At 34.3% G+C, this 44,601-nt stretch carries 67 protein-coding genes; 8 read left to right on the top strand and 59 right to left on the bottom strand.

Features of this window, described 5'->3' with window-relative positions; genetic code table 11:
* Positions 1 to 675 precede the first annotated feature (675 nt).
* The 51 genes from MHI13_RS23075 to MHI13_RS22825 form a co-directional block, all read right to left on the bottom strand.
* Entirely contained in the window at positions 676 to 873 is a 198-nt protein-coding gene (locus MHI13_RS23075; RefSeq protein WP_049399478.1) for an XRE family transcriptional regulator, read from the bottom strand.
* Position 874: 1 nt separating this feature from the next.
* A complete protein-coding gene (locus MHI13_RS23070; RefSeq protein ID WP_087671645.1) occupies positions 875 to 985 on the bottom strand; it encodes a hypothetical protein in 111 nt (36 codons plus the stop codon).
* A 374-nt stretch (positions 986 to 1,359) separates the two neighbouring features.
* Positions 1,360 to 2,823 carry an SH3 domain-containing protein gene (locus MHI13_RS23065; protein ID WP_340762188.1) on the bottom strand — a complete coding sequence of 488 codons (1,464 nt, stop codon included), beginning with the start codon at positions 2,821 to 2,823 and terminating at the stop codon, positions 1,360 to 1,362.
* On the bottom strand, positions 2,798 to 3,208 hold the full coding sequence (locus MHI13_RS23060) for a phage holin (RefSeq protein ID WP_023350506.1): 411 nt from the start codon (positions 3,206 to 3,208) through the stop codon (positions 2,798 to 2,800). The genes MHI13_RS23065 and MHI13_RS23060 overlap by 26 nt, the downstream gene beginning before the upstream one ends.
* A gap of 44 nt (positions 3,209 to 3,252) precedes the next feature.
* Positions 3,253 to 3,786, bottom strand: coding sequence for a hypothetical protein (locus MHI13_RS23055; RefSeq protein WP_023350507.1), 534 nt, complete (start codon positions 3,784 to 3,786; stop codon positions 3,253 to 3,255).
* Positions 3,786 to 4,301 carry a hypothetical protein gene (locus MHI13_RS23050; RefSeq protein ID WP_023350508.1) on the bottom strand — a complete coding sequence of 172 codons (516 nt, stop codon included), beginning with the start codon at positions 4,299 to 4,301 and terminating at the stop codon, positions 3,786 to 3,788. Before MHI13_RS23050 ends, MHI13_RS23055 begins: the two co-directional genes overlap by 1 nt.
* Positions 4,302 to 4,342: 41 nt before the next feature.
* Positions 4,343 to 4,489: an XkdX family protein gene (locus MHI13_RS23045; protein ID WP_023350509.1), complete on the bottom strand. Its 147-nt coding sequence runs from the start codon at positions 4,487 to 4,489 to the stop codon at positions 4,343 to 4,345.
* The gene (locus MHI13_RS23040) at positions 4,482 to 4,826 is read right to left on the bottom strand and encodes a hypothetical protein (protein WP_023350510.1); all 345 of its coding nucleotides are present in this window, start codon (positions 4,824 to 4,826) and stop codon (positions 4,482 to 4,484) included. Before MHI13_RS23040 ends, MHI13_RS23045 begins: the two co-directional genes overlap by 8 nt.
* Before the next feature lie 11 nt (positions 4,827 to 4,837).
* Positions 4,838 to 6,496, bottom strand: coding sequence for a BppU family phage baseplate upper protein (locus tag MHI13_RS23035; protein WP_340762181.1), 1,659 nt, complete (start codon positions 6,494 to 6,496; stop codon positions 4,838 to 4,840).
* A gap of 52 nt (positions 6,497 to 6,548) precedes the next feature.
* On the bottom strand, positions 6,549 to 8,318 hold the full coding sequence (locus MHI13_RS23030) for a glucosaminidase domain-containing protein (protein ID WP_268844333.1): 1,770 nt from the start codon (positions 8,316 to 8,318) through the stop codon (positions 6,549 to 6,551).
* A 408-nt stretch (positions 8,319 to 8,726) separates the two neighbouring features.
* Complete coding sequence (locus tag MHI13_RS23025) at positions 8,727 to 9,125, bottom strand: hypothetical protein (protein ID WP_037560594.1); 399 nt, start codon at positions 9,123 to 9,125, stop codon at positions 8,727 to 8,729.
* Positions 9,106 to 9,528, bottom strand: coding sequence for a hypothetical protein (locus tag MHI13_RS23020; RefSeq protein WP_023350516.1), 423 nt, complete (start codon positions 9,526 to 9,528; stop codon positions 9,106 to 9,108). Before MHI13_RS23020 ends, MHI13_RS23025 begins: the two co-directional genes overlap by 20 nt.
* Before the next feature lie 13 nt (positions 9,529 to 9,541).
* Positions 9,542 to 10,729, bottom strand: a complete 1,188-nt coding sequence (locus tag MHI13_RS23015) for a BppU family phage baseplate upper protein (protein WP_023350517.1) — start codon at positions 10,727 to 10,729, stop codon at positions 9,542 to 9,544.
* A 12-nt stretch (positions 10,730 to 10,741) separates the two neighbouring features.
* Positions 10,742 to 12,628, bottom strand: coding sequence for a M14 family metallopeptidase (locus MHI13_RS23010; protein ID WP_340762175.1), 1,887 nt, complete (start codon positions 12,626 to 12,628; stop codon positions 10,742 to 10,744).
* 2 nt (positions 12,629 to 12,630) lie between these two features.
* Entirely contained in the window at positions 12,631 to 14,091 is a 1,461-nt protein-coding gene (locus tag MHI13_RS23005; protein WP_340762173.1) for a tail tube TT1 domain-containing protein, read from the bottom strand.
* 11 nt (positions 14,092 to 14,102) lie between these two features.
* Positions 14,103 to 15,059 (bottom strand): phage tail domain-containing protein, encoded by a 957-nt coding sequence (locus tag MHI13_RS23000; RefSeq protein WP_340762171.1) that lies wholly within the window; start codon positions 15,057 to 15,059, stop codon positions 14,103 to 14,105.
* An 11-nt stretch (positions 15,060 to 15,070) separates the two neighbouring features.
* A complete protein-coding gene (locus tag MHI13_RS22995; RefSeq protein WP_340762169.1) occupies positions 15,071 to 19,033 on the bottom strand; it encodes a phage tail protein in 3,963 nt (1,320 codons plus the stop codon).
* 14 nt (positions 19,034 to 19,047) lie between these two features.
* Positions 19,048 to 19,392: a hypothetical protein gene (locus MHI13_RS22990; RefSeq protein WP_032604875.1), complete on the bottom strand. Its 345-nt coding sequence runs from the start codon at positions 19,390 to 19,392 to the stop codon at positions 19,048 to 19,050.
* A gap of 41 nt (positions 19,393 to 19,433) precedes the next feature.
* Positions 19,434 to 19,793 (bottom strand): tail assembly chaperone, encoded by a 360-nt coding sequence (locus tag MHI13_RS22985; RefSeq protein WP_002475585.1) that lies wholly within the window; start codon positions 19,791 to 19,793, stop codon positions 19,434 to 19,436.
* 64 nt (positions 19,794 to 19,857) lie between these two features.
* Positions 19,858 to 20,415: a phage major tail protein, TP901-1 family gene (locus MHI13_RS22980; protein WP_037549633.1), complete on the bottom strand. Its 558-nt coding sequence runs from the start codon at positions 20,413 to 20,415 to the stop codon at positions 19,858 to 19,860.
* 43 nt (positions 20,416 to 20,458) lie between these two features.
* Entirely contained in the window at positions 20,459 to 20,848 is a 390-nt protein-coding gene (locus tag MHI13_RS22975; RefSeq protein WP_098905459.1) for a hypothetical protein, read from the bottom strand.
* Positions 20,848 to 21,210 (bottom strand): HK97-gp10 family putative phage morphogenesis protein, encoded by a 363-nt coding sequence (locus tag MHI13_RS22970; RefSeq protein ID WP_098905458.1) that lies wholly within the window; start codon positions 21,208 to 21,210, stop codon positions 20,848 to 20,850. The genes MHI13_RS22975 and MHI13_RS22970 overlap by 1 nt, the downstream gene beginning before the upstream one ends.
* The gene (locus MHI13_RS22965; protein WP_098905457.1) at positions 21,210 to 21,512 is read right to left on the bottom strand and encodes a hypothetical protein; all 303 of its coding nucleotides are present in this window, start codon (positions 21,510 to 21,512) and stop codon (positions 21,210 to 21,212) included. The genes MHI13_RS22970 and MHI13_RS22965 overlap by 1 nt, the downstream gene beginning before the upstream one ends.
* A complete protein-coding gene (locus tag MHI13_RS22960) occupies positions 21,509 to 21,838 on the bottom strand; it encodes a phage head-tail connector protein (RefSeq protein WP_049399465.1) in 330 nt (109 codons plus the stop codon). The genes MHI13_RS22965 and MHI13_RS22960 overlap by 4 nt, the downstream gene beginning before the upstream one ends.
* A gap of 1 nt (position 21,839) precedes the next feature.
* Positions 21,840 to 22,109, bottom strand: coding sequence for a hypothetical protein (locus tag MHI13_RS22955; RefSeq protein WP_072098683.1), 270 nt, complete (start codon positions 22,107 to 22,109; stop codon positions 21,840 to 21,842).
* A gap of 20 nt (positions 22,110 to 22,129) precedes the next feature.
* Positions 22,130 to 23,059: a phage major capsid protein gene (locus MHI13_RS22950; RefSeq protein WP_340762163.1), complete on the bottom strand. Its 930-nt coding sequence runs from the start codon at positions 23,057 to 23,059 to the stop codon at positions 22,130 to 22,132.
* 15 nt (positions 23,060 to 23,074) lie between these two features.
* A complete protein-coding gene (locus tag MHI13_RS22945; RefSeq protein ID WP_340762161.1) occupies positions 23,075 to 23,680 on the bottom strand; it encodes a capsid assembly scaffolding protein Gp46 family protein in 606 nt (201 codons plus the stop codon).
* Positions 23,681 to 23,933: 253 nt separating this feature from the next.
* The gene (locus MHI13_RS22940; RefSeq protein ID WP_017465052.1) at positions 23,934 to 24,077 is read right to left on the bottom strand and encodes a hypothetical protein; all 144 of its coding nucleotides are present in this window, start codon (positions 24,075 to 24,077) and stop codon (positions 23,934 to 23,936) included.
* Positions 24,070 to 24,615: a hypothetical protein gene (locus tag MHI13_RS22935; protein ID WP_340762155.1), complete on the bottom strand. Its 546-nt coding sequence runs from the start codon at positions 24,613 to 24,615 to the stop codon at positions 24,070 to 24,072. Before MHI13_RS22935 ends, MHI13_RS22940 begins: the two co-directional genes overlap by 8 nt.
* A gap of 19 nt (positions 24,616 to 24,634) precedes the next feature.
* Entirely contained in the window at positions 24,635 to 25,585 is a 951-nt protein-coding gene (locus tag MHI13_RS22930; protein ID WP_340762153.1) for a minor capsid protein, read from the bottom strand.
* Between the two features lie 6 nt (positions 25,586 to 25,591).
* Entirely contained in the window at positions 25,592 to 27,124 is a 1,533-nt protein-coding gene (locus MHI13_RS22925) for a phage portal protein (protein ID WP_340762152.1), read from the bottom strand.
* A gap of 11 nt (positions 27,125 to 27,135) precedes the next feature.
* Positions 27,136 to 28,416, bottom strand: coding sequence for a PBSX family phage terminase large subunit (locus MHI13_RS22920; RefSeq protein ID WP_234752155.1), 1,281 nt, complete (start codon positions 28,414 to 28,416; stop codon positions 27,136 to 27,138).
* A complete protein-coding gene (locus MHI13_RS22915; protein ID WP_070664179.1) occupies positions 28,403 to 28,831 on the bottom strand; it encodes an HNH endonuclease in 429 nt (142 codons plus the stop codon). Before MHI13_RS22915 ends, MHI13_RS22920 begins: the two co-directional genes overlap by 14 nt.
* A gap of 35 nt (positions 28,832 to 28,866) precedes the next feature.
* Entirely contained in the window at positions 28,867 to 29,421 is a 555-nt protein-coding gene (locus MHI13_RS22910) for a GIY-YIG nuclease family protein (RefSeq protein WP_234752158.1), read from the bottom strand.
* 275 nt (positions 29,422 to 29,696) lie between these two features.
* Positions 29,697 to 30,098, bottom strand: a complete 402-nt coding sequence (locus MHI13_RS22905) for a hypothetical protein (protein ID WP_103157017.1) — start codon at positions 30,096 to 30,098, stop codon at positions 29,697 to 29,699.
* A 124-nt stretch (positions 30,099 to 30,222) separates the two neighbouring features.
* Positions 30,223 to 30,399: a transcriptional activator RinB gene (rinB, locus tag MHI13_RS22900; RefSeq protein WP_064210305.1), complete on the bottom strand. Its 177-nt coding sequence runs from the start codon at positions 30,397 to 30,399 to the stop codon at positions 30,223 to 30,225.
* Between the two features lie 48 nt (positions 30,400 to 30,447).
* Positions 30,448 to 30,765 carry a MazG-like family protein gene (locus MHI13_RS22895; RefSeq protein ID WP_243081566.1) on the bottom strand — a complete coding sequence of 106 codons (318 nt, stop codon included), beginning with the start codon at positions 30,763 to 30,765 and terminating at the stop codon, positions 30,448 to 30,450.
* 188 nt (positions 30,766 to 30,953) lie between these two features.
* Positions 30,954 to 31,136 carry a hypothetical protein gene (locus MHI13_RS22890; protein WP_049399505.1) on the bottom strand — a complete coding sequence of 61 codons (183 nt, stop codon included), beginning with the start codon at positions 31,134 to 31,136 and terminating at the stop codon, positions 30,954 to 30,956.
* Positions 31,137 to 31,493 carry an SA1788 family PVL leukocidin-associated protein gene (locus tag MHI13_RS22885; RefSeq protein ID WP_234752163.1) on the bottom strand — a complete coding sequence of 119 codons (357 nt, stop codon included), beginning with the start codon at positions 31,491 to 31,493 and terminating at the stop codon, positions 31,137 to 31,139. It lies immediately after the preceding gene.
* Positions 31,494 to 31,495: 2 nt separating this feature from the next.
* The gene (locus MHI13_RS22880; RefSeq protein ID WP_234752164.1) at positions 31,496 to 31,681 is read right to left on the bottom strand and encodes a hypothetical protein; all 186 of its coding nucleotides are present in this window, start codon (positions 31,679 to 31,681) and stop codon (positions 31,496 to 31,498) included.
* The gene (locus MHI13_RS22875; RefSeq protein WP_234752166.1) at positions 31,671 to 32,078 is read right to left on the bottom strand and encodes a DUF1064 domain-containing protein; all 408 of its coding nucleotides are present in this window, start codon (positions 32,076 to 32,078) and stop codon (positions 31,671 to 31,673) included. Before MHI13_RS22875 ends, MHI13_RS22880 begins: the two co-directional genes overlap by 11 nt.
* Before the next feature lie 114 nt (positions 32,079 to 32,192).
* Positions 32,193 to 32,333, bottom strand: a complete 141-nt coding sequence (locus MHI13_RS23535; RefSeq protein ID WP_445684218.1) for a hypothetical protein — start codon at positions 32,331 to 32,333, stop codon at positions 32,193 to 32,195.
* A gap of 2 nt (positions 32,334 to 32,335) precedes the next feature.
* Complete coding sequence (locus MHI13_RS22865; RefSeq protein ID WP_168995397.1) at positions 32,336 to 32,491, bottom strand: hypothetical protein; 156 nt, start codon at positions 32,489 to 32,491, stop codon at positions 32,336 to 32,338.
* Positions 32,485 to 33,246 carry an ATP-binding protein gene (locus MHI13_RS22860; RefSeq protein ID WP_445684217.1) on the bottom strand — a complete coding sequence of 254 codons (762 nt, stop codon included), beginning with the start codon at positions 33,244 to 33,246 and terminating at the stop codon, positions 32,485 to 32,487. The genes MHI13_RS22865 and MHI13_RS22860 overlap by 7 nt, the downstream gene beginning before the upstream one ends.
* A 19-nt stretch (positions 33,247 to 33,265) precedes the next feature.
* Entirely contained in the window at positions 33,266 to 33,979 is a 714-nt protein-coding gene (locus MHI13_RS22855; RefSeq protein ID WP_234752172.1) for a helix-turn-helix domain-containing protein, read from the bottom strand.
* A complete protein-coding gene (locus MHI13_RS22850; RefSeq protein ID WP_234752173.1) occupies positions 33,976 to 34,647 on the bottom strand; it encodes a putative HNHc nuclease in 672 nt (223 codons plus the stop codon). The genes MHI13_RS22855 and MHI13_RS22850 overlap by 4 nt, the downstream gene beginning before the upstream one ends.
* 11 nt (positions 34,648 to 34,658) lie before the next feature.
* Positions 34,659 to 35,081 carry a single-stranded DNA-binding protein gene (gene ssb / locus MHI13_RS22845; protein WP_234752174.1) on the bottom strand — a complete coding sequence of 141 codons (423 nt, stop codon included), beginning with the start codon at positions 35,079 to 35,081 and terminating at the stop codon, positions 34,659 to 34,661.
* Positions 35,078 to 35,716: an ERF family protein gene (locus tag MHI13_RS22840; RefSeq protein WP_234752176.1), complete on the bottom strand. Its 639-nt coding sequence runs from the start codon at positions 35,714 to 35,716 to the stop codon at positions 35,078 to 35,080. Before MHI13_RS22840 ends, ssb begins: the two co-directional genes overlap by 4 nt.
* On the bottom strand, positions 35,709 to 35,930 hold the full coding sequence (locus MHI13_RS22835; protein WP_234752178.1) for a DUF2483 family protein: 222 nt from the start codon (positions 35,928 to 35,930) through the stop codon (positions 35,709 to 35,711). The genes MHI13_RS22840 and MHI13_RS22835 overlap by 8 nt, the downstream gene beginning before the upstream one ends.
* Complete coding sequence (locus tag MHI13_RS22830) at positions 35,896 to 36,177, bottom strand: hypothetical protein (RefSeq protein WP_234752180.1); 282 nt, start codon at positions 36,175 to 36,177, stop codon at positions 35,896 to 35,898. The genes MHI13_RS22835 and MHI13_RS22830 overlap by 35 nt, the downstream gene beginning before the upstream one ends.
* 21 nt (positions 36,178 to 36,198) lie before the next feature.
* Positions 36,199 to 36,417 carry a hypothetical protein gene (locus MHI13_RS22825; RefSeq protein WP_098905438.1) on the bottom strand — a complete coding sequence of 73 codons (219 nt, stop codon included), beginning with the start codon at positions 36,415 to 36,417 and terminating at the stop codon, positions 36,199 to 36,201.
* Between the two features lie 157 nt (positions 36,418 to 36,574).
* Here MHI13_RS22825 and MHI13_RS22820 point away from each other — a divergent pair, with 157 nt between their 5' ends.
* A complete protein-coding gene (locus tag MHI13_RS22820) occupies positions 36,575 to 36,853 on the top strand; it encodes a hypothetical protein (protein WP_168995384.1) in 279 nt (92 codons plus the stop codon).
* Here MHI13_RS22820 and MHI13_RS22815 read toward each other — a convergent pair.
* Both MHI13_RS22815 and MHI13_RS22810 read right to left on the bottom strand, forming a co-directional pair.
* Positions 36,840 to 36,986, bottom strand: a complete 147-nt coding sequence (locus MHI13_RS22815) for a hypothetical protein (protein WP_168995383.1) — start codon at positions 36,984 to 36,986, stop codon at positions 36,840 to 36,842. The two genes, MHI13_RS22820 and MHI13_RS22815, sit on opposite strands and share 14 nt — an antisense overlap.
* Before the next feature lie 13 nt (positions 36,987 to 36,999).
* Positions 37,000 to 37,209, bottom strand: a complete 210-nt coding sequence (locus tag MHI13_RS22810) for a hypothetical protein (protein WP_049399210.1) — start codon at positions 37,207 to 37,209, stop codon at positions 37,000 to 37,002.
* Positions 37,210 to 37,264: 55 nt separating this feature from the next.
* Here MHI13_RS22810 and MHI13_RS22805 point away from each other — a divergent pair, with 55 nt between their 5' ends.
* Entirely contained in the window at positions 37,265 to 37,729 is a 465-nt protein-coding gene (locus MHI13_RS22805; RefSeq protein ID WP_049399208.1) for a hypothetical protein, read from the top strand.
* A gap of 82 nt (positions 37,730 to 37,811) precedes the next feature.
* Here MHI13_RS22805 and MHI13_RS22800 read toward each other — a convergent pair whose 3' ends face one another.
* Complete coding sequence (locus tag MHI13_RS22800) at positions 37,812 to 37,961, bottom strand: hypothetical protein (protein WP_168995382.1); 150 nt, start codon at positions 37,959 to 37,961, stop codon at positions 37,812 to 37,814.
* A gap of 1 nt (position 37,962) precedes the next feature.
* Positions 37,963 to 38,130, bottom strand: a complete 168-nt coding sequence (locus tag MHI13_RS22795; RefSeq protein ID WP_168995380.1) for a hypothetical protein — start codon at positions 38,128 to 38,130, stop codon at positions 37,963 to 37,965.
* Positions 38,131 to 38,189: 59 nt separating this feature from the next.
* Here MHI13_RS22795 and MHI13_RS22790 point away from each other — a divergent pair, with 59 nt between their 5' ends.
* Positions 38,190 to 38,366: a hypothetical protein gene (locus MHI13_RS22790; protein ID WP_023350557.1), complete on the top strand. Its 177-nt coding sequence runs from the start codon at positions 38,190 to 38,192 to the stop codon at positions 38,364 to 38,366.
* Between the two features lie 211 nt (positions 38,367 to 38,577).
* Complete coding sequence (locus MHI13_RS22780) at positions 38,578 to 38,916, top strand: hypothetical protein (RefSeq protein ID WP_234752181.1); 339 nt, start codon at positions 38,578 to 38,580, stop codon at positions 38,914 to 38,916.
* On the opposite strand, the gene MHI13_RS22775 is transcribed toward MHI13_RS22780, so the two are convergent.
* From MHI13_RS22775 to MHI13_RS22760, 4 genes are all read right to left on the bottom strand, one after another.
* Positions 38,902 to 39,135 carry a Thoeris anti-defense Tad2 family protein gene (locus MHI13_RS22775; protein WP_030058915.1) on the bottom strand — a complete coding sequence of 78 codons (234 nt, stop codon included), beginning with the start codon at positions 39,133 to 39,135 and terminating at the stop codon, positions 38,902 to 38,904. The genes MHI13_RS22780 and MHI13_RS22775 overlap by 15 nt on opposite strands.
* Before the next feature lie 96 nt (positions 39,136 to 39,231).
* On the bottom strand, positions 39,232 to 40,074 hold the full coding sequence (locus MHI13_RS22770) for a ParB N-terminal domain-containing protein (RefSeq protein WP_234752182.1): 843 nt from the start codon (positions 40,072 to 40,074) through the stop codon (positions 39,232 to 39,234).
* 3 nt (positions 40,075 to 40,077) lie between these two features.
* A complete protein-coding gene (locus MHI13_RS22765; protein WP_234752183.1) occupies positions 40,078 to 40,875 on the bottom strand; it encodes a DUF3102 domain-containing protein in 798 nt (265 codons plus the stop codon).
* 50 nt (positions 40,876 to 40,925) lie between these two features.
* Positions 40,926 to 41,117 carry a helix-turn-helix transcriptional regulator gene (locus MHI13_RS22760; RefSeq protein WP_193625970.1) on the bottom strand — a complete coding sequence of 64 codons (192 nt, stop codon included), beginning with the start codon at positions 41,115 to 41,117 and terminating at the stop codon, positions 40,926 to 40,928.
* Positions 41,118 to 41,277: 160 nt separating this feature from the next.
* Here MHI13_RS22760 and MHI13_RS22755 point away from each other — a divergent pair, with 160 nt between their 5' ends.
* Genes MHI13_RS22755 through MHI13_RS22740 form a run of 4 tightly spaced genes read left to right on the top strand, consistent with a single transcriptional unit; the run spans position 41,278 to position 44,534 of the window.
* Positions 41,278 to 41,607, top strand: coding sequence for a helix-turn-helix domain-containing protein (locus MHI13_RS22755; RefSeq protein ID WP_193625969.1), 330 nt, complete (start codon positions 41,278 to 41,280; stop codon positions 41,605 to 41,607).
* Between the two features lie 14 nt (positions 41,608 to 41,621).
* A complete protein-coding gene (locus tag MHI13_RS22750; protein WP_098905431.1) occupies positions 41,622 to 42,083 on the top strand; it encodes an ImmA/IrrE family metallo-endopeptidase in 462 nt (153 codons plus the stop codon).
* A gap of 16 nt (positions 42,084 to 42,099) precedes the next feature.
* Positions 42,100 to 43,425, top strand: coding sequence for a DUF4041 domain-containing protein (locus MHI13_RS22745; protein WP_098905430.1), 1,326 nt, complete (start codon positions 42,100 to 42,102; stop codon positions 43,423 to 43,425).
* 59 nt (positions 43,426 to 43,484) lie between these two features.
* Entirely contained in the window at positions 43,485 to 44,534 is a 1,050-nt protein-coding gene (locus tag MHI13_RS22740) for a tyrosine-type recombinase/integrase (protein WP_098905429.1), read from the top strand.
* The last annotated feature ends 67 nt before the right edge of the window (positions 44,535 to 44,601 follow it).

Here is a 44,601-nt window from a genome sequence, read left to right as displayed (position 1 = left end):
GACAGTTGATTTTTAACAAACTATAAAATGGCTTAACTACGCTGTTTTTAGCATTTTGTTTTATAAATAAACCTAAGTAAATATAACTATTTTGACACGTATTTGACACGTAATAAAATAACCACGCCTTTTATTGACGTGGTTGGGAAATATAATTTATTAGAAAATAAATGTCACTAATCATAACGATTATTTTAATACTAGGTATATTATACCATAATTATTACGCATTTTATTTCATTTTGTAACTAATATTATTAAAGTAACTTTCTAATAAAAATAAGACCACCTTGTAAGGCAGTCTTATTTATTGAATCAAGCTTAATATAAAAATATACTTTATTGGGATCAACATTTTTACTATAGGGGAATTAAACTTGACAAATAAATATAAAATTTTTAGGGAGTAATAGGTATGAATCATGAAGTTCGTAATTAACATAATAACACAATACTTTAGTTTTTCAAATAAAAAACGCTACGGTTTATTTTAAAACCGTAGCGCAAGTTAAATTATATAAAATTCAACAATCACACTGAAAAAGGTTATAACAACCTAGTAATCATTATACCAAATTTTATTATCTATTCAACCATAACAATTTATGATTTTGCTATTTGTAGTGTTTAAATGTGTTCTCTTCACTATCTAATTCAGCGATACGAATGTTGTTATTAATCAATTTCATTATAACGTTTTTTAGAATATTCATATAGCTTTTCGGTAGTGTTTAATGTCAAATTGTCAACATCGCGCTTACCCTGTCTTAATTGTGAAATAACGTATTGTGATACACCAGTTTCTTTATGGATTTGATATCCCGTTATATTACTTTCGATCAATTCGATTATTTTCGTTTTATATTCACTCATTTTATCTACGTCCGTTCTTCTTATCTAAATAATAAAAATGTGTTTTTCTTCCTATAAATAGCAACAATGGTAGGCTTAATATAAACAACGATAAATACATTTGCCCTGTCATAATTGAAAACCTCCATAATTTATTATATACTTCAAGTGTAGGGAGGAGCCCTAAGGCTCCAGTTGATTACTTGTCTTAATTATCTTTAGTGATGTTTAGATAATTTAGATGCCATATTCTTAGCTGTTTTATAAGCGCTGGAAGGACTAGTATCAGTAATGATATTGGTTGTTCTAGCGCTTTTTCTATCAAGTAAACCAAGGTTTTAACCTCCCTTCACTTGAAGTTCGTAAGTCATCAACAACTTACAAATATAATTATACTACACAGTTGTTTATATAACAAGTGTTTTTTCTTAAACTTTTACATAAAAAAACAGGGCAGTCGCTAGGACTACCCTTGTATAATGACGTGGTAATTTTATTATATCACAATCATTTAATTGTCCCCCACAATTTACCTAAACTATCATCCGTTTTATTCCATGTACTTATAGGTAACCAAATATCTGTACCATCATAAGCAGTGTAAGAAAGCCATCTAAAGCCGTCTTGGAGACATTCTGTATCGAAAATTATACTCTGACCAGCTTGTAAAACTCCTGATTGTGGACACGTAGTAAATGGACCAACACGTCTTGTGATAATTGCAGTATTAGGAGTAAATGTACCTTTTTCTGATTTGTAATAAGTTCCATATTTATTTACTTTCCAACCGTTCATATCTCGTCTGTTAGCAGGAGTAGAAGCACTGCCAGGTTTGTTTTTCACTGTGGTAATCTTAGGTGTATCACCTTTCATATACGCCCTAATTTGTTTAATGAAGTAATCTTTTAACTTAAGTTGTGTCGCTTTAGTCCATGCTTGTTTTGTTGGATCAATACCAGTATGCAATTTAGCTGAACGATGAGGACAAGCTGTATAACTAAATTCGTTGTGTAAACGAACAGTATTTCTGTTAGCTGGTAACCCCCACTTTTTAAGTTTATGCGCTGCAAATTTAAGAGCTGTTTGTTCATTTTTAAGGAAATCTTTATCACTTACATACATTGATTGATTAACTTCAATTCCATAAGTTTCAAAATTACCTGAACCTGGTTGAACGCCATCAGAAACATGCCAAGCAATTCTATCTTCTGATATAGCTTCCCAAATACCGTTTCTATCAGCGTATGCATGAGCTATACCTCTCGCTAATCTATTGTAATCAGCGTTTACTAGATTGTTATAGTATTGTTTTGAGTTCATGGTACCAGCATCGTTATGAATAACTACAGCTTTAGGTTTACGACCTCTTTTAGTCATAGTCCAACCTTTTATATGATTAGTGTTAACTTTGATGCTACTGCTTTTCTTAATTGACTGTTTAGGAGCTGATTTTACATCTTTCTTAGGTTCTTCTATTTCTTTCGCTACCGGTGGAACTATAAAATGTGTTAAACCATAATAGTTATCCCATCGTAAGCTAGGTTTTTTATTAGCCCAACCATTCCAATTTTGTTCTAAAATTTGGAAGCTGGTCGTATTACCGCCATTGTATACAATACCTATATGTCCATATTGAGCATACGTGCCACTTGTAAATACTGCAATCCAACCCTTTTTAGGTATTGTAGATGGCTTGTTCTCTACAATTTTCCAACCTTCAGGGAATTTGTTGTTAGGGAAATCTTTAGCGTTCCCCCATGCTCTATACTTATTATCAGTTAGCCATAATATATAGTCCGTAGGTAAATCGGCACATTGCGCGTGATAAGATCTATCTACGTCAATTGCTCCTGGTTCCATAGCACCAAAGGAAGCGTCATAACTCGTCCAACGTTTAACTCTGTATGGACTATCTACTACACCGTTTTTATAATCTCTTAAACGTTTATTGATTTGAGATTGTGTTTTCATCTGGAGCTCCTCCTCCACCATTATCAAATTCGAATTCTTCTTCATCAGAATCGTCAGTAAACGGTTCGTTAGTGTCGAAAACTTCAGGTTTCACTGCGCCTGACTCACTTTTAAACTGTACTGGGTGTGTTTCTTCATTTCGTGGTGCATTTAAATCTAGGTCTATACCCGCGTCTGACACACCTTTAGTGTTTGGATTAGTAATAATGCCTAAACCTGCTAAAAGCGTTAGAATAGTGCCTAAAATGCCACTGACGCTTTCTAATTGATGTGATAAATCAACACCAAAAATTTCACTAACTTGTTTGATAAGCAATAATACTGTCCCTACTAAACTTGAAACAATTGCACCGTTTTTTAGTCTGTTAGACCAATTTATTTTCATCTCATTACCTCCATAAAAAAACCGGCATCTAAGCCGGTTAAATGTTATTTACTTTCAAAGAATAGTTTTTTATCTTCAATTGGGTGATCGTTATAAATGTATTTAGCTTCTAGTGTTCCAGTAGATGTTTTAGCTAACATTTCGCAAATATCCACATTATTTGTAATGTTGTCTAATTTAGGCAAGGTTATCACTGTATCTTCTTCATCTTCATGAATCGTAACAGTTGCATTGACTTGGAATTGAGTTGGTTTAGGCGTTGCGGTATCTGAACAAAATTCTAAAAACTTATCTACATTGAATATTTTTCTATTAGGTAAGTCAAATATATAATTATTAAAAGCGACTTCAAAAGAGCCTTTCATGTACTCATCTAATTCATTGCCGTCAGTGAATACTGCAAGTCTAATTGGCGTTGTTGGAACATCTAAATTTTCTAACAACCAATAATCAAGTGTTTTTTTGTTAGATAGATAGTCCTCTTTCATAATTTTTACTACTTCTTCAGCTACTGGTTTAGCTAAAAGCTCAATCCATGTGTTCGTTTCTTTATCAAAAATTTTAGGTATCGCTTGCATTATTCTTGACCTCCATTTGTATCAATCCAAATTTTATTCGTATCTTCAGGTGCTTTGTCACTGACCACAAAGTCAGATGAATCTCCTTTTACTTCTGTTTGTTTTAAATATCCGTGTTGTATAGCATATTCAGTCAACTCTTTCCAAAGGTCGTGAGTTTCAACATTTATGAACCCCATGCCTATAGCACTCTCCTCAACTTGTATTTTTGTTTTACTATCACTAGGGAAACAATATTGGTTATCAACCCATATTTCTAATGTGTAGACGTCTGAAGGTAGAATTTTATCAATCACTAAATCGACTACATAGCTAGATTTTTCTTTATTGACTTTTGTTTCATAGATGTATTGAACACCTTTAGAGTTGATCAGATAAGCCTTTGCAGGTTTATCTTTAATTTCTAAGTCATCATCATTTGAATCAGTTAAAATGTAACGCATAATAGATAAGTCACCTTGCTTAATGCGATTACCATCGTTTGAATCATTTAAATTAAGTACATTTGTTAACATATAATACCTCCATGATAAAAAACCAACCTTAATAGGCTGGTTTATACATGTGCTTTTTCTGGGTCATAGTCGACGCCAGTCATTTCTTTATATTCCTCTGGTGTTACAAATCCTCTTTTAACAAATAATGCAAATTGTTCATTTGTATAGAAACCCATTTTATAGTATCTAATGCCGATATTACGCATTAACAGACCCTCCCATGATTGTTAGTGTTAAATTTGCGACATCTTCTTGTGTTGCTTTAAGTTCTTCTTGTGTTTGTAACAATTCGAGTGATAAATCGGCGATCAATTCATCTTTATTGTTGTCTGGTTCTTCTTTTTTAGGTTGCTCATCATCTTCAATTTGTTGTTTTTTCCATTCCTCGTATGGTGTACCAACCCATTCGCCACCGTCAAATTTAACCGGCAAATATAAATTGCTTGGTGGCATAATATCTGTATATAAATCTTTGTCGTAACCTTCTTTACTTTCATCTATAAGAAAGGGTTTACCATCTCTTTTTCTAAAGATTTGTATCATTTTTCGTCCTCCTAAACCATATAAGTTAGATTAATCATATAAGTGCTTTCCGAATCTAAAGCACCTATAACTTTCATAGTACCGTCACTAGCCAAATATGCTGCCGCACTGTTTGTTCCTATTCTTTGATTTAATTTATATTCAATATTTCTGACTGGTGTAATGTCAGAAGGCATTTGAGCGAACACTAAGCCTGTAGATAAATTTTTGATGTTACCAATGATTTGGACTGTCTTGTTATCTCCATTCTTTCTAACTCTATATGAAACCGGTAAATATACGTTACTATATACATCAGGAGTTGCACCGTTAACTAGAGGTAATGGAACCCAACCTGTGTCAGTTGATGGTTGGTTAATATAACGCCATTCTGACAAACCGTTATAAGTTACTCTTTGTAATAATTGACTAGAATTATAAGGTTGGAAATATATTGTAGATAGTTGAGAGTCTGACCAAACCAATTTAAAAAGCCAACCATTTGTAGAACTTACGTCAGTTGGCAAACCAGTCGTTTTGGTTATATAACGTATCCCTGGAGGTATCTTTTTAATTTCGTCTTCATTGTTTAAATTTATCGTTGTATATCCTTTGGAAAAGTTAGTCCCATCATCGTTTGTCAGTTTGTATTTTTGACCTTGTGGATTAACAGCAACCCAGCCCCTGTCGTCACCGTCTGTGTGAATTGTTTTAGACCAAATATCATTTTGATAATTGTGGATAAGAATAATATGCTTTCTTCCACTCTGTCCTTTTGTAACATTAATTTCTGCTATATACCCCGCACCGCTTGGATCAGCAGGGGCATTTACAGATTTATAGTCGCTTGGTATGGAACATTCATATAATCCAGGTTCAAGTGTTTCTATAGGTTGAGACAAAGTGCCAAGCCATTTTCTAGTTCCATCACTATTTGTAAATTGATATTGTTGCCAATTACTAAAGTCAGGTAGTTTAGGTGTAATTTCAGCTTTTTGTTCTTCTGTAAGACTTTCAAAGTCAAACGACTTTCCATCTGAACCATCTTGTCCGTCAACACCATCTTTCCCATCTCGTCCTGGTGGACCTTGAGGTCCTGGATTACCATTTATACCATCGATACCATTAATGCCATTTTTACCATCTTTACCGTCTTGTCCTGCTGGACCTTGTTCTCCAGTATCTCCTTTAGGTCCTTTGAAGATATCTACATTGTCTTTCATTACTTTTTCTACGATATCATCTAGTAATTCCACACGTATTTCTTTGCCTACACTTTTAGTTATACCGCTGTCGTTAACAGTAAAATAAAAGTTAGCAACATGTGTGCTATCGTTATTTTCAGGATTTTCTAAGAATAATTTACATTGCATTTGCCCTACATGTTTAGTGATATATTCAGGGATAATATATCTTACAAAGCCTTCTTCAGCTTTAACTATTTCTAATGGCTCATTAGTGAATATAGAACCATCTTGGGCAAAAACATGTAATACAGGTTCGAACTTCGTCTGATTAAAATTCACAGAGATGTATTCTTGATTTTCATTAATAATGTTCTTTTTCTTAATATGGATATCAATAACAGATGTCTTGTTATCCATTGTGTACAAATTAACGTTTATGCTGCCTAAATCAACGCCATTTTCATTGATGATTGTATTAACTATACCGGTTTTGTACGTTTCCATAAAAACACCTCTCCAACAATAAATTTAGGGATAAGAGCTGTCAGCCTTATCCCTATTTATATCTATCTCTAATGAAATAGACACCTTTTATACCGATTTTGTCATATAGATTTTTTATAGTTGTCGCTTGAACTTGTGCCCAGCGTACATCAGTTGCATATTGATGATTACCTGGATGTCTAGGGTTCCAACGCATACGATAAAGTGTATTTTGGCCTTTGCTAATAAAACCTTGTCTTACAAACTTAGCGCCACCAATAATACCTTTAGCGGGAGTAGTCCACCCTCTATTTCTAGCGTAAGGTATTGCGTTATTAGGGTTCCAATCGTACGCTCCTATACCGAAGTAGTTATAAACACCAGCACGACCACTTGAGAAGTAAGATGTGCCATAACCACTCTCAAGGAAGGCATGTGCAATTAAGTATATTTCATTAAGGTTATACTTCTTACAAGCATAAGCAACTGCTTTACCTTGCCCGGATAAAGAACCTTTACCACGCAATATCTTATTAAGTGCTGAAACTGAAACGCCTTGATATTTACCAAGATTGAGCATTTGATATTTTTGAGTTTTACTATTCCAAATCTTAAGCGAATTCATAGCATTAAGTGTTGCCGAGTAACTTGCGCCATACCAACCGTTACCGTAGTTAATTTGAGGAGATTTAGTCATTTGGATAGCTACCGCTCTCTTGAATGAGTAAGCACTTCTTGAAACAACCACAGTAGGCTCTTTGCTTCCTTTTTTGTTGGTCGTTGTAGTTGTATTCTTTTTAACACTAGATGCTGGAACTGTAACTTTAATAGTTTTAGTCTTAACTTTATCTTTAGGAATTTCAGAAAGTAACTTCTTACTGTTTTTATATAGATATAGTAATCCATTGATTGTTTTGTCTATGTTTTTCTTAGGCGGCAATCCATTGAGTGATATATCCCAATCTCCATGCTCGTATACGCTTCGCCAAATATTAGATGTGTCAACTTCAATAGAAGATGGCTTGACTGGTATACCTTGATATTTCATTCTTAACACTGTTTGCAGCATTGTGTGTATCTCGTTGACAATAAAATCATCTTTACTTGCTGATAAATCTTGACACACTTCAATAACGATATTATCAGGGTGACTAGGTACTTCGTACATTTCTAATCTGGTCTGCCATATATGGTTTCTATCTACGAAATAGTGAGGATACTCTTTATCAGTAAGGTATTTTTCTCTATCAAAGTATAGGTCGAGGACTGAACACATTGTATTTGCGTTTCTTATAGTCACCTTTTTAGGGTTATGACCTCTATCTTTACCTTGGACAATATCGTGCAGGATAAATTCAGGATAAGTTGGTTCGCCATCATCTATAGTGAAATTGATATGTTTTTGTTTCTTTTTGATTGTGACTGTTTTATTATTGTCTGTTGTCGTATTACTTGAACTACTTGAGCTATCGCTAGGTTTAGGAGGGTTTTTCTCAGCTTTGTATGGCGGTCTAATAAAATAGATGTTCCCGCCGTTACCGTTATAGTTATGATTAACAAATGCTGCTCTTGATCCACTCCATTGGTTTGCATGGTACCAGTTTTGGTCTACCGTTCGGAAGGTGTTTTTATCACTAGGACCTACAACTATTGCAGTATGTCCGGAACGACCATAAGTCCAACAAACTATATCCCCGGGCTTTGGAATGAAACTAGATGTATTTCTATAAATTTTCCACGATCTATTAGGGTATTGACTACGATTTGCCATAGCGTTTGCATTTCCCCAAGTTCTAAAATGCCAATATCTTTGAAAAATATAGTTAGGTAGATCCCACAACATTGTTACGATAGTATTCGCTACTTACTACCTTCTTCATATTTCTATGAATGTTCAGACTATATCATCAACCCAATAGGTTGCTCCCCGTTTCCACTCGCTTGAGCGTACGTCTTTCGACTAGTCGTTGCACGTTTCCTTTAAGGACTTCGCTCATGATTGTCCTCGTCTTTACGTTAGGAGTTCCCATGAATTAGAGGAGTTTTCATTAATGATTACTCACTAATGGTGCTGAAATTTAACACTGGAAACCATACCAACCGTCAATGTCGACACCTTTATGATTTTTAGCCATCCATTTAGCCCAATCTACAACTTGCGAGGCTGTTGGTTTTCCGCTTTTAGGTAGTATAGCCATTCACACACCTACTTTCTTCAATCAAAATAAAAAGCCAACACCGAAGTGTCAGCTTAAAATATTACGGAGGCTAAACCGAATGCTGCTGCAATAATTGCACAACCACCACTAATTAACGCAACAACAACTTGTACATTTCCTTTTTGTTTGTCGGAAATTGATTTATTGATGTTTTTTAATTGAGTATCATGTGAACGAACGGTGTATTGTACGTCTTTAAATTCATCGCCAAACCTTTCGACAACATCACTGATTTTTTCTAAGTGTTTTTCTTGTCGTTCTTGAGATTCAAATTGTTTTTCTTGCAGTCCTGTTTGTCGTTCTATCTTCGAATTTAAAGAATTGTAGGCCTCTAGATGTTTTCTGTCGTTTTCGTTGATCCGTTCATAAATCTTACCGGTGTTGTGTAACCACTCGCTACGCAATACATATTTATCTTCTTTTTCCGACAATCTCCACACCCCCATAGAATCCTATAATTCCACAAATCATAGTGAAAGTAGAAAATTGCAAAGGAGAAAGCCAATTAATAGCATGAAACATACTTGCTGACGTCATTAGAAAATAGAAAATCGCGTTACCCCAGCCCCCAATGCAAATTAGGTAATTAAACACATTGTTCATCTTTTGCGTTGGCAAAAAGAAAGGTGCAACAATTATAAAAACACTAAACATCATTGCAAGTACGCCCCAAATCCAAATAGGCATAATGTGGTGTAGTGCTAAATAAAAATCGCTGTCTCTAATAACAGCTTCTTGTTCTCTTGTCCAAAAGAAGCCTCTTTCAAACATTAGAACGCCAAAACCTAAAACCATTAAAAAGGTTAACGAATAAGTTATTGAGTTTTTATTCATTATAACTTACCTCCTAAACAACTGGATTAGATCCTGGAATAACTACACCTTTTGTAGCGTCATACCAAGAACCCCATCTTGTAGTTTCGCCCATCATATTACGAGAGTATATTCTGTGTCTGTTGTAAGGCATAAACAATACTTTTTTGAATGTGTCACTTCTTGCAATAACGATAGCATAGCCGCTTTGATTATCGGGATCTGGAGAATTTGTAGGGTTGTAAAGGTAGTAAAAACCAGTTTTATCAATTTTGTCCATAGTAGATAAGTCAACATTATCTAACCTAATAGCAAAACCTTCGGCTTCTGTAAGTGCTGATAATTGGCCTGTAGCGCTCTTTATAGCTTCATTAACTTTGTTTTGTATTAATTCATCTAAACCATCAGAAAGCGTCTTAAATTCATCTTCGTTTGCCTTCTTAGATAACTGCTGATTAACTTCATCTTTTTTAGCGTAGTTGATAAGGTGCTCGTCTAAGTTTTCTTCTGTTATAACTCCTTCAGTTGCCGAGTTTAGTCGTTCATTGACCTCTAAAATTTTATCGTTAATATTATTTAGATGGTCTGTTAACTCTGTTTCTGTTTGTTTTGCGAAACCTTCCATTTGTTCTCGCAAATCTTTAACTTGTTTAACAAATTCTGTCTTTTGAGTATTTACAAAATTCATGAATTCATCTTCAGCATTTTGAACGTTTTCTAATTCTTTTGATACAGTATCAATTCTGTCTTTTACTAAATCAACAAGATCATCAATCTCTCTAATATATCTGATTTTAATATCAGCATCTATTTGATTAATTAATGCATCTTTTACGTAAAATCGAAACTCGTTAAGTACAACTGTGTCTTTACGTCCAACTGCTTTGATGTAAATTTGACCAGTCACATGAGTGTCGGTAGAAGCTTTTAGAAAATTACTGTCTAAAGTTAAACGTATAATGCCTTTCATAGGATTAACATATTCAACTTTAACCCTTCCGGTTGAAGAACCGTTATCGGAAACAAAATAAGCTGTTATCTCAGTGTTAGCTTCGCTAATCTCTAGGGGATAACTTTCCCCGTTTATTTCTCTACGCACTTGAAAGGTTAATACCGCAGTATTTATATCCATATTATAAAAACCGATACCTTCGTCAGATATCGGTTTTAAATAAGGTTCATCGACAGTCGTTATTCTTGCTTCTTTGTAAAATCCATCCATTATGAAGCCTCCTTATTTTTTCTTTTTAGTTTTATGAATAATTTTGTTTGTCTTAGTATATGCGCTTGGCTTATCAGGATAAACTTGATGGAATGTTTTTTCTTTTTGGTTACCATAACCACCAGATTTAAGAATTTGAACTGCTGTGTGTGTATGTGATGGTGTGAAAGTGAGGTTGATAATCATGTTTCTAACTTTAGCTACACCTTTTGTTCTTAAAATATCTACAACCCCCATCACTTCATTAGATCTGTGAACTTTAGCTGGACTTGTTGTAGAATATTGAACTGGTGCGATAGCATGTAATGGTATAGTATGCCAGCCTTTTTTAACCGGCATTCTAACTCTGTATAAGTGACGTCTTCTACTTTTCCCGTTACCGCTGTACGAATGATAGTTTTGTACTACATAAGGTGCTACAGCTATCGTTGTATCTCTATCAACTTCAACAGTAATAGAACCATTTAACTCTACAAAACCATTAGCTGTGACTTGGAAACGTTGTTGTGTCATTAACATACGTTGATAATCTTTTTTAGCGATAAGAGAAAAGGGTTTAGTATCTTTTTTATCAAATCTACTACTATAAACTAATGACTTAACAATAGGTTGATTTGCAATTCTGCCTTCTTTGTTAGTGTCTAGTTTTGATAGTTTGGAGATAATATTTCCTAAGTAATAAACTGAACGCCACATCTCTTGAGCGCCTCTAGGTTTTCCAGCTCTGCCTTCGTACACTTCAGGTAAGAAAGAGGTTGTACCATGATTAATGCCTACCCAGTTACTAAAAGAAGCTAAGGTACTTGAACCCCATGTGACATAATCTCCATGATCTGAAATTTCAGATAGTAATTCAGTCATTACATTGTTAGGTTGGTTAGCGAAACGTGGATAGAATAAGCAATAGTCACTTACCTGAGAAACGATGTTATGACAATCTACGTGAGCAGTAATATCACCTAAACTTTCCACTAGCGCTTTCATATTTCTACTTTCTCTCTCACTAAACGGCTTAGACCCTTTGTAGTTTTTACCAGTAGAACGTGTACCACTACCATTTGACCAATGATAGTCAAAGTTACGATTTAAATCGACGTTATTAACATTTTCACGTTCTCGATTAGCAAAGCCCCAAGGGTTAACAATAGGAACAATAACCACTCTAACGTTTTTACGTATATAAGCAAGTTGTGAATACTTGTTCCATTCATTGACAACTAAATCCATAAAGCGACTTAAAGCATAAAATGCGCTGTATTCATTCCCGTGTATACACGATGTGATGAGTAAGGTTTTTGTATAGTTTTGAGGTTTGAAATCATAAGCATAAACATTATACTGGTTACTTTGGTCTTTACCTACATATTTTTTCGTAACATACTTGTTGTCAACAAATTTGTCGTAAAACACTTTTCTGTTGTCATCGGGATCGTTATTATTAGGTGTTTCATTAACACCTTGTTCTGCGCTAGCGATAAATGGTGGAGTAAATAGATAAGTAGCGTCATCAGCCACATTCAGTTCTTTATCTATTTTTTCATCTATTCTAGTGAAATCATGTCTTAGTCTTTCTGAAAGTATAGGGAAATTTTGAGCGTCAATTGATGTACGACTATCTCTCACTTCTTGAAGCCCATTACCGATAGTCCCTAAAACTAAGTTTCTTATTCGTTTACTTTGATAACCTAACTCTTGACCTACAGTAACATTAGGTCCAGTAGGCAATGTATATACAATTTGTTCAGCGTTATGTGCTCGCTTTTCAGTTTTTCCATGCTTTTCTAATATTTCTTCGATATTAGTAAGCATATCTCTTATAGCAATGTAATTGAGTTCATTTTCTCTAACATAACGTGCACTAAATAAAGTATCTAGTTTTGTGTAGATAGTCTTTCGCATTGCTACGCCTCCTTAACTTGTAGTTTTCCTTCTTTATCTATTGTAATATTGTAATACTTACCATCTTCACCTTGCATTTTGAGACGATTATAATGAAGTCTATCAACTTTCCTTTTATCATTATTACTCATCAGTCCAGACACTTTATCTGTTGCTTTTGGTATTACGTATTTGTTAAATCCACTTTTAGCACTTGCGATAACTTGCCATGTCTTACCACGATCATGAGACACTCGAAATTTACCATTTCTGTTGTATTCTAGTATGTGGTCTTTTTCTACAATTGCTCTTATTCCATTAGCGTTTCCATGCAATGCTTTGTTAGAGTCAATGGACTTCCTTGTAGAAGTGATAGCTGCGTTTGCTTTTGCGTATGTTGTTCGATATGAATTAGCAAATCCTCCACCTAAACCACCTACAACTTGTGCTGCTTGACTAATTCGTTCTAAATAGCGGTTGTGACGGTTGAAATCTCCTAAAGTTACGTCTTGTTTTACTATCTTATTTTCAGCGTCTCTAATGGTCTTAACTTCAACTATTCTCATAAACTCATTGATGCCAAGTGTAGAGTGCTTAACTTTTACAATGTCTGCAACTCTAGGAACTGCATTAGGATAATGTTTTCGCAAGGCTATAAAATCCAAAGTTAAAGAGCGTTTTATAGATGCATTAATAACAGCTTGCAATCTAGCTCGCATAATATCAGGATCAGTAATTGAACCATCTTTAACAGGTGGTGCATCAAATCTACCGTAATCTTTCATATTAGGGTGCTCAAATTCAACAATAAGACCTGCACCGTCTAAACCTTCTTCATCAGTATAAGAACCGTACCCTTTAACATAGGTATACATCTGACCACTATCTTCTTCTAATTTCATATTGTTTGCGTTAATTTCATTATCAATATGATAAGTTGCTTGTTTCTCTAAATACGGGGTGAATTTAAAAGTATACGTGTTTGTTTTGTAATCATGATGTATATCAAACTCTAAATCCCATGCTTCTAATCCTTTTTTTAATAAATCCTCAACACTTTCTCCTTCGCCAGAATCTTTGATTTCAGAAACAAACAAATTGTCAGGCACTTTGAATTTAAGTCCAGTCCCTTTAAATATCTTTTCGAAAAAGTCGGGTGGTTTATGAGGGCCATCTATTTTGTCATACACTCTTTTTCTTTTGATAATATCAATCGGCTTTTCTCGAAGGGTTACACACACTTCTTGATTTCTACCATGTGTTTGTCTATCGATAATATAAGCAACGTATTCTCTCTTGTCATTAGGTCCTGTTAACTGCGTCAGTGTCCAGCGTTTATCAATACCTCGTATAACGTTATAGTTATATTTATCTTCAAGTAATTTGCATTGTACAACTGTTTCAGAACCTAACTTTGATGTTGTTGTAGTAGTGACATAAACTGGCTCGCCTATTCCTCTTATAGGGCTAAATAATACTGGCATTTAATAACCACCTACTTATAATAAAATTTCATATCAAAAGTTACTGACTTAACCTGTTGATTGAAAGCAAAATCATTCCAACCAGGATAGAATTTAGGTTGAGCGTTTGTACAACGATGATTAATTGGAGTGCCATTTCTCCACGTTTGAACTCCGTCATACACTATCTTGTCGCCTTTTTTTAAACTAATATTACTGATTTTCATATAATCAGATTTCCCCAACGTAAATTGGAAACTTTCTTTACTGCTTACACTTTTACCTAGAATGATTGTTACTTTTTTGTAAAGTTTAAATTCATTATTAGGAACATTTCCGTGATAATAAACACTATTATTCCAACAATTAGTAAAAGTATAAGTTCTCTTGTCACTTTCTTCGTCAAATGGAACTAGCATGTCATTAGACCACAGCGCTTTATTAGGCTTGTTTTCTAAGTCCGATGAAGTTCCTATACTTTCGGCAAATGGTATCTCAATCGTTTCGAAAACTAAATCAAAATTAATAACTTTATCCTTGTTTTCTGGAGTTATAACCGATGAGCATTTAACCTGATACTGTTTACCACTAGTGTAAAAATTATCATTCATCATATTATGATCAAATATTGGATAACCGTATTTGTCATATGATTGATAATCTTCTTCAGTAGGTTGTAAAAAACTGTAGTTATGTTCTTCTGCGTATCTAAGTTCTCTTATCCAAACGGGTTCGGTGTTAACAGTCAAATCATAAAATTTATCTCTTAATCTTGGTATATCATTAAGTTTCGTACTAACTACATAGCAGGGTACCGTAATTTTTCTTTTACGATACTGACTGCTAAGTAACATACGACCGCTTGTATTTTCTTTTGTTTCGTAGTTATCTTCAATCTCCGGACTTTCGATGACAATATCTTTCACTCGAAAACCGAAGTCAGACAACTTGTATTTAGTGCCATCTTTTTGCTTGATTTCTAAATCCATTGCCTGACCTCCTAGAATGTGAATGTTGCATCTCTATCTGCATTTTGTCCGTTGACAATATGAGTTAAAGCATCGTTGTTAACATCCATTTTTACAGTTACAACACGTTGTGATGGATTTGTTTTATATTCGTGAGTATGAGTGATATTAGCATTAGCTGATGCACTCGCGTTTTTGATATCTCCTTGAATATCTGGAACTTTAAGATTACTGTTTTTCAAAGTGCTTCTAACATCGCCTAATACGTCTGAAGGATTAACAGCATTCTTAACTGCTTTTATTGCACTGGATCCCAAACCTCCTGCAATGTTTGCAACTGATTTCTTTTTATCATCAATACCGATTTTGAAACCTTCTCCAAAATCTCCACCAATTCCCATCATAACTCTTGAAGGAGAATGTGAGTTGAGAACGCTTCTGACAGCGTTGATTGCTGAACTTGCAACATTTTTAGCAGCGTCCACGACAGCATGAGCAGCATTTTTAATACCGTTAACCATTCCCATGATTAAATCTCTACCAGCGCTTGTAAAGTTACCTACAAAGTTTCTGACCGCATTTACTGCATTAGTCACACCATTTCTAACATTATTCACAACATTATGCATACCATTAATAACTGCGTTAACAATACCACGCATAGCTGAACCTATAGAACTAAGCATATTCATAAATCCGCTAACTGCTGCATGAACAGCACCCATTACAGCATTTATAATTGTGCTTTTAATTAAATTCCATAAAGAATTTATTAAAGAAGAAATTGAAGTCATAATAGAACTTGTAATAGCGCTTAATCTCGACCAATTTCCAGTAACGATACCAACGATAATCGCAGACACAACTTGTATAATTCCTTTGATAACATTCCATATAGTAGAGACTATGGTAGAAATAACACCAAATATAGTAGAAGTTACAGTTGAAATCGTTGTCCAAGCTGTTGTAACGATAGTAACGATGATGTTAACAATAGTCATGACCACAGTTGATATTGCAGTCCAAACAGTTTGTGCAATAGTAACAAGAACTGTCCAAATCGTTTGTGTGACTGTAACAATAGCAGTCCAAACCGTAGTAACAATTGTAACTAAAGTTGAAATTATGGTAGTTATCACTGTGACAATGGTAGTCCAAATAGTTTGTGCTATTGTAACTAGGGTCGTCCAAATTGTCTGCGCTACAGTTACGATTGTCGTCCAAATGGTAGATAGAATTGTAACTAAAGTAGTGACTACGGTTGTGATTACCGTGACGATGGCATTCCAAATAGTTTGCGCTACTGTAGTAAGTATGCTCCATTGCATTTGAGCCATACTAACGATAGATGTCCATAGATTAGCTAAGAACGAGACTAAACCAGTAACTACAGTTTTAACAACATTAACAATGGCATTCCAAATTGCACCTGCTATGCTAGCTAACGGACCAAATATTGTGCTAAATCCATCTACTATGTTTTGCCATGATTGTTTTAAGTAATCTCCTAAAATGCCCCAAATATTCTTAGCCATTTCAACGATAGCTTTCCAGATTTCAGCACCTGCTTTAGAAATCGTTTGCCAAGCACCGCGCCAATCTCCAGATAATAACTGAAGAAATGCAGTTATAGTGCCAAGAATGACTTCCATCGCAATTTTAATAACTGCCTTTATAATTTCCCAAGCTACCTTAACCACTGCAACAACAGTATTAAATGCTTGTTTAATCATTGGTGCAATAACTGTAACTGCTGCTTCTACAATTGAAACGATATCATTCCAAGTTTGTTGGAAAATAGGTGCTAATGGCGCTAATATTTCTTGAGCACGTCCTAATAGGTCTCCTAAGAAACCAATCACAGCTTGTATTGCTGAACCAACAGCACTTTTAATAGCGTTCCATGCTCCTATTACTGCATTACGTAATACCGATGATGAGTTCCAAAGCGCTACAAATATTGCGATTACTGCAGCAACCAAACCAATAATAATGCCAACTGGACCAGTTAGAAATGCAAATGCTGCGCCTATACCTTCGACAGCTCCTGTTATAATGCTAGCTATGCCGCTAAAACCACCTAATAATTCGAATAATGGGCCAATAACTCTTATAACAAACTGAATAGCCGGGTAAAGGGCCATAAACGCGCCACCTAGTGTGGCTAATATACCTAACATCATTCCGATTATAGGATTAGCTGCAGTAAGATTCTTAATGAAATCAGTTACAGCTAAAGCAACATCTAATACTGCTGAAGCTAAAGGAGCCATTGCTGTAGCAACATTAATGATAATCATGACTAAATTACCAAGTAATTGAAGTAATTTAGGACCATTCTCTTGTACGTAAGCTATAAATTTCTTAAATCCGTCTGATTTAGCTACTGTAGCACTCCAAGAAGCAAATTTCTCAGACATTTGAGCAAGTGATTCTAAAATAGAGTGAGTATTAGGTGCAAATGCTTTCATAAGGTTGAATATACCTTTGAAAGTATTACCAAATATCTGACCAATTAACGGTAAATTTTGTTTTGTATATTCAATAAACGATTTAATAGCATTTTGGCCTTCGGTAGATTGAGCCCACGAGTTAAACGCAGCGCCCATTTTCTTAAATCCAGCTGAAACCCACTCAGCAAGTGGCGCTAGTTGAGTGAGAACACTAATAATCCCACTACCAAATTGACCTGCTGCACTTAACATGTTGTTGAATATTCTTACACCTGTTGTACCCATCATTTCAAAGAAACTTTGTGCAACTTGTGAGTTTTTAACCCAATCAAGCATTTTAGCACTAGCTTGTTCCATGCCTTTTGACACTCCAGAGATAAAAGGTGTTAATCCTTGTAATGCAGCTTTTGCAGTATCAATACCATTTGCTAATGTATTAAATATTTGAGATTGATTTTGTTTAATTATGCCTTCCCACGCGCTTTGCAAACTATTTAATGCTGATTGATATCTTTGTGTTTCTGCTGTAGCTTCTAAAGTACCTTTTTTGAGCATGTCTAAAGCACTGACTGCCATACCAGCAAATAAACCAACACCAGCATATGCAGTACCAAATGCCTGTGCCATTCCTAGAGCACCACCAGCAACCACACCTGCTGCGTTCATAACTGCCATTAACGCAGGCACCAATGAAGCTATTGCAGGTACTAATAAAGATATGTTAGATAACATTGAGCCTTTTATCATATTGCCGAATACAGTTCCTGTGGTACGAATGTCATTTGCTAGGCGGTCCATTGCATTACTATAATCATCTATACCTGCTCTAAATGTTTTTAGCACGTTCGATGCACCTTTACCATCAACCTCGAGCCTAGTATGGACTTTATTTGGAATTGAACGTAACATCGCTTTTAGCGCCAAAATTTTAGAAACTGCAGCGCCTTCGTTAACTTCGACAGTAGCTTTCGCTTTTTGTCTCGCAAAACTATTGAGCGACTTCTTAGCTTCTGCTATAGCTGCACGAGCTTTTGTAGAATCTGCGTCTAAATGAGCACTGTAAGAGTTACCATCAAACGCATCTAGGTCTATCTGTAACTTTGATAATGTTGTAATTGCTCTTCTAGCGTCCACATCGGCATGTGCATTAGCTGTTGAACCGTCAAAGCGTTCTAAATATGCTTGTGCTTCTTCGATGTTAGCTTTTGCGCTCGTTACATTAGCGTCAAGTTCAGCGTCTCCTCTGTAAGCGTCGAATTTTCTTACGTATTCTTCTGCGATAGCAACTTTAGATTTAACTTCATCAATATCGACATCTAAGTTACCTTCTGCTTTAGTGTTGTTAAATGATTCCATAGCTGACTTAGCACTTTCTACCGCTCTTTTCACACCAGATGAGTCTGCATCAATTTCGTTGTCTTTGATTTTCTCCATAGTGCCTTTAAAACGCTCTGCTGTGTTTTTAGCTGCTTGTATAGCACTTTTAAATTTCTTAGCGTTAGCTTCTATTGTCGCCTTAATACTGTAATTAGCTTCTGCCACGTGTTCCCACCTCCTTATTTATTTAATTCTGCAATTTGTTGTAGTAAGTCTTTAGGTGGTTTATTTTCCTCAAATTTGGCTTCTGAAGCGAATTTGACGGGTTCACCTTTGTTTAATCGTTGAATGTTTTCTTGGTAATGCATAATATCATCGGCACTTTTGAAGCGATATTCTGTTTCGCCTTTTTTACCGCCACGTTTCTTTTTCTCTGCAGCAGCGTCTCTAATAGCAAATGCTAGTTTGTACATATCCATATCTCTATCTAGTTGTTCATATTCTAAGGCGTACATACGATAGTTAAACTCCCTAAGTGTCATTCGCTCTATGACATCTAAATCATAGATTTTGAGCTTACTCATGCATAAGATAACAATACGATCAAACGTTAAAAGTTCTTCCTCTACTTCTTGCTGTTCTTTTTGTATTTTTTCGGAACGAGGTTTTGAGTTAAAACACGCTTTCCCAGTTCCTCGATAACTTCATTACAGAATTCTTCAAGACCAGTATTTTCAATAACATTCTCAACAACTTCTTCTAAGTCTTTTTCTGTTTTAGGAGCGCCTTTTTCTTGTGCTGTTGCAGCTTTAATCACTTTTGCAACATCTACTACACTATGGCTTTCTAATGCAGGTACTAACATTTCTGTACCTTTACCAAAGTTAACTTGTTCAGCTTCCATGCCCATTTCTTTATCAATGATGTTTAAGAACTTTAATCCAAATGATAATTCGATTGTTTTACCGTTAAATTTGATTTCCATATTTTTAATTACCTCGCTTTATTTTATTAGTCAAAAAGAAAAGAGGGCTTTGAAGCCCTCATTGTTATACACTTTCTACTGTGCTAGGTTGGTTAGGTTGTGGGATATCTTCTGACGCAAGACCATCGTTCGCAGGATCTGCGGCAACAGTATCGTGGAAGCCATAAGCTGCTTTGTTTTTCTCGATTTGTTCTGGTAAAGTAGCCCATCCACGTTTCTTTTTAAGATATACACCAAATTCTGTTTCGAATTCTGCGATATCATCAGCGTCATTTGTACGGTCAATACTATTCCAATAACCTTGACGATATTCAGCTTTGTATTTACCTTCCGAATTTTTCACTTTTTTGTTAATGACCCATAATTCATATGGTACATCTTCTTCTGTAGCGTCTTCGATTTCATCGCATAACGTATCATCTTGGTTCATGTAGCAAGTGATAGTTACAGTAGACTCTAAAGTACCTCCAGAGTTAACAGGACCATCAACAGTAGCTTCTGTATCTCTATCTTTTTCAGTTTCGCGTTCTAATTCTGTTACCCACATTACTTTATTTGCATCTTTTTTATCGCCAGCCTTACGAATCAAGACTAACTCATCAGTACCTTGTTTAATTGCCATAGGTTTTGCCCTCCTAAAAAATTGTATAAAAAAAACAAGCCAATTAATGACTTGTGTATTCGATATTTATTGTTATATGTGATAAGGCTTGATTACTTTCGATTTCGATAGCTTCGTTGATATCTAACTGTGGATTAAACAAATTGAAACCATTGAGTTGAATATCATCTAACATGATATTTTGAACTTGCATAAGCAAGTTATCGTTTATACCTTTATCATCATCTAACCCCCACAAATGAACAGTAGCAGTAGGATTACCACCGAAACTGTCAAAAGTTAATACGTTCATGCTATCTGTAGTAGTTTGAATAGCGATAAAGGGATAAGACAACTCTTGGTTTAACTCTTTTGTTTCAATAACAGGGACACCAAGTTCACTGAATTTTTCGTATAAGTAATTGAATAGTTGAAGTTTAGCTGATTGTTTCATTACATGCCCCCCATTTTACCGTTTATTAATTTCTCGAGGTCCTCTCTGACTTTTCGAGTGTATCTTTCATAAACAGGGAACATAAACGTTTCAGGAGCCATGTAGCGTGTACCGTATTCAAGGAACGAACTGTACCCAGCGTTAGAGGTCACAGCATACTTCATATCGCCAATTTTTGTATCTCTGATCATTCTAGCTAAATTTCCTGTCCAGTAACCTTTATTCATTACTGACTTAGCGCTCACAACAGTATCTCTAGCGAACTTGCCAGCATTGTTTTTGAGCACTTCGTCAACGTCATCATCAATGCTACTGTGCATTCGATCTAGCTTTCTAATTAGAGCATCGATATCTCCAGCCACTATTTAACCTCCTCAGCATAGAATACAGTGTCGTGTTCATAGTCGATACGTTTAGTGATAATGTACTTTGAACCTTTGATATAAGCATGAGTCACTTTTGGTTCAAAACGACCATTTAAGCGAATGACGTTAATATCTTTGGTTACATCTCCATACTCAAGATTAGTACGTTGTGGGGATAAGGGAGATATATTACAAGGAACTTCGTTGTACACTTGTTCCTTAACATCGTACTTACTTGTTTTAGGATTGTAACCACCTTTAATTTCCTTAGAGAACTTCACACGCTTGTTGTATCTCAATAGAAAACACCTCTACCACGTTTACTTGTCTCTTTAGGAAACAAACCATCGATAACGTCCATATACTCATCAAAATCATTGCTTTGAAAAGTATTAGAACGTCCATCAATACTTTCTTGCGTCATTCCTTCAGCGCCAACACGATTAAAGCGTTTGACTGATACTTCTTCGATAATGTATTCCAATCGTTCTGGAACTTCTTCAATGTCAACAGGAAGTAAACTAACCAAACGCTTTTCTGTATTGTTTATGATTATTTTGAGTAGTTCATCTTGCTTATCATCATCGATAGAGAGTAACATTTTTACATTTTCTAATGTAGCCATGTTATCCCTCCAACGTTTTTATAATTACCGCTTTTGTATCGTCTTTAGATACGTCTACACTATGTTTTTCAGCTACTTCTAACAATTCTGCTTTAGTTGCTTTAGAATCTACATCTAAAGCGATATATTGCTCGTTATATACGTTTTGTTTATGGAATAATTGTTCGATACGTTCATTAGTAATATCAGTAGGGAATTCATCTCCTGCTTTATATACTTTTCCGCTTTCTTTATCTATGAACGTTCGAACGACTTTGTAAGAATAAGTCATTGTAAGACCTCCTAGATTATTTATACGGTTTCAGTATTTCCACCAGTTGAAGCAGTACCAGCTGTTAATTTAGCAAATGCTTTGTCATCTGCAATATGGAATGCAACATCCATAGTTACACGTAAAGCGATTAATTCTTGTTCGAATAAGTTTACTGGTGAACCGTCAGCATTTTGTACAGTTGATAATTGACCATCTTCTGAAATTTTGTAAGACATGTTGTAAGGAATGCCATAAAACACTTTGTTGAAGTCCCCAGCGTATAAGTCGCCTTTTTTAAATTGATCTGATTTAAGGTCAACTACAGGTAATCCATCTAAAGTGTTGTTAGCACGGTCATAATAGCTTTCTTTAGTATCTTCATCACGAACTCCACGTAATGCAGTGCGATTTTGTGTTTTAGATAAGAAAGCGTTAGCTTCAACATCATCTTCTAATAAAGTGTCCTCTAAAGCTAAGATATTATCTAAAGTGATATCGCCTTTTACTACATTGTTAGCTGCAGTAGCTGATTGTTCTACTGATTGTTTGAATGGGTTATCTACATTTAACAAACCTGCTTCGTCAAACTTTTTATAGAATTGTTCAGCGATTTGTGGTTTCATCGCTTCGAAGAAACGAGAGTAAGTGTAGTTTAAGTATTCACGAGAAGCAACGATGATAACACCTAATTTATGAGAACGCATAGACGCCTCAAGTAAGCTAGGTTTAGAAGTTTGAATTTTTTGACCTTCTCCTACCCAGTAAGCACCTGGTTTATCTGCCCAATAAGTGAACTTTTTCTCTGATTTACCACCCATATCTTGGTATTGGCCTAATTGCATAATCTTTGAGTTTTGTAATACGTCTAAAAGGATAGGTTCGTTAAAATCGTTTAATAATTCGCCTTCCTTGTGTTCGTGCATCATTACATGATCTGGATTAAATGTTTGTGGTTTTACATCTGCCATTTATAACGCCTCCGTTTATTTAATAATTCTGTTTTCTTTTGCTAAATCAGCAAAACTTTTAGATGTTTCTTTTTTAGAAGATACGTCACTACCTTGTCCGTAAGGTGTTGATTGACGTGTAGCTTCTTTAACTTGTTCTTGTACAGCTTTGTCGAAATCTTCTTTAATCGAATTAACGACATCATTAATTTGTTCGTTATCTTCCAAATGAATTAAAGACTGTGCAAACGAAGTAGGTAGACCTTTTTCTTTTAAGTCACTTTCTACATCAGCTTTGAGTTCACGCAATTTAAATTCTTTTTCCTTTTCTGCTAAGGCTTGTTCGCGTTTCTCAAATTCTTTGTCTTTCTTCTCTTTTTCAGTTAAGTTAGCGTAGCTTTCAGCCTCTTTTTTAGCTTCTTCACGAGCTTGTTCTAATTCTTGCTGGTGCTTACGTTCGCGTTTTGATAAAGCAGAATCAACAGCTTTACTGATTTGAGAATCTACTTCACTTCTTGTATACGTTTCTTGCTTTTGATCGTCATTGTTTTCTGGCGTATTTTCTTTACTTTCTCCAGGTTCATCTCCGTTATCTTCAGCGAAGAATTGTAAATTTAGATTTAGTTTGTCATTTAATTTCATTTGTATATCCTCCCGTTCAGTCTTAAATTCAATGTTTAATCGCATAAAAATAGCACCCCAATTAGTCAATTAAGCCCAATTAGTGTGCTAGATATATTTGATATTCGCATTTGATTTAAGCCCGCTCAGTATTTTTTAATATTGAGCAGTTTAACGACTTACTGAGGTCGAGTAGGTTAACGTATCCTACTGACGAGATATTGGCGCGGTAACGCCAGGACCAACTGCTTCAAGCTTTGACATAAGTACCACCTCAGATGAAATTTTTAGGTTTAAACTCTTTCTTCTCAGGTTCTTTCTGTTTCGCTTGTGCTCGGTTACTAGGGTTTGTGTCATTCAGACGCTTGAGTTCTTTGTGAATGCCTTCAAGGGCTGCAGCAATACGTTCGTTATACACTGCTACCACCCTCTTGAATTGCATCAACAATTTTGTCTATTTTTTCTTGTGTCGTCATACTATCTTTGATGATGTCTGAAGGTTCTTTGTTGAAGATTTGATTATATTCATCGTAAACATCATCTAGCCTGTCTTGTAAGTAACTTTCGTCATACTTGTCATACTCATCGATTGTATCACCATCAAGTTCAGTGACGTCATATAAGCCTTCTTCTGTTTCGTAATCTTCTTCGTACTCATCTTCTAATGCATCTTCAGGACCACCAAGCCCCTCTAAGAAATCTAAATCCTCTTGATCAAAGTCATCAGAAAAGTCGTACTCTTCTTCCCAGTTTTCATCTTCTTCAAATTCGTCGTCATCTTCCATGAAGTCATCTTCATACATGTCATCTTCTTCATCACTGAAATCAGTGTCTAGCACTTCTTCTTCTTCCCAATCAGCATCTTCATAATCCCCTACGGAATTATCAACAATTTCTTTTGCTACACCTTCATTAGTAACTGGCGGTGTATTTGTAAGATTATTATCATCTGGCATTTACAACACCTCCTTTTAATTATTTAACAACGCCTCCGAAATATCTTCCTTCGCGCTCTTCAAAGAACTTATCACGCCAATCAGGATCGATGTGTGGTGCGACAGCACTCCGACAGAATGGATGCATCGGAGGAGCATTAACACCAGGCTTCATATCTTTGACTTTGAATACTTTTCCATTTAAACCACGACATGTTTTGGTTGTCTTACTATCCATCTTAGCGTGATATTCATATTCTGCGTCAGGTCCATGTTGTTCTAACATATGACGCTTTGCAGCTAACGTTTGTACTCTAGCTGTTTCTGTTATGAGTAAACGTCTTATTTCGTAAGTACTATTACCTGTTTCTTTTCTGAACTCTTTCACAAACTCATAAGGGTGTCGCCCTCTTAACAAAACTTGACTTGTAGCCTTTTCAACATGAGCACGAACAACTTTCATATCACGCCATAGTCTACGAGACCAATTAGAGTTTTGGAAAGGTGCAGTAACGATCGTTTTAACATCGCTTAATGATACATGTAACGTTTCACCTAATATGCCTGCTTGTTGCTCAAGAGAACGATAATAAGACGATTCCATGTAATTATAAATAGATTGCTCTATACGAGCATATGAGTACGTTACAATTAATCCTAGTTGCGCTTTTAGTAGCTTTTCCCTGTTTACGTACATCGCAGTATTATATCTTTTTAGTTCTCTATTTGCTCTTTCACTAAAGTCGTTATCTTGTACATATTTTCTAGCTTTGTTAGCGAAAGATTGAACATCGAAGTTATCAATTTTCTTTTTAGCTTCTGAAATACTAATGCCTTCGCTGTCTGCATATCGAGCGTAGAACTTAGATATCTCATTCTCGATATCATCAATCATGTTGTTGATGATACGTTCTATTTCGAGCGACATTTCTTTATCGCTTAGTGTTTCATCTTTGATGATTTCTTTCGCTCTATCATCCCAATAAGTCATGTATTATCACTCCTTATTGTCAGATGTTTCGTCATCTTCTTCCGATGGTTGGCTATCAGTTAGATCATTGAACATCAACTCATCAGAATGTTTTATCTTTTCTTCTTGTTCTTTTCTGATACGTTCAACTTCATCTTTAGGATTGTCTATGAAAGAAACCAGAGACATTAATGTTCTCTGACTGATTTCTCCACCAGAATTGATGTACATTTGCATTTCTTCTGTCAGTGACTTAGGCAAGTTTCTTGTGAATGTGAATATCAAGTCTCTAAGGTTTTCCTTATCTATCTCTCTATTGATACTCATAATTTCTCCAACTAGCTTGTAACGTCTAACTAAGCCTTTTCGAAATAGACCTTCTTTAATCGCTGTACGTTGTTCTAAGCCAAATAACTTATATTTCATAGCCTCACCTGAGGTCTGTCCACCAAAGTTTTCGTCAGTCATATCTGGTGTGTTAGTAAGTGTATGAATGTCTTTAGCAATTCTTGTTTTATATGCTTCTACACCACTTACATCATATTGTTTGTAGATATATTGAGCGTCTACATTACCTTCTGTTACTTTATCATCTACCGTTGTATATTCAGGAGGTGCTAGATGGAATACATTAGCCTCTTTTTGCAGTGTCGCTACTTCTTCATTCAGGTCAACGTTGCCTTTGATGAGTAGCATTGCGTCATTTAAATCACTCATGTAGTTAGCTGTATCTGATTGTGCCTCATCGTATAAGTCAATAAGCGGTATGACCTTTTCAAAGTCTCCGCGTCGCTTTTCATTATTGCTAAACTCTGTAATAGTTACTTTGCCAAACGAATGAGCTTCAGGAGGTTTGCGCTCTGATAACTCTAAGTTAGTAACACTGTTTGCCACAAAGAAATATGTTGCTTTATCAGTAATGACATCGACATAGTAGATATTGCTTTCTGCCTCAGTCATCTCGACACTATCTTCTGTCGATACTTTCCAATATCTAACAGCCATAATACTATTTTTCTCAATGGTAGTATCGTATATAACAAATGTATTGCGTGGGTCTGATTTATAAATTCTAACCTCATCTTCTTGATTACGTATGATGTATTCATACGCTCTACCAAAGATAGACAAGTCTAAACCTAAAGAGCGATTGTGACTATCTACATCGTTAAGACTGTGTAACTCATTTAATTTACTTTGTGTCATCTCTTTATCTGATTGCACTTGTATTGCATGGCCGAAGCAATAACCATTAATAAAGTCAGTGATATATGAAGCGAAGTCATGTGCCGCTCTATTATCTGCTAAGTGTTTTTCTCTCCGACGTTTGTTACGCATGATATTGAAGTTTAAACCTTGATAATAATCATCTAACATTTGTAATCTCGGAACTTGCGCCTCTAAATGATGACGAATGAAGTCACTGATATCGTTAGGGTTATCTAACAAGTCTTGTACTGTGCCATCGTATTTGTACGTTTCAACTGCGTCACGTCTATATATCTCATCACGCATTTGACGACGTTCAAAATCTCTTTCAAAGTTGTTTACGTGTGCCATGTGTTACCTCCTTATAAGCCCATAGCTTTAATGGTGTTTATAGATTTTTTAAGTGGCGCTTTCTTTTTAGGTTTCTGTTTATAAAATTTAGAACAAGAATAGCGTAGTGAATCGATGCAGTGATTGTAAGTATCTACTGGTTCATTCATATATTCATCAGTGTTTTTATCTTTCTTCCACGTGTAATTATCGAACTCTTCAATAGTTTTGAAACAACGCTCGTCAATCACTATATCGAATTGCATAAGAAATTGTAGCCCCTGCATGATAGAACCTTTGCCTTTTTGTGCAGGTTTAATACGTTCTATACCCAGTTTACGCATTTCTGCTATACTTTTTTGTTCTGCGCTATCTGCAAAGATTTCTTCTTTGGAATATCCTAAACGTTTGATAACTTCTGCTATCTCATCGTTTAACATACCCGTCTTGACATATTCTTCAATAATGTACAACTTCTTATTCTTAGCGTCTATCTTACAGTGTATAAATGCGCTCGGGTCATTCACGTACCCGTAATCAAGACCGAAATATGAGGGAAATTGTCTTAACTCTTGTTTGTTAAGTAATCTCTTTTCATACTTAGGAAACACTAACTTATCTAACGTAGCAAACTCACCTAGTGCATATATTTTGTAATAAGCGGGATTACGATTAGCTAACAACTCTAAGTTCTGACGTGTCACTTCATCAAGGAACTTATTATCCCGATAGCTAGATTGTCTAATCATGACATTTTCCATAGGTTCACCATGTTCAAAGAAATACTTATAAACCCAGTTCAATTTAGAAACTGGGTTAAACATCAAGAATATTTGTTTTTTCATATGCTTTTTCTCCCTTAAACGTAATGTTAATTGTGTGTAATCATTTAGTGTGAACTCAGAAGCCTCTTCCATAACAATGTCTGAGATACCTTTAATTGATTTAATCTTCTCTGGGTTATCTAAACCTTTGAATAAGAATGTAGCACCATTAGGCAGCACTACTTTATTATCAGTTTTATTCCATTGGCACATATCCCATATACCGTAATCAATTAAACAACTCTTAACATCTTCAAATAAACTATCTTTTATTGTTGACTGAACCTTCCTAAGCCAAAGAATACGTCTAGGATATTTCCATTTATTCAACGCTTTTAATACTACCTTTTGGATCACCCCATGAGATTTACCACTTGAGCCACCACCATAATGTACTTCAGTGAAATTGTCATAGTTGGTAAGTATTTCAAATATGTTCTTGTTAAACACTTTCTCTGGGTTATTAAAATTAAGTTTAAGATTCGTCATCATAATCACCTATGTTGATTTCGATATTACGTTGAGTGATTTCTTGTTCAACTTTATCTCTGTATTTATTAGGCAATCTATTTTTAAGCGCAAATATAAGCGACGTAGGGTTAGCGTGTTCGTACTTTTTAACTTTGACAACCTTACCCGCATTAGTTACCGTTTCTTCTTCGTAGTAGTAGCCTGTAGCTCTCTTATGCAATGCGTTTTCTAATTCATAATCAGAAACTTCTTTGCCCTTTTTAATGGCAGTCATAAAAGCTTCTTTATTCGCTTTCCATTTTTTTAGCGTATTCCATGAAACACCTAAATTCTTCGCTATTTGCTCATCAGTTAACCCGTCACGCTTCCATCCTTCAACAAGCCCTAATTTACTTTCAATATCTAGTTTTTCATATAATGTTTTTTTAGCCATAATTTAACATCACCTCCAATGCACAAATAGTAATATCAGGTCACCCAACTGTTTAATTCTTCTTTATCAATGACTTTAGTTTGTAAAACTGATTGAAGTAAATCAGTTTTTAACTTATACAACAGTCTAGCACTTTCTTTTTTATCTTTTTTATTATTAGAAAGTAGATAACAGTGCATTAAGTTAATTAAACCCATTTTAATCATTGCTGCACCATTGTTAACATCAATTGGTTTTTTATTTTCTTTTTCTACATAAGTGATGAAGTTTTTTTGTTTGTCGTTTAATTTAATTTCAATCTTATAATTTAACGATGCGCCTTCTCCACCAATGGTTAAATTGTAACCTTTCTTAAAGCTATTGTAATAATCGATCCAATACATTTCTTTTTCCATAACTTCTTCTCTTGTTTCAGCAACGTCAATAACTTCAATTTTAAAATGCTCTACTCCATGTTTTCTAATTGCATTACCAATATAACTTTCGGCTTTAGAATGTTGTTTAAACCTCACACTAATACCACACGATGTTATACCTATATACAATTTATCGTTTATATCATTGGAAATTTTATAGACTTCATATTTCATCTCATATATCACCTCCGAATTAAAGGAAATTAAAACGTTTATACACTCATATCACACGTTTTTTAATGTCATATCAGCATACAAAAACCTACCCGAATTGTCTTTCAGATAGGTCAGAAAGGAGAAAAATTATGTTCGATCATTTGAAAGGAATAAAAATAGAAAGGTTTACATGCGCAAAGTAATTACATACTTCGCACTACCATTATATTAAAAATTCTGTCCACTCTAAAATAGTGTCATTTTCGTCATTTTCGTCATTTTTGTCATTTTCGTCACTGTAATAAATATATTTTTTCTGCTAAGTCATCTTTACGTGCCAAAAAGTTAGTTCTATTTAACCGAGAGTTTGGCATGTCTTTTATTATTTCATCTCTGCGTCTACCCTTTTTTAAGTGACTTAAGAATATAAAGTCAACATGTCCTAACTTCTGTTGGGATTGATTGATAAATTCTACTTCCGCTAACATCTGAGCATGACGTTTACTCATTCTCTCACGACGTATAACAGTGTCCTCTACCTTACTACCATTCTGCCCCTGTGGTTTAGGTAACGTCGCTTGTATGCCATACTGTGCAATCGAATTACTATCACAATCTGGTATTACAGTAATTAAGTATTTGCATGTCATTTGGTAGTTATCAATCATGTTTAATATTGCTTCTTTTGAATACAATCGAGTTCCTCCTTAATCTTCATATTTACTCAATAAGATAATAAGCTAAATCACTTATGATCTCCCTTACTCTTTACACACAACCAAACGAGATACATAACTGGAATAATCACTATCCACCAAGTCATTTAAATACCTCTCTCCATAATCCATTCAAATGAACGTGGTCATGTTCGTCAAAGTCCTTAGGCACTTCCACCTCATCGTTTGCAGTCAACTTATAATACAACTCTCTACCAATACATTTACCTAACTCGTACATAGCGATAGTGAACCATATCTTTAAAATACGTTTAATCATTCCGTTCACTCCTTACCTAATATTTTTTTAATCTCCGCTACTATATCTTTATTCTTTAAGGTCTGCTTCTTTGATGAATGTTCCATTGATTGTCTTTCCTTTTCTTCCTTTGATTTCGTCATAAGCAAATTGTAAACACTCCTGTAATGTCATATCATGTTGTTGCGATAATATGATTAATGTAACGACTGTATCGCCTATACCGTCTTTTAAAGCCTCTAAATTACCACGTGATAATGCTGCGCCGACTTCTCCGGCTTCTTCATAAAATTTAAGTGCTTGTCTATCTGAATTACCATTGTGCAAATCTTTATCAATGCTCCATTGTTGTACTTGTTCTACTAATTGATCTAATGTGTTTTTCATTTCCTTATCCTCCAATTGTTTTTTTAATTCAGCTATATCCTGTATGAGTTCATCACGTTGCTTACGGAAACTGTCACGTTCATTTCTAAACTTCCACCAATCACTACGTGGATAACTTTCATCCCAATCTAAATCATTGTTTCTAATGAATTCTAATAATTGTTCCTTAGTTACTTCTGCCATCTAATTCACACCTTTACTATTTCATATCTATCATCAATCTCTACACGCTCACTACCTACCAACACGGTTAAATAAGGTTCGCCATTAAAGTTATAGTGGAACTCTTCCACAACTGCTGGGAATGAGTTTGTAGCGTTAGGGTATTTAAACCAAATATCATCACCTTTATTTAATTTGTGTAATTCCATCTATCTCGCCACCTTTTTAGGAAAGATATCGTTCTCCATCAAATACTTGCACCACTTACCTCTGCTGTGCTTCTGAGGTACGTTAAACAAGTGAGGTTTATTGCGTTTTAAACGTTCTGTTCTATATCTCTCTAGCTTTTCTTTAAGCGTTTCTTCTTCAACTACATCTTCTTTCAAATTTAACCATTCCTTGCATCTCATTCCGATTGGTGCCTCTACAGCGTCTTCTAGATACCAACCATCGACAATTCTGGTTCTCACATTAGCTAATTGAATATTTTCTTCCTCCATTTTTTTCAAATGCACTGGGTATAATCTGTATTCAATTCCTTTAACTTTAAAATCTATTGTCTCCATGCTTACTCCACCTCTGTTTTATCTATTTCAAAATTCATGTTGAATATATCGTTAGGATTATTTTCTAAACTCTCGCACTTATCAGTCACTGCTTCTTCCAGTTCTTGACCTTTTTCGACTGGAACAAATGTGTTGATGTGACCAGTAATATTAAATTTGAGCATTACTTGTTCTTCTCTAGGCTCCATTGTTCTCCCTCTTTCTCTTACGTCTAACTTTAATCAGTTCGTCATACTCTATCCACTCAAGCCCTGTATACTTAGGTGCTTTACATATCCATGTGAGCTTGATGTTAGGGTATTTATCTCTGAATATTTTCGCTTTCAATTTTGCTACTTCTGTCGGCATACCTTTTACATCTATCACTTCGACCAATACGTCATCTTTAAATAGTGCAAAGTCTGCGATGTATTCTGTTTTACGTTGCTTATTTACTTTAGGTATCAATTCATATCTAGGTTGCAACTCGATATGATCATATTCATCACCTAAGTTACGTTCTAAATATTGGTAATAGTCGCATTCGACCTTGCTATCGAATACAATTCCTTTATACTCAACTTTCTTAGCATTGTATTTACTCATGTCCCACCTCAAAATAAATAGTCATCTATTGTAGTTTGTTGTTGCAATTCTTCCTTACGGTATAACTTGTGTTTCCGTTTCAACTTCGCCAATTCTTCTTTATTGACGTTGCCATTAAACACCTTTTTGAAAGTGCATACCTGCATAGTTGCCAATGTTGAACACATCTTCTGCTAAAGGTATGACACTGCACATTCTCCAACCGCCGATGGTGTATAAATAATATTTGTCTTTATATCCCTCACGCAATCCCATTACTACACCTCCACGATTGGTTGTCTGTATGCTTTTTCTTCTAATTTGCTGTTAATTAAGTTATTCAATTCCTCATCATCTTTCGCCCAATTAATCATCTTTTGAGCGTATAGATCACTGCATTTTAATATCTCTTTGATGTTTGCTTTCGTTACCATGCGTCACGCTCCCTGTAGTCATCGCCTAGAACTTTTACTGTCCTAGCGTTATGTTTCATTCTCGAATTGATACGTTGCCAATTCATATCTTGATTTAAGTGTTTATCACTAAAGTTGGTAGTAAAGATGTTATTCTTTCCAACTCTGTTATCTACAATGCTGAATAGTTTATTTAATGTGTGTTCAGTGTTCTCTACACCTATATCATCAAGCACTAGTAAATCTATGTTGCTTAGTAGTTGTACAAGTTCATCTGTTGTTTCTGCAGCATTCTTGTTATATGTCGCTTTAATACGTTCCATAAGCATTGGAATGTGCATAAATGCCACCGAATAACCTTCATTTTTTATCGCTTTTGCTATGGCATAGGCTAGATGGCTTTTTCCGGTACCATACGAGCCCTGTAATATTAATGACTTAGGTTTATCCACTGAGAACGTTTTGACGTATTCTATAGCCGTATTTTTAGCGTGTGTTTGTTGTTCGTTTTGTGGTTTGTAACTGTTAACCGTTACTCCTTGTAATGAGTGGTTAACAGTGGATTGATTAAAGATATTGTTGATATATTTTTGCTTGCGCTTTTTCTCTGCCTCTTTGCCAGCTTGTATCATTGCACAGTCACAACCATGTCTGAATTCATGTCCGTTGCTAAATTTGTAATAGTCGTAACGATTTCCACACTTCTCACACTTTAGGTCGTGTTTTTCTTCAACAATATTTTTATTGGGCTTTATATTTCTGGCTAGGCTTTCCATTGATTGCATTCAATCACTCCTAATCCCAGTAGCTAGGGTCGTACTTCATTCTTTCAAGTTGATCTACGCCACTAGGTTGTAACTCTTGTTTATAGTCGTTTAAATAGCTTTCGTTACCTAGGAAAGTTTTAGGGTGTTTCTGATATTGTTTATTAGTAATGGTTTTGAGGTACTCTCTAGTACCATTCATGATAGTTTCAAAGTCGTGTTTCTTAAGTGATGATTTAAATAAAGAAAACGCCTTTTTCTTATCTAGCTTTTTGTCATAAAGCAACCACCATTCCTCAAAACGTTCACGCGTAACGTCAGTTGCGCTATTATTATTTATACTTGTAGTATTTAATCTTGTATTATTAATACTTGTATTATTCTCTTGGAAGTTTGCTTCTATAGGGGGTAGGAAATTTTCTTCTATACCCCTGTGGAAATTTTCTTCTATAGGTATAGAAGTTTGCGTCATGGGGTACATTCTTCGTTGTTTAACTTCATTACCTTTATAATCAAATTCAATTTTCAAGTAACCGTGTTCTTTAAGGTTATTTACTCTTGCTGATATAGTTCTTTTGGTTACTTCGTATAGTTTTGCAAAGTAGTTATTACTTGCTGTGCAATAACCAAATTTATTACTTAAGGAAGTGATTTCAGCAAACAACAACTTTTCACTATCTGTAAGTCGATTATCATATCTAACGTTAGCTGTTATTATCGAATAGTAACTTGGTTGATCATTCATTTACTTTCTCCTTTCAACATTCGATTGAGCCTTCCGTCTACAGACACCCAACTGTCATGTAATTTGTATTTCTCATTAAAACTATCCATTCCTATTTGGTGCTGTTCCTTATGATGTCTTGTACATAAAGCCAATACTTTGTTATCTGTATGATCTATCTTTCTTCTATTACGTCCTCGTCCTACTGCGTGATAATGTGCAAGTTCTGCTCTAGGCGTTCCGCATATTACACAGTTACGATTGACTGTTGACCAGTATAGGAACGCTTTATCATTTTTGAGTAGGTCACTCGTCTTATAATTAAGTGGTATATTATTGTGAAACACCCAGTCCAATATGACTTCTATTAATTGACTAGCTTGTTCTCTTGAACAATTACTTAATGACAAGCGTTTATCATAGCCATTTAGAAACGTTATATAATCTTGGAACATTTCCCTCATGTATTCTCGGGGTTGACCAGTATGCGCTTCTATGTCGTTACAAAGTGCGAATATCTTTCTACGTTGCTTATCTGTAATCTTGAACGGATCAACTACCCTTACATCCACTTCAACTTCGTAACCATTGTCTAAAAGTAATGATGTTTTGTTATCTAGTTCTACACCCTCAATGACAACGGTGGTTGTACCGTCATCTTGAGTGATGTAATTTTTAATAATTGGCATCTACATCAGTCCTAGAATGGTAAATCATCATCATCTACATTTGCGTTGTTATTACCAAAAGGGTTGTTTCCTGCTGGTGCTTGTCCTCGTTGCTGTTGAGGTTGGTTGTTTTGTTGGTTGCTATTCTTTGGTTCTAAAAATTGAACGCTGTCAGCCACAACTTCCGTTACGAATACACGTTGGCCATCTTTTTCATAGCTGCGTGTCTGAATACGACCGTCTACTCCGGCAAGTTGTCCTTTTGATAGATAATTATTTACGTTTTCTGCTTGTCGTCTGAAAGCTACTACGTTTATAAAATCAGCCTCTTGTTCGCCATTTTTGTTTTTAAACGGTCTATTTACTGCTAATGTAAATTTTGCATTCGCTACATCGCCTTCATTAAAGTTTGGATCTTTCGTTAATCTACCTACTAAAACTACTCTGTTTATCATTCTTTAATTCCTCCAAGCCATTTATTAATTTGTTGTCTTGTAACGTTGATTTGTTGCTTGTTTAAATCATTTACGTTCATATTTTTTAATTTTTCTATCTGTTCTTGATATTTGCTTGCAGCATTACTTCTTTCAGCAATTTCGATAAAACTATCTGCTTCTTGTCTAAGTAACTCTTTCAATTGATTATTTGATGTTGCATATCTCTCTTGCTTTTGTTTTGCGTCTGCGTCATCTTCATCAGTTGGAATATTGAAGAATTTCATTAGGAAATAACGTTCTGCATATGTTAGTGCTGTACCGTGCGCTTTAGATACATCATCTTGTTGGCCTACTGCAAAGAAAGGAACCTCCAATACTTCTTGAGGGTTATCTGCGTTAATCCATTTATAAGTTAATTTCAATTTAACGATGTGTTCTGTTTTGCCTTTTGCGTTTATAGTTTCGATTATTTCTTCATTTTCTGTATAAGGCACTAACAGCAAGTTATGTTCAATCATCTTGTTGCGTATTCTGTGTAATACTTGTGATCCACTAACATATGAATAGTTGTAGCCCTTCGTATCTTTTGTAAAGCCATCTATGTTAGCTTTAACATCAGCTATTTTTTGGTATAAATTAAGTTGTTCAGTCATACTCAATCTCCTCATATATATCTTGTTCTATGTGCGTATGTTTGATAGCTTTGTGTTCAGTCATATCTATTGAACTTCTATCTATTCCGTTAAATTCCTTAGCATCTCTGAACTCTGTTGAGTATTTAATCGCAGGGAAATTATGGCTAGGTATGTTAGTAATATATAGATCATTATCTTTACGCTTGATGATATATGTCACTGTCTCTTTCAATCTCAATCACTCCTTTATGCAGCATGTCGATTGTTCTATCCATGACTTCGATTGTTTCACTTTGTGTTTTGCACGATTCTATAGCTTTTCTGAAATCTTTTCTAAGTTCAAAATATCTGTCACACATATCTTCGTAACGTTTGTTTAAATAGTCGTAATCGCTTTGCAAGAAATCTAAATCTATTTGGTTTTTGATTAGTTGAGAGTATTCTTCTCTAGTCAACTTGACTGTGATTACCTCTTGCATTTTTTCTCCTCCGCTTGTATATTAGTAATGTAGAAAATCCCAATTACTTAATTTCGACTGTTTGACGTTTACGCGTCTTTCAGTCTTTTTTTCGTTCTCTTTTAACCACTCATTCCAAAAGAATGTGCTAAAGATAAAAGTCAAAATTGCAACGCCTATAATTGTTGTAAAACCACCTCCTAAAAGTAATGTGATGATCATTGCGATGAACATCGTCATGTAGCTTAGTAGGTACTTCATTTATCATCCTCTTCTTTCATTTCTAAAAGTTTTTCGATATATCCTCTTTCTAATGCGAAATCAAATAACATTTGTTGAATGTGTTCAGGCATTACGGCCACTCCCTTCGTGTATAATATATTTATCGTTACTGCGATAGATTGGGGGTGTAATAAATATGGGTAAATATTTGATAACTTATGACCTTAATAGTCCAGGTCAAAAATATACTGATGTGCTTAAGGTAATTAGAAATGAAATATCAAATGGTTATTGTAGTTATTGGGAATCTGCTTACTTGGTAAATTCAAGTTATACTCCAGAACAAATAACTAGATTACTTCAACCTTATTTCGATGAATCAGATCGTTTATTGGTTATTGAAGTTAAACCTAATTACCAAGGTTTACATGATGAAAAAGAATGGGACTTTATAAGTAAAATCATGCAAGCATAGATGCTTTTCCTTTCCTTTCCCATTTACCGTTGACAGAGTCATAGTTATATTTTCTGTTGGAAATAGCATTTCTAATCTCTTCCGCCAAGATGACGATTAGGAGTGCTATTTTAATGAGTTGTAGTTTGTTCATCGGTAAACCTCCTCTAAAGTGCCGTTTCTGACACCATTAAATTTTGTTCTATAAAGTCAATTGCCGGTCTAATCTTGATGTAGCGTTTATGATTTTTGCCAAATCGGTACATACATTTCTCTTGAAATTCTTTATTGCTATAAACGTGCTTTTCTAAATCGTTTTTAGAAATTCCACTTACTTTTACGAATTCTTTGGCGTCTGCGAATCCAATGTATTCCATTTAAAACATTCCTTTCGTGTATAATGAATTTATTAAATAAAAATGGGGGTTTACTATGGAATTTATTCAATCTACTTTGTTTTCCAATATAATTGCTGTAATAGCCTTATTAGTTGCAATAGCGAGTTTTCTATATGCTTATTTAAGCAATCGACCTAGCATTGAAATCAGCGATTTCTATACCGATCAACTAGATAATGAAAATAATTTGATAAAATGTGGTTTTGTTATCGCAAATGTTTCACCAAAAACAATTACCGTTAAAGAAATCAATCTATTTGATAGCGATAATATGAAATTAGATAACATTCATATTCAATCTCCAAAAGACGCTTATATGAGATATCCTAATCCCTTAACATCTCCGTATAGTTGTAGTCCTTTTACTGAAAATGAAATCTTTATACCTAATGCAAAAATCGAATTTTCTTATCATCTGAAAGAAAAACCTAAAGTTGTTGAAATAGTTACTGATAAGCGCATTTGGTACTTTAGCAAGAAACGTAAATTTAATTTTTAATGTTAATGATTAATGCTAATATCATGAAAATTACTGTTAGCAACATACAAATATTTGTAAATAGCATATTTTTAACCTCCTGTTAGAAAAGAAATAATTCTGCATTTTTTGCATTTTCTTTGTTTACAACTCTAGTAAGTATTTCTGGTTTTAAAATTCTCTCAATCTTTAAAACCTTCCACGTCACAACTGCCATTGTGATGAGGAGGGTTGTTTTGTATAGAATGTTCATGTTATGCCTCCTCATCTTCGTCATATTCGATAATTGGTTTAGGCGCTATACCTATCTCTATATCGATTGCGTCATAATTTAAATCTTCGATAGCTTCTTCAATTTCATTTACTGCACTTTTGATTTTTGATGCTTCAGGTACTCCGTATTGAATTTTTAAACTTTTCATTTTTGTTTCTCCCTTTCGTGTATAATGTTTTTATCTCCTTATGAAAGGAGGTGTACAATGTGGACAAAATTTATTTCGACCCTCAACAATTTGCAAATGCATATTTAAGTACTCAAGAATTCAAACCAAGTAATTATGAAAGCGAACAAGATATGCTTGATGAAGCATTTGCTGTATATTTAATGGCGTTTGAACATGCTAGAGCTTTTGTTGAGAAGAACCAAAACGACGAGTAGTTTTAACATTTTTATTGTTTGTAAAATTAATTGTCGTTTTTCTAGTATTTACTTCAATCTTCATGACCTTCCACGTCACAACTGCCATTGTGATGAGGAGGGTTGTTTTAAATAGTTTGTCCATTCTATTCACTCCTTAATTTGTTTGCTCGATTGTGGGTTAATATATAAATTTATCTTTCTGCTATACTCCTTATGAGGAGGTGATATTGTGCTTACTAATGAAGCCGAGTTCGTTTTACTTCAACTTTATCGTTGTTATGAAGACGATATTCAAGATGGTAAAACCAAAAGAGAAGCAAGATATTTTGAAGATGAACATAGTGTTCGTGATAATTACTTTATTGGTATAAATTTAGAAGATTTTCATTTAGCTTTAATGGAACTTTCAAACCACGGCTATTTAAATACACAGAAACCCACAATGGATGGTTATCCGGAATTTTTACTAGAACCATCAGCTATAGCTGAAATGCAAAATCGTTATACAAAGAACCTAAATAAAGTTCTAAAAAGGATTAATGAATTGAAAAAGTTAATTCTTTTTTAGACCCACCACTTCCCAATCATCAGCTAATAAGTCTTCTGCCATTGGTTGCCACAATGGATAGAAGGCTTTTTGCCTTGGCTTCACAACTACGTATCCATAACTATTTGTAGGTAAAAGTTCTAAGTTGTCTCCTGGTTTTCTAAATGTTTCAAATTCAGATGAGCGATAAATTGGTTTACCTCTTTCCATAGCTAACTTTGTTGCCTCTTGTATATTCATAGCTACCTCCTTTAATTTGTTTGTTCGATTGTGGGAGGTGGCTCAGAACCACCTCGTGTGGTATAATTAACTTGTTGATATTTACTCGTTGGCTGCTTATTTAGCAGTCTTTTTTTGTGCCCATTCTTTTCTAGCGTTTTCAATAATTAAATCACCATTATTTTTAATGTAGTATTCTATAAATAAAGGACTATCTTGACTTAATTTGTCATTGTATTTATCGATGAATTCTTTCAATGCTTCGGTAAGGTTATAACCTTTAGTTCTTAGGTCATCATCAAATTTCTTTTGCAATACTTTTCTTATCAATCTATCCCCATCAAACCCCTCTATTCTAAATAAGGAATACATCGCTAATGCTGGTTTTGTTCTTTTAGGGGTATCAGTTTCTTTTCTAAATTTCTCGTAATATTTAAGGAAGTTAAGTGTTTCTTCAAAATTAATAAATTCAAAACTTCCTGATTTAATAAGTTTATTAACATCTGTAGCTGTAGTTTGGTTTCTTGCTACTGAAATAACTACTGTAGTACCTGCATACTTTTTATTGAGTAAATTTAATAGCGATACATATTCTTCCGAACCTTGATTCGCATAACTTTCAATGTAATTCAACATGTTCCATTTTCTTTGTGTTGTGTTCATTCTTACTATGTCATGTTCATTTAATCCCGGTTTAATGATATATTCAATCGGTACTCCTGCTTTTTTAGCGTGTTCCAATCTATGCTGTCCGTCGATAACCACCATGTATTCGTTAACGATGATTGGACTGACAAACCCTTCCTTTGCTTGTTCCAACATTTCATCCGTGAAAAGAACATTTCTATTGAATTTAGTGAATTTAAACATATCTAGATCGTCCGTTTTATATACTTCGTTTACTGGTAAATTCATTGTGTTTTGTTCAAATGCTTCTCCGTTAATATCTACTCGTTTCATAATTTATTGCTCCTTTAACTTTTTAATAATTTTTTCTAATTTATTTATTACTTCTTGTTCACTAATGTGATGTTTATAATTTTGAATAAATACTTCTGATGGTTCTAAAATTTTCAATAATATCGGTGTGTAATCTTCGTTGTCATCCTCTTTAGTGAAAGTTGCCACATTACTAGGTTGATCCATCATATCTTTAACTTCATTCCTAAAGTCGTCTGCCAGATTTTTATAATATTCACGTTCACTTTCAAGATGTTCATTCATATTTTTTATGCTTTGATAATCTTCTGGCTCCGTATACTTCTCAACCACTTCTGGCTCCCTATTCTCTGCATCTTCGAGTTGCTTACGTGCAATCGATTCAGAACGTTGCGCTTGTTCTACTTGAGATTGAAGTTGAGCGTTTTGTTCGTCACGTTGCTTAAGTTGACGTTTTAAGTCTTCTAATTCTTTTCGTGTCATATCTGAAGGTTTCTTAACTTCTCCGTTGCTTAGTTCTTGAGGTTCTTCTCTTATGTCGTTAGGTAAAGTTGCTAATTCATACATGACAGTCAAACCTAGATTTTTCCCCGGGGAAATTTCAGAGAATTCTTCGCTAACTTTAATAAATTTACTTGCTTGCGATTTATTCAAATTAACTTTTTCAAGCCATTTACCGAACTCTCCGTGAGCTAAATCGTTTTCTTTCACGTGCTTCAATCTTCGTCCAATCTCGAAAATCGACTGACCAGCGATGTTTTGATAACTTTTAATTTCTGTTTCTATTGTGGTTAAGTCGTTACTAAGTTGTAGTTCGTTCATATTAACCTCCTTTTAAAAGTTATAAAAAGTTATACAAATGGTAAAATTTTTTATATTTTAATTTGGTCGATTTCTACATCGTATAACTTTGCTAAAGCATAAACTGTTACATTGCTTAAATCAGTTTCTTCTTTTTCCCAATGTCCGACAGTTTTAGGATTTACTCCTAAAATATCCGCTACTTCTTGTTGCTTTAAATCTCTAATCAATCTCCACTTTCTAACTGTTAGTTGTTCTGGCATGTTGTTCACCTCTCTTTCACACGTATAACTTTATATTACTTTAAATGACTTGTCAACGGATAAAGTTATATTTTTTCGATAAAAGTTATAAAAAGTATTGTAAAGTAATGTTTGTTGTGGTAAGTTAATATTACATTAAGTAATATTAAAGGAGACATTTATGGAAAATAACAACGTTAGAAAAAAATTATCTGAAAGCCTACAAGAACTTATGAAAGAAAGAAATATCGACCAAAAAGAACTTGCTGAAGCTATTGGAGTAACTCAACCTACGGTCTCAAATTGGATTCAACAAACAAAATATCCACGTATAAAAAGAATCCAACAACTTGCAGATTACTTTAATGTACCTAAATCAAGAATTACAGAAGGGAAAAAGGAAATACAACAAGATACAATGGCTGCTCATTTTGACAAAGACGATCTAACAGAAGAAGAAATGAAAGAAGTTCAAGACTTTATTAAATTTATTAAAAGTAAAAGAAATTAAAAAGGGTGTATTGAATGGGGTTATATGAAGAATTGTGTATTAAAAACGACTGGATAGAGATTGAAGAAACTAATCGTTTACCTAAATTTCAACCCGGTTTTTATATAAATGGTAAAATTTATATCAATAGCAACCTATCCGAAACACGCAAAGCAGAGGTTCTCTTCGAAGAACTAGCACATCACAAACTTACATATGGGAACATCTTAGACCAATCTGAATTCAACAACCGTAAATTTGAAAACTATGCTAGGCGTTACGGATATGAAGCTGCCCTACCTTTGCACATCATTGTGGAGGCATATAATTATGGTATTAGTAACTTATATGAATTAGCTGAATATGTTCAATTAAGCGAAAAATATATAGCAGAAATATTGAAACATTACAAAAATAAATATGGTATTGGAACTCACTTCGGAGAATACTTAATTACATTTGATCCGTTGAGAGTTTTTAAATATAAAGAAATATAAACAAAGGAGAAATTTAATGAAAACAGAAAATTTTAAAAAGCAATGGATAATGTGGACCATCCTTGTAACATCTTTGATTAGTATAGGCACTCCAGGTATTGCTATAATCCCTTTTGCTCTATCGATATATGCATTATATAAATTAATAGTTGTTAAAAAAATTGCAGAACCTGATGTGGCAACACTCCAAGAATTGAAAGAAAAAAATAAGAGTTTGGAAAGTGAAATACAAGAGTTGCAGAACTTAAAAATAGATTTGATGACAAATATAGAAAGAGGTACAAAAAAACTTGAGCAAATAACTAATTATCTAAATGAAAAATTGATTAAATATGATGTAGAGTTAACTTATCCTTTTGATTTACTAGAAGTAGACTCGTCTGAAATTAATACACACATAAAAAAATTAGAAATGAAAGAAAGAGATTTAGTGAGTCTTGAAAAAGTGAAAATATTTAATGATTCTAAAGAGGATAAGAAACATCAAAATGCGCAAGCTAAACAAATCATAAGATTGTTTAATGCTGAAACTTCTCAAATAATTAATAATGTAAACGGTAAAAACATTGAAAGTTTGCAGAACAAAATATTTAAAAGTTATGAAGGAATAAATAAAATTTTTGAAACTGATAATGTGCGTATTCCAGAAGACTTACTAGACATAAAACTTGAGATGTTAGATTTAAAACACAAACACAAAATTAAGCAAGAAGATGAAAAAATAGTCAGAAGAGAAGAACGAGCTAGAATGAAAGAAATACAACAAGCCGAAAAAGAGATGGAGAAAAAATTAAAAGACCTTGATAAAGATATTAAACACCATAATAACGAAATCGAAAAACTGACTAAGTATCTTAATAACACTAACCTACAAGTCGAAAAAGAATTATATATTGAAAAAATTAAAGAATTAGACGAATCTCTAAAAAATTTAAGTTCTGAACGAGAAAATATAGAAGATAGAAAAGAAAATGCTCAGTCAGGATTTGTTTATGTAATATCTAATATCGGTTCGTTTGGAGAAAACGTTTATAAGATTGGAGTAACACGAAGATTAGAACCTATGGACAGAATTAATGAATTAAGTAGCGCTTCTGTTCCCTTTGAATTCGATGTACACGCTTTAATTTTTTCTGAAAATGCTTTTGAACTCGAAAGCAAATTGCACAATCACTTTAAAAAATATAAAGTTAATAAAGTTAATGGAAGAAAAGAATTCTTTAAAGTTAATATTGATGAAATTAAGGATAAAATTTTATCAGAACACAATAATACAGTTCAATTTACAGACGAACCAAAAGCTTTACAATACAGAGAAACTTTAAGGTTAACTTCACAATAATTTTACGGGTAGCATGCCTACCCTTATTATTTTTTATTTTTTTAGGAGGAATAGGCAAAATGGCAACATTTACAGTTAATAAACGTAAAAATAAAACAAGTTCATCGTGGCAGTACGACGTTAAACACCCTAGTTTAAAATCGGGGAAGAAACGTAAATCTGGATTCAAAACTAAAGCAGAAGCCACTAATGCAGCGCAACAATTAATTAGAGATTTAGAAGATGGAAACCACATAGAAGAAAGTAAAAGGTTTGTTGATTATTATAATGACTGGATTGAAATTAAAAATAAGAAACAGTTATCTACCAAACAATTTTATTGGTATGAAAGAGCTATCAAGTTATTTACCGAACACTTCGGAGAACACATGTTAGTGAAAAATATTACTCGAACAGAATATCAGAAGTTTTTAAATAGCTACGGTAAAGGGCGTACAGATGAAACAGTAAGAAAAGTACACGGATGCTTAATGAGATGTATTAGAGATGCAGTTTATGATGGTTATTTAAGGAAAGACCCTACTTATAATGTGACTGTTAATGGAACTGAAAATGCGAAAGATGAAAAATTTAAATATATAACTATTAAAGATTATTTAGCAATGATGGATTATTTTAAATCAAGAAATGAAGAGAGTTATATATTTCTATATATATTATCGATAACCGGTGCGAGATATAGTGATGTGATCAACATGACGTACAAAGATTTAAATAAAGCACCTGGAGTCGTTCATCTTCCAGGAACAAAAACAAAAAATTCAAAACGAGATGTTGAAGTTAATCCAAAAGATATTACACATATTAATACAAAATTATCAAAATTGCCTCGTCGTATTAATGGTAAGTTGTTTAACGTTAGTCATACAGCCATAAGCAACGCTTTTAACCACACTAAACAAGCTATCGGATTAAACGATAATAACATCACACCCTATTCACTTAGACATACACACACTTCTTATTTATTATCTAAAGGAATACCAATTGAATATATAAGTAAACGTTTAGGGCACGCTACTATATCTCAAACATTAGACACGTATTCTCATTTATTAGAAGAACATAAAAAAGAGCAAGGTCAACGTGTCAGAGAATTATTCTCTTGACACATATTTGACACTTACTCTCTCAAAACCCTGTCATATCAAGTGTTTAGTACGGAGAGTGAGGGAT

This window comes from Staphylococcus sp. FSL K6-0223 (assembly GCF_038008285.1).
This window is presented reverse-complemented; position numbering and strand designations above follow the sequence as displayed.

Excerpts from the sequence above, each read along its gene's own strand:
- MHI13_RS22935 (WP_340762155.1), bottom strand. The coding sequence starts at position 24,615 with ATGCCAGATGATAATAATCTTACAAATACACCGCCAGTTACTAATGAA.
- MHI13_RS22760 (WP_193625970.1), bottom strand. The coding sequence starts at position 41,117 with ATGCCAGAACAACTAACAGTTAGAAAGTGGAGATTGATTAGAGATTTA.
- MHI13_RS22740 (WP_098905429.1), top strand. The coding sequence starts at position 43,485 with ATGGCAACATTTACAGTTAATAAACGTAAAAATAAAACAAGTTCATCG.
- MHI13_RS22805 (WP_049399208.1), top strand. The coding sequence starts at position 37,265 with ATGGAATTTATTCAATCTACTTTGTTTTCCAATATAATTGCTGTAATA.
- MHI13_RS23050 (WP_023350508.1), bottom strand. The coding sequence starts at position 4,301 with ATGTTAACAAATGTACTTAATTTAAATGATTCAAACGATGGTAATCGC.
- MHI13_RS22975 (WP_098905459.1), bottom strand. The coding sequence starts at position 20,848 with ATGAAACAATCAGCTAAACTTCAACTATTCAATTACTTATACGAAAAA.
- MHI13_RS22865 (WP_168995397.1), bottom strand. The coding sequence starts at position 32,491 with ATGGTAACGAAAGCAAACATCAAAGAGATATTAAAATGCAGTGATCTA.
- MHI13_RS22910 (WP_234752158.1), bottom strand. The coding sequence starts at position 29,421 with ATGAAATATGAAGTCTATAAAATTTCCAATGATATAAACGATAAATTG.
- MHI13_RS22990 (WP_032604875.1), bottom strand. The coding sequence starts at position 19,392 with ATGAGTAAGCTCAAAATCTATGATTTAGATGTCATAGAGCGAATGACA.
- MHI13_RS23020 (WP_023350516.1), bottom strand. The coding sequence starts at position 9,528 with ATGAATAAAAACTCAATAACTTATTCGTTAACCTTTTTAATGGTTTTA.
- MHI13_RS23000 (WP_340762171.1), bottom strand. The coding sequence starts at position 15,059 with ATGGATTTAGAAATCAAGCAAAAAGATGGCACTAAATACAAGTTGTCT.
- MHI13_RS23040 (WP_023350510.1), bottom strand. The coding sequence starts at position 4,826 with ATGATACAAATCTTTAGAAAAAGAGATGGTAAACCCTTTCTTATAGAT.
- MHI13_RS22875 (WP_234752166.1), bottom strand. The coding sequence starts at position 32,078 with ATGAGTAAATACAATGCTAAGAAAGTTGAGTATAAAGGAATTGTATTC.
- MHI13_RS22775 (WP_030058915.1), bottom strand. The coding sequence starts at position 39,135 with ATGAATATACAAGAGGCAACAAAGTTAGCTATGGAAAGAGGTAAACCA.
- MHI13_RS22820 (WP_168995384.1), top strand. The coding sequence starts at position 36,575 with ATGGGTAAATATTTGATAACTTATGACCTTAATAGTCCAGGTCAAAAA.
- MHI13_RS22980 (WP_037549633.1), bottom strand. The coding sequence starts at position 20,415 with ATGGCAATTAAACAAGGTACTGATGAGTTAGTCTTGATTCGTAAGGCT.
- MHI13_RS22945 (WP_340762161.1), bottom strand. The coding sequence starts at position 23,680 with ATGAAATTAAATGACAAACTAAATCTAAATTTACAATTCTTCGCTGAA.
- MHI13_RS22880 (WP_234752164.1), bottom strand. The coding sequence starts at position 31,681 with ATGGAGCCTAGAGAAGAACAAGTAATGCTCAAATTTAATATTACTGGT.
- MHI13_RS22890 (WP_049399505.1), bottom strand. The coding sequence starts at position 31,136 with ATGGAATTACACAAATTAAATAAAGGTGATGATATTTGGTTTAAATAC.
- MHI13_RS22855 (WP_234752172.1), bottom strand. The coding sequence starts at position 33,979 with ATGAATGATCAACCAAGTTACTATTCGATAATAACAGCTAACGTTAGA.
- MHI13_RS22920 (WP_234752155.1), bottom strand. The coding sequence starts at position 28,416 with ATGACGAATCTTAAACTTAATTTTAATAACCCAGAGAAAGTGTTTAAC.
- MHI13_RS22830 (WP_234752180.1), bottom strand. The coding sequence starts at position 36,177 with ATGCAAGAGGTAATCACAGTCAAGTTGACTAGAGAAGAATACTCTCAA.
- MHI13_RS23065 (WP_340762188.1), bottom strand. The coding sequence starts at position 2,823 with ATGAAAACACAATCTCAAATCAATAAACGTTTAAGAGATTATAAAAAC.
- MHI13_RS22860 (WP_445684217.1), bottom strand. The coding sequence starts at position 33,246 with ATGGAAAGCCTAGCCAGAAATATAAAGCCCAATAAAAATATTGTTGAA.
- ssb (WP_234752174.1), bottom strand. The coding sequence starts at position 35,081 with ATGATAAACAGAGTAGTTTTAGTAGGTAGATTAACGAAAGATCCAAAC.
- MHI13_RS22985 (WP_002475585.1), bottom strand. The coding sequence starts at position 19,793 with ATGGAAATCAAATTTAACGGTAAAACAATCGAATTATCATTTGGATTA.
- MHI13_RS23075 (WP_049399478.1), bottom strand. The coding sequence starts at position 873 with ATGAGTGAATATAAAACGAAAATAATCGAATTGATCGAAAGTAATATA.
- MHI13_RS22765 (WP_234752183.1), bottom strand. The coding sequence starts at position 40,875 with ATGAACGAACTACAACTTAGTAACGACTTAACCACAATAGAAACAGAA.
- MHI13_RS23005 (WP_340762173.1), bottom strand. The coding sequence starts at position 14,091 with ATGCCAGTATTATTTAGCCCTATAAGAGGAATAGGCGAGCCAGTTTAT.
- MHI13_RS22895 (WP_243081566.1), bottom strand. The coding sequence starts at position 30,765 with ATGAAAAACACATTAGATCAATTAGTAGAACAAGTACAACAATGGAGC.
- MHI13_RS22885 (WP_234752163.1), bottom strand. The coding sequence starts at position 31,493 with ATGGAGACAATAGATTTTAAAGTTAAAGGAATTGAATACAGATTATAC.
- MHI13_RS22960 (WP_049399465.1), bottom strand. The coding sequence starts at position 21,838 with ATGGCTACATTAGAAAATGTAAAAATGTTACTCTCTATCGATGATGAT.
- MHI13_RS23055 (WP_023350507.1), bottom strand. The coding sequence starts at position 3,786 with ATGCAAGCGATACCTAAAATTTTTGATAAAGAAACGAACACATGGATT.
- MHI13_RS22950 (WP_340762163.1), bottom strand. The coding sequence starts at position 23,059 with ATGGCAGATGTAAAACCACAAACATTTAATCCAGATCATGTAATGATG.
- MHI13_RS22955 (WP_072098683.1), bottom strand. The coding sequence starts at position 22,109 with ATGACTTATTCTTACAAAGTCGTTCGAACGTTCATAGATAAAGAAAGC.
- MHI13_RS22930 (WP_340762153.1), bottom strand. The coding sequence starts at position 25,585 with ATGACTTATTGGGATGATAGAGCGAAAGAAATCATCAAAGATGAAACA.
- MHI13_RS22810 (WP_049399210.1), bottom strand. The coding sequence starts at position 37,209 with ATGGAATACATTGGATTCGCAGACGCCAAAGAATTCGTAAAAGTAAGT.
- MHI13_RS23010 (WP_340762175.1), bottom strand. The coding sequence starts at position 12,628 with ATGCGAAAGACTATCTACACAAAACTAGATACTTTATTTAGTGCACGT.
- MHI13_RS22840 (WP_234752176.1), bottom strand. The coding sequence starts at position 35,716 with ATGACTGAACAACTTAATTTATACCAAAAAATAGCTGATGTTAAAGCT.
- MHI13_RS23060 (WP_023350506.1), bottom strand. The coding sequence starts at position 3,208 with ATGAAAATAAATTGGTCTAACAGACTAAAAAACGGTGCAATTGTTTCA.
- MHI13_RS23030 (WP_268844333.1), bottom strand. The coding sequence starts at position 8,318 with ATGTTGTGGGATCTACCTAACTATATTTTTCAAAGATATTGGCATTTT.
- MHI13_RS22815 (WP_168995383.1), bottom strand. The coding sequence starts at position 36,986 with ATGAACAAACTACAACTCATTAAAATAGCACTCCTAATCGTCATCTTG.
- MHI13_RS23045 (WP_023350509.1), bottom strand. The coding sequence starts at position 4,489 with ATGCGTAATATCGGCATTAGATACTATAAAATGGGTTTCTATACAAAT.
- MHI13_RS22800 (WP_168995382.1), bottom strand. The coding sequence starts at position 37,961 with ATGAACATTCTATACAAAACAACCCTCCTCATCACAATGGCAGTTGTG.
- MHI13_RS22755 (WP_193625969.1), top strand. The coding sequence starts at position 41,278 with ATGGAAAATAACAACGTTAGAAAAAAATTATCTGAAAGCCTACAAGAA.
- MHI13_RS23535 (WP_445684218.1), bottom strand. The coding sequence starts at position 32,333 with ATGGGATTGCGTGAGGGATATAAAGACAAATATTATTTATACACCATC.
- MHI13_RS22750 (WP_098905431.1), top strand. The coding sequence starts at position 41,622 with ATGGGGTTATATGAAGAATTGTGTATTAAAAACGACTGGATAGAGATT.
- MHI13_RS22850 (WP_234752173.1), bottom strand. The coding sequence starts at position 34,647 with ATGCCAATTATTAAAAATTACATCACTCAAGATGACGGTACAACCACC.
- MHI13_RS22770 (WP_234752182.1), bottom strand. The coding sequence starts at position 40,074 with ATGAAACGAGTAGATATTAACGGAGAAGCATTTGAACAAAACACAATG.
- MHI13_RS23015 (WP_023350517.1), bottom strand. The coding sequence starts at position 10,729 with ATGGATGGATTTTACAAAGAAGCAAGAATAACGACTGTCGATGAACCT.
- MHI13_RS23035 (WP_340762181.1), bottom strand. The coding sequence starts at position 6,496 with ATGGAAACGTACAAAACCGGTATAGTTAATACAATCATCAATGAAAAT.
- MHI13_RS22825 (WP_098905438.1), bottom strand. The coding sequence starts at position 36,417 with ATGAAGTACCTACTAAGCTACATGACGATGTTCATCGCAATGATCATC.
- rinB (WP_064210305.1), bottom strand. The coding sequence starts at position 30,399 with ATGATTAAACGTATTTTAAAGATATGGTTCACTATCGCTATGTACGAG.
- MHI13_RS22925 (WP_340762152.1), bottom strand. The coding sequence starts at position 27,124 with ATGGCACACGTAAACAACTTTGAAAGAGATTTTGAACGTCGTCAAATG.
- MHI13_RS22915 (WP_070664179.1), bottom strand. The coding sequence starts at position 28,831 with ATGGCTAAAAAAACATTATATGAAAAACTAGATATTGAAAGTAAATTA.
- MHI13_RS23070 (WP_087671645.1), bottom strand. The coding sequence starts at position 985 with ATGACAGGGCAAATGTATTTATCGTTGTTTATATTAAGCCTACCATTG.
- MHI13_RS22795 (WP_168995380.1), bottom strand. The coding sequence starts at position 38,130 with ATGAAAAGTTTAAAAATTCAATACGGAGTACCTGAAGCATCAAAAATC.
- MHI13_RS22745 (WP_098905430.1), top strand. The coding sequence starts at position 42,100 with ATGAAAACAGAAAATTTTAAAAAGCAATGGATAATGTGGACCATCCTT.